Source organism: Pseudomonas sp. AP19 (assembly GCF_001728855.1).
GTDB lineage: Bacteria > Pseudomonadota > Gammaproteobacteria > Pseudomonadales > Pseudomonadaceae > Aquipseudomonas > Aquipseudomonas fluorescens.
This window is the reverse complement of sequence record NZ_LXJP01000040.1, coordinates 1-56,695: the sequence shown is the minus strand read 5'-3', so window position 1 is coordinate 56,695 and position 56,695 is coordinate 1. Positions and strand designations below refer to the sequence as shown.

The window sequence follows — 56,695 nt, the reverse complement described above, 5'->3', positions numbered from 1 at the left end:
GTCGACGGAAACATAAAGCTCATCAGGGTTCATGTCATATCCTTTTCGTGTAGTTGCCAGATCACGCTCAAGCTCGTAACCATGTGACGGTGGAAAGGCGGCAAAGCCATTGCCCAATTTTTTGCTGTTGCACTCGCTATCCGGCGTTCGAGCAGCGGCAGTGCATGTCTACCGGAGGAGTGCACGTTCCTTTGGTCAGCTCTGCGCCCGAGCATAATGATGTGTGTCATTCTCTAATCGCGGATGAGGGGCGGACAATCATGAGCGAGCGTTGGATAGTCAAGTGCCAGAATACTGAGGACGGTACTGGCGACATCATCATTGACCTACCTCCAGAGTTGCTTGACCAAATGGGGTTAGGTGTTGGGGACGACCTGGAGCTAACGGTAGCGAATGGCACATTAGTGCTGACGCCCATGGACAATGCAGCATCAGTGCGGCCCATGTTTGCTGGCGTCCTGCGTCATGATGCCTATCATGCTTACCGCACGCGTCTGGAGGCGCTTCTTCATATCTCCGTCAATGCTTCGGATCTGGACATTCACGACATGATAGTAGCTGGCTTCTCGGCCAGCCTGATCAAGGTGCTCTGTGATGATGGAACCCTAAGCGACGAAGAACGCGACAGAATCATTCAACCCAAAACGCTAAAAACAAAACTGTCAGCCAATCAGCTCTTAACCCTGCCTGTGAGCGATCGCCTTTTCCGGTTTGTACATATTACCGCCATGGCCGAGGTGATCTTCGGTGACAAAGTTAAGGCCAAACAATGGCTTTCCAAACCAAAAGCCCGCTTTTTGGGAGAAAGCCCATCGTCGATGGTCGCTTCAACCTTTGGCACACATCTAGTCGAAGAAATGCTGATTCAAGTGTCGGAGGGCATGTCATTTTGATTCAGCCGCAGCCAAACGGCATCTACCGCTCCTTGAGTAACATGGATTTCAGGCGCCTATACCGGGGTTGCCTTGCCGATACGGCATCCACGGGCATCCATTGAAGCACTAGGTTTCACCCACATCGGCACCTACCGCTGAGAAAGATACACGCACGGCAATGGCATAGCTGGGTACTGGCGCAAACCACTCTATCCGGTGACAGCTCGATAGAAATCATCCCGTTCAGTGAGATGAAGGGAGAAGACGAAACAGCCATGATGTCACCCTGCTGCTATCCGTCGGCATCGGAACCTGATGATCCGCTGGCAGCTAAGCTGAGTGATGCTTCTCGTTCGAATCGGGTTTTTTGATCGGCAGGAGGTAGTCATGAATTTGGCAGATTATATTTCAGTGCTTTCTGATGGTGAGAAAATAGACGGATGCCAAATCACCACACCAGATGCTGTAGCGATCGCCCGCCTGCATTTCCCTTCCCGTGCCTATTGTCTTGTTGCTGATTGGGCAATATTGGATCTCGACGTCACAACAAGTCAGCGGAAAGCTATTACGGACAGGGAGCTAATTCCTGCTCTCGTTTACGCTTCGACCGTTATCCAAGACAGTAAAGGTCGCTTCGCACCTGGTGATTGGGTCAAAACAACACTGGGTGTTTCTTTCACCCACAACTGCTTGTTTCTAACAAAAAACACAGTTTATGTGCTGATGGGGGCCGGTCGAAGGGTGCGTACAGATTTAGACATCGCACTGAGCCTGTGCTGAAAAACTCACTCCCACACAGGTGAGTGCCAAGTCGCTCTCGCATAGCGTTCAGGCATGAATGAACGCCGTTGCTGTTGTGTCAATCTATGTTGTTACCAATCGAGCGTCGTATTTGAAATGTGACGTGTCTGTGTCAGTCTATGTTGCTGTTGTATGGATCCAGGATCAAGCTACAGGCCCCGGTTTACTGGATGGGCTGTGTCAAACTATGTTGTTGGTAACCACGTCGCGTCTCCAGGCCCTATCGAAAGGATGCGTCGTCGATGCAACCGTGCCTCGTTCACGAACGCTTGAACAACCGCCGATTTATAGTCGCCAGCAACACCCAAGGGCTCTCCGGTACCGGCACCGTGTTTCACTACCGTGTCGATGGGGACGCTGTTTCGGGCACTTACCAAGGCGGTCGAATCCGTATAGGCCAGCAGGTCGGACGTGTCACCGGGCCCGACAGCATTGAGCTGCTTTATCAGTGCCTGAACACCGAAGGTGAGCTGTTGGCCGGTTGGTCCCGGGGCACGGTAGGCCTTGATTCTGCCGGGCGCACTACGTTGAGTTTTGTGTGGGGGTGGCTGTCAGGTGCGACGGGCGGCGGCGAGTCCTGTTACGTGGAGGTCGGCGCCTAGAGGCCACGTGTTTCGCTGGGTCACGGCACAAACTCCACCTTCAACCCACGGCTCGCACTGCGTCCCTGATCATCACTGACCCGCAGCCGGTATTCCCCCGACTTGCCCGGCCGCCAGTTCAGTGTGGCTTGCGGCGGGCCCTGGCCGATCAGGGTCTGGTCGGCAAACCAATACAGCGTCGCCGCATCGCTGGCCGCATTGGCAGTGAGTGGGATACTTTCCTGCGGCTGGGACAGACGCAACTGATAGCTCACCTGCGTCAGCGGCGAGCGTATCTGCGGCGCTTCGGTTTGATCGCTGATGCGGTTGGGTTGGCAGTTCTTCATCACGTTGGGCGGCGTACGTCGAGGCAGGCCGGCTGCCCGGTACAGGCGCTGCACGTCACTGGGCCAGAACTCGAAGACTTCTTGGCGGGTGTATTGTGCATCGAACGGCGGGCACGCGGCCTTGCCGGTACGCGTGTCGATCAGTACCGGGCGGTGCAGGTTGGACACGCGAATCGGTGACACGCCGGGAATGTACCAAGTCTTGCGCGTCTGCGGGCACCAGCGGTTGGGTAACTCGCCGGAGGCGGCGCAAACATCAATGCGCACCAGCCCGGCGGGCGGCTTGTCGGCTTTAATCACGACATTGGGCAGCGCCAGAGGCAAGGCGTCGGCGATCCGAAAGAACAACGGCGCAGCGGTCTTGGCACCGATAAACGCCGGGTTCGGTCGGCCATCAAAGTTACCCACCCACACCACCAGCACGTACGGGCCGACCAAGCCTGCGCTCCAGGCATCGTGAAACCCCCAAGACGTGCCGGTTTTCCAGGCGGTGCGCCAGTGGCGGCCGGGCAAGCCATCCGGGCGTGGGTTGCGCCGTAGCATGTCGCGCACCATAAATGCGGCCTGGGGCGTGAGCAACTGCGCACCGGTGGCTTGCGGTTGTTCCTGCAAATAGCGCAACGGCCGCAAATGCCCGTCACCGGCCAGCATCACATACAAGCGCGCGAGCTCTTCCGGTGTCATCTCGCCGCCGCCCAAGGCCAGCGCCAGGCCGTAATGGCTTTCGTTGCGCAACCCTTTGATGCCGGCACGTTGCAGCAACCCATACAGTGAAGGCGACTGCACTTGGCTGGCGAGCCACACCGCCGGGATATTGCGACTGCGGATCAAAGCATCCCGCGCCGTCAGTGGCCCGACAAAGCTACCGTCGAAATTTTCCGGCTGGAAGTAGCCGAAGTTACTCGGCAAGTCCTTGAGGATACTCATGGGGTGGATCACCCCCTGATCCAGCGCCAGCCCGTACAGAAATGGCTTGAGCGTCGACCCGGGTGAGCGGCGTGATAACACGCCGTTGACCTGGCCGTGGATGCTTGTGGATAAGTAATCCGCAGAACCCACCAAGGCCTTGACGCTCTGGTCGCGGCTGTCGATCAGGATCGCTGTGGCGTTTTCCACACCTGTACTGCGCCGTTCGGCAATAAAGCCTGTGATCAGGCGTTCGAGCAATTGCTGTAAGGGCAAGTTAAGCGTGGTGTTGAGTTCGTTGCCGGCCTGGGACGCCAACAGTTGTTCGCTCAGGTGTGGCGCCAGAAAAGGAATTTGCTGGCGGTTGCGCGCCTCCAGGGGCAAGTCGAGCAAACTGGCGTTGCGCGGGTCCTGTGGATAGGTTTCGCGCCATTCAGTCATCAATCGCAGCCGTGCATGTTGCAGCGATGGCCCGAAGCGCGCACGCCGACCCGGCTGTTGCGGAATCACCGCCAACGCCAAGGCTTCGGACAACGATAGCTGTGCCGCCGACTTGCCGAAATAAATGCGACTGGCCGCCTCGGCGCCTTCGATATTGCCGCCCATGGGCGCCAGGTTCAGATAGGCCTCAAGGATGTCGTGCTTGCTGTAGCGCGCTTCCAGCCACAGCGCCAATGCCATCTGCTGCAACTTGCCCGGTACTTGGCGAGTGTTGAGGTCCCACAGGCGGCGCGCCAGTTGCATGCTCAGTGTCGAGCCGCCCTGGCGCTGGCCACCGCTGTAGGTGGCCGCGGCCGCGCGCAGCAGCGCGGGGGGATTGATGCCCGGGTGCCAATAGAAATTGCGGTCTTCCTTGAGCAGCAACGCCTCGACCAGTGACGGCGACATACGCTCAAGGGGCAGCCACAGGCGGTACTGTCCGTCGTCCGCCAAGGTCATGCGCAGCAGCGAGCCGTCGTCGGCCAGCACTACCCGTGACGACGTCACGGCCTGTTCCAGCGGGGCATGGGGCCACAGCCGCAGCCCCGCCAGTAACACCGCCGCTGCCAACAGCGGCGTCAGGCGTTTAAGGCTTGGTAATTTCAAGCTGGCCTACTTTGCCGCGCCCTTGCAGGGTGGTTTCGTACATACCTTCGGCATAGGCCGGTGGCGTATTGAACGTACCTGCGTTGGTGGCGCGCACGCGGTAGACGAACGTGCCTACATCGCGCAGCGCGGTGCCGTACAACACCACGCGATCGTCACGCACATCCACATAGTCCGGCTGCCAATTGCTCAGCTCGGTCTCGCCGATAGGCGCTTGCCAGGTGTCGGCTTCTTCGCCGTCTGCGGTTTCGGCGTATTCGGAATCTTCACCCTCGCTTTCATCGGTACTGGCGGACTCCGGCTCCGGCGGCACGTTATACACAGGCTCGACGCCACCCGGCAGCAGGTCGACCACGGCCACTTGCTGCACTTGGTCACGGTCGGTGGCGCGCAGGCGCAGACGCACCAGGAACTCATCGCCGACCGCGACTTTGCTCACCGGCTCGCCTTTGAGGTCGAGGTACTCGTGGATGATTTCCAGGCCGTTGTTGATCGGCTTGAGCTGAGTACCCTTATCGAAGCCGGCTTCGCTGAGCATGTAGAACGCGGCTGGGCCGGCGGATTTTTCCATCACCAGCTTCTGCGTGGTGAGCGGCACGGCGGCGCGCGGTGGCTGGCCGGCCATTTCCAGCAGTTGCTGTTGCTTGTTACCCAGCCAGGCGGTGGCCTTGAGGGTCATGTCGCTTTGCGCACGCTGGCCATAGTTATCCAGGGCGCGCAGCAACAGGGCGGCGGACAGCGAGTTGTAACGCTGTTCGTTGAGGCGCTTGCCGAGTTTGTCCAGTAACGCCGTCGGCACATCGTCCAGCAGCTCGGGGAAATGACGCGCCAACAGATGCAAGTGTTCAGCGTCGTGCACCAGCGGGTCGTAGTACAGGCCGTCGCTGTCCCACTTATCCACAAGTGAACGCCACGGGACTTTACGGAACAGTGCATCCGCCTGGCGATCCTGTTTGAGCAGCTTGTAACTGGCAGCCAGGTAAGCGGCGCCCAGGTCGTTCTGCCAGGCCTCCTTGAAGTAATTCTCGTAGCGCTCGCGGATATCGCTCAAGGCGCCGCTCACCAGAATCCCCTGACGGCTCAGCAAGTAGCTGGCGTAGGCACGGTTGCGCAATTCCGACAGGCCTTCACTCGGACCATTGGCCAGGTCTGTCAGATACGCATTGGCGCGTACCAGCAGGTCTTCCGGCACCGGTAGCCCGCGTTCCCTCGCTTCGATCAGGAAGTCAGTCGCATACAGGCTGGCGTACGGCGCCACGTCCGGGTTGGCCGCCCACAAGCCAAAGCCGCCGGCCGAGTTCTGGCGTTGGCGCAGCATGCGGACCGCGCCGCTGAATGCTTGCTCGGCTTCTGGCGCAGTGCCACCCCAGATCAACGCCGGCATGGCCTTGGACACCAGTTGTTCGGTGCAGGCATACCCGTAGTCATCCAGGTAATGCTTGAGGCCGTTGGCCCACACCAGTGGCGAGGCCGCCACACCCAGTTGCACATCACGCAATTGGCTGAACAGTTCACGCGTTGGCTTGAGTTCTTTACTGGCGCTGTCAAAGCGACCCAGGCTCAGGGCCACGCGTTGCTCGCTCAGTGGGCGAATCGACGTGGTTTCCGCGACCTGAATGCGTTTGCCGTCCGGCAATACCGCGACAAAACGCAGGTCCGCCGAGCCGAGGGTTTCGCCGACCTTGATCTTGAACTCTGCCGTGCCTTCCTTGCGCGGTTGCAGTGACAAGGTGCTGCCCTTGTCGCCCTGCACGTTGAGGCCGTCGCTGGTCTGCACTTCAAACTTCACATCCGTCGCAGCCTCCAGGTTGCTGAACACCCCGGCGCTGACATTGAACACATCTCCCGGCGCGACAAACGCCGGTACGTTCGGCGTTATCACTATTGGCCCGCGCACCTCGGTATTGGCCTCGCTGACACCGACGCTGTCGGTATCCACCGCCACCGCAAACAGGTGCAGCTTACCGTTGAAGCTGTCCGGCACCTGGTAATGCAGCACCGTCTCACCGGCGGGCAAATCCACCAGCCCAGACCACCAGGCCACTGGCGGCTGATGCTTACGCTTGAACGGGTTGAGATGATTGGCCAGGCCGCCTTCTGTATCGCCACCGGGTGCTGCGCCACTGAGTAGGCGGCTGAACTCCGGCAGGATCAGGTCAAGAATCTGACTGGTGCCGACTTCAAGTGCACGCTTCTGGAAGAAGAAGCCCAACGGGTCCGGCGTCTGATAGCGCGCCACCTGCAGGATACCTTCGTCCACCGCGTAGACCACCGCGCGACCGGGGCGGTCGGCAGTGACCTTGATATCCAGAGTCTGCCCCGGCTCAATCTTCGCCGGGCCTTCTACCTTCAGCGCCATGCGCCGTGCATCCAGGTTGATGCTGAACGGCACCACGCCGTAGGACAGCGGGCTCATGTAGACCTCGGACGAGCCGATGTCCCGCACAAACTGCACGTTGACGTAGGCATTGCCCTCAAGCCCTGCAGGCACGCGGATATGTTGCACGCTGTTGGTGCTGTCGGCTTTGAACCACTGCTGTGTGTAAACCTTGTCACGCTCGATGGTGATCAAGCCGGCGCCGGTGTACGGCGCGCGAATGCTGATCGCGATCTCGTCACCTGTGGCGTAGCTGCGTTTATCCAGGCGCAATTGCAACTCGGCGTTACGCTCCAGGGAGCGCGAAGTGTTGCCGCGCCCGGCCACGCTGTAGTCGATCTGGTTGAGCAGGTTGCCGTTGGCGTCCTTGAGTTGCAGGGTGAAATCGCCCGGCGTGCCGGTGTTCAGGGGCTGCTTGGCACCTTCCTTGGTCATCACCAGCGGCGAGGCCGGTTGGCTGATGTTCTTGATGCGCGACTCGTACTTGTAGGTGCCGTTGGACTGTTTCACCAGCACCGACACATAGCGGTGCTCGATGACTTCGCTGGTCAGGCCGTCCACCGCCACGGGTGTAAGGTCCGGCGCGACGGCCAGCCATTGCACTTGGCGTGGGGCGTCTTTGGCAACGTACGACAGCGAATCCTGACTTTTCACACCGACCAGATAAGGCGCGGATGACACCAGCAGCGCATTTTGCGCAGCGACGTTACGGCCACCTTCAGCTTCGAACACTTGGGTCATCACTTGCAGGCGATAGGTGCTATTGGCGAAGCGTTGCAAGTTGAGGTCAAGCAGCGCCTGGCCGTTGTCGTCGACCGTGGTTTCCGCCAGGTCTTCGGTGCTGGCTTCTTCCAGCGAGTCGTTGAGGCGGAAGCGGTACTCGGGGTAACGGTCGAAGGCCGCCAGTGTGGGGCTCAGGGACATTTTGGCGGTGACGCGACGGCCCGATGCCGGGGCGCCGAACAGGTGCATCGCGGTGACTTTGGCCACCACTTGGTCGGGTGGAATCCAGCCCAACACCGGGGTGTCGTGCAGGCTCAGGCTGACCTTCATGCGGTCTGGCTCGAAATCACGCACTTTGAAGCTGACACTGCCCAGGTCGGTGCGCGTGTTTTTCTGGCCAATCAGTTGCAAGGTCGCGGTGTAGTCCCCGGCGGGGGCGACTTCACTGCTGGGGAAATCAAAGGTTTCAAAACCGCTGGTGGACAGTTTCAGCGGCTGGCGAATGACTTCCAGGCCCCGTGGGTCGGTGATTTGCAGCTCCACTGGCAGGCCTTGTAATGCGCCTTTCCAATTGCCGCTGCGCACGATCATGCCCAGGTGCGCCGTTTCGCCGGGCCGATACAGGCCGCGGTCGGTGAACAGGTAGGCGCTCAGGCGATCAATCGCGCCGTCTTCTTCCAAACCGCCAACGTCAAAACGCGACAAATCCAGCTGTTGCGACTGACGGGCAATCGGCAGGAACGACTGGTCGTTGCCGCGAGTGACGACATACATCAGCGGCGTTTTCTCACGGCGCAATTCATCCAGCTTGGCGAAGTGCGCATGGCCTTCGGCATCGGTGCGGCCGCTGCTGACCGGCAACCCGTTACGACCAATGATGTCGACTTGTGCGTCGGCCACTGGCGAGCCGTTACCAATGGATTGCACGTAAACATCGTGGCTGCCGTCGCTGGAGCGTTTGGCGATGATGCCAAGGTCGGTGACCACGATGAAACGCAAGTCACTGGTGCTGCTGCGCGAGTAATCGAACGTGCGCTCGGCGGGGTCATCCTGAGGGCTGAGCTTGAGCACAAAGATGCCGCGACGGCCGCCGTTGGCGGTGAGGTAGTGGCTCAGGTCGACGTTGTCGTAGACGGTTTTCGCCGGATCATTGGACGACAGCGGAATATCCAGCGACTGACGCTCCACCATGCGGTCGAAATACTCATTGCCAAAATTCGGACGGGCGAAGCTGCCGCTGCTCTGGTCCACCAGGTGCTGCAACTGATTGGGCAGCAGGCGGGCGATTTCCACATGGGCGCCGGGCACGCCACGGGCCATGAAGCCCAGGCGTTTTTCGCCGTTGAGGCTGAGCAAGGCGCCGTCGGACAGGAACTGCAACGTGCGCGGGTACGCCGGCATGCTGATCAGCGACGCTGTAGGGTCTTTCGCCAGGTAGCCGCCGATGGCTTCCAGGTTGGCGGGCACGCGTACATACAGCGCGCGGCCTGCCGGCGCCTTGAACTTGAAGGCGTGAAGCGTATTCAGCGGTTCGACGCTGGGTACGTGGGTCAGGTTGACCTTTGAACTACGCGCCAGCAGTGCATCGTCGATCTCGTTGCTGTAATAGGGGCGGGTATCATCCTGGGCTTTTTCCGGCAGCAGCCAGGCCTGGACCTTACCGGCAATGGTGTCATCGGCCACGGCGCTGGAACTGCTGAACATCAGCACGGGTTCGGGTTCACCGCGCGCATTGTCGACAAAGCTGACTTCGGCGCCGGTAAAAGTCAGGCGATAGCGACCGGGTACGGTGACTTCAGAGACCAGCGGTGCGGTACTGGCATTGCCGCCGTCGCGGGCCTTGATCCCTTCATCGAGCTTGGCGCTGACGGGCGTGCTTTCCAAGGGCGTGGCCAGGGCGGCGGAGCGTACGTAGGCGTTGAGCCTGGTGTCGTCGAAGGTGATTTCCGGGCGGTTGGGTAACTGGGCATCGCGGTAGGCCAAGCCTTTGCCGAGGGTTACCGAGACGCGCTTGCGTAGGCTGTCTTCATCGACGGGGTGGGAAAAATGAAAAGTCGCCACCAGCTGTTTCAACGTCGGGTTGGACGGGTCTTGATACAGCTCGTTTTGCGCCAGGGTGGCGCGGAACGGTTGAGTGGAAAACTGACTGCTGTACTGGGTGAGCAATACACCGTCGGCCAGCAGCTTTTTCTTGGCCAGGTCGAGGGTGTAATGGGCGTCAACGGGCCAGTCTTTTTCCGGTACGAACAACAAGGTGTGGTCGTCGGACCAACGCCAGGTGCCGGCCACTTCAGGTCTTAGGGTGATGCCTTCAGTGACGGGCTTGCCAATGGCCGCCAGCGGAGCCACGGACTCGGCAAAGCGCACCTGCAAGTTATCCACAACCGGTGGTTGTTGGGTGTAATCAGTCAGGTTCGGTTTGTGCAGTGAATAGCCGACGGTGTGCGGTTGCGGCAGGTGCGAGTACCACTGCCAGCCATAGAAGCCGGCAGCGGCCAGCAATACCAGACCCAACAGCCCGGCACCGGCCTGGCGCGGGTAAGCGCGTGCTTTATGGCCCAGGTTTGCCAGGCCATGGCCAATGGCGCGTAGCCAGGGCGGCGGTTGCCATTGGCCGAAGAGAGCACTCACCACAGTCAGTAAAGCGCCGAGAATCCGGCGGCTGGTCGCTTTCAACGAATCGAGCATGGTGAGCATCCCTGGCTAAGTGCGGCCTATATTACACGCGTCTTTGATACAAAAGATGACGTGAAATCGCCGACTTGCTCAGGCGTGCTGCACAAAAGTGAGACGCACCGCAAAACCAATCAAAAGACTGCCAAATAACCACTGTTGCACGCGCTGCGCCGAGCGATTGCGCGCCAGCCAGTGGCCGATGCGCGCGCCGGCCAGGGCGTAGCAGCCGTCGAATACGAAACCGACGCTCACCAGGATCACACCGAGTAACGCAAACTGCGCTGCCACCGGGCCTGCTTGCGGGTTGATGAATTGCGGCAGCAGCACCGAGCAGAACAGCAGGGCCTTGGGGTTGAGCAGATTGGTGAGCAGGCCGCGCTGAAAGGCCGTGCGCCAGGCATGCACCGAAGGTGCGCCCTGGCTTTCGTTGAGCGACGTCAGCCGATTGGCGCGCAGGCACTGCACGCCAAGCCACAACAAGTAGGCCGCGCCACCGAGGCGCACCACGTCGAACGTCCACGGCGCCACTTTGAACAACGTCGCCAAGCCCATACCGGCCAACGCCACATGGCATGCCCGGGCCAGCCCCAAGCCGAGTGCCGTGGTCAGCGCCAAGGCCTTGCCCTGGCGTGCGCCGGTTTGCAGCAGCAGGATCATGTCCGGCCCCGGCAACAGGAAAGCGACCGATAAGGCCAACAGAAATAACCAGAGCTGCGCCATGTTTCACCTCCCTCGATTGGTCGGCCAATTCTAGGATTGAAAGGCAGGGCAGGTGCTTGCGAAGTCAGCCAGATAAGCGTCTAGTCTTGGCACTATCTGCCACCAATACAGCCTACGGCCATCCACTTATGCCAAATTTCAAACTTGACGCGTTCGACCGCAAGATTCTTGAGGCCCTGCAACGGGACGGTCGCCTGAGCAATGTGCAACTGGCTGATGAGATCGGTCTGTCCGCCTCCCCGTGTTTGCGCCGCGTGCGTCTGTTGGAAGAGGCCGGGGTGATTCGCGGTTATCAGGCCACGCTGGACCGCGATGAAGTGGGGCTGGGCATGATGGTGTTTGTGGGCGTGAAGGTGGAGCGGCACAACGACACCGAGGCGAATGTCTTTCGCGAGGCGGTGACGGCATTGCCCGAAGTGATCTCGGCGTTTCTGGTGTCGGGGGAGTCGGACTTTTTGTTGCAGGTGGTGGTGCCGGACTTACGTGGGTATGAGCGGTTCGTCACCGGCAGCCTGTTGAAGCTGCCGGGGGTGAGGGATATTCGCAGTAACTTTGCGATCCAGACCGTGAAAACCCCAGGCGCCTTGCCCCTGGGACATTTGCCGGGATGAGGACGGGAAAACACTGCAAACCCAGTGTGGGAGCAGGCAAGCCAGCTCCCACATTTGATCCGCATTGGGCTTGAGCCTGTATGGCTCAGGTCCACCAGTAGCGAACGAGATGAAAGAAAATCGGCGCAGCAAAACACACCGAATCCAGCCGATCCAGCATCCCGCCATGGCCTTCGATCATATGCCCCCAATCCTTAACGCCCCGGTCGCGCTTGATTGCCGACATCACAATGCCGCCGGCAAAACCCAACAGGTTGATCAACAAGGCGATCAAAAATGACTGCCACGGATTAAACGGCGTCGTCCACCACAACGCCGCACCGATCAGGGACGACAGCAGAATCCCGCCAACAAACCCTTCAACCGTTTTGGAGGGCGACAGGTTGGGCGCGATCTTGTGTTTGCCGAACAGTTTGCCGCACACGTACTGCAGCACGTCAGACAGTTGCACCACGATCACCAGATAGGCGATCAGCAAGAGGTTGCGGCCTTCGTAACCGGGGATGTCGAGGGTCAACAGGGCCGGCACGAACGACACGCAGAAGACCGCGATCATCAGGCCCCACTGCACTTTCGACGCCCGTTCGAGAAAGTGCGTGCTGTCGCCTCCGAGGGACGCGAGGATCGGCAGCAGCAGGAACACGTACACCGGGATAAAGATCGAGAACAGCCCATACCAGTCCGAGTAGATCAGCATGTATTGCAAGGGCAGGGCCACGTAAAACGCGGCCACCAGCGCCGGGTAGTCGCTGCGGCGCGTGGGGGTCAGGGTGAGGAATTCGCGCAGGGCATAGAACGACACCGCGTAGAACAGCAGGATCACCGCGCCGGTACCCAGCCAGAAGGCAATACCGATGACCACCACCATCACCCACCAGGCGTTGATGCGGGCGTTGAGGTTGTCGATCACCGCATTCGGCGTGCCACGGGTGCGCAGTTTGAGGATCAGTCCGATCAATGAGGCGAGTACCAGGATCGCGCCGATCCCACCGAACAACATCAGGGTTTGGCTATCCATCTCAGACATGCTCCGGGGCAAGGGCGAGCAGGGCGTCGCGGGTACGGGCGAGGAACGCGGCTTTGTCTTCGCCCTCTTCCAGTTGCAACGGCGCGCCGAAGCTGGTGGTGCACAACAACGGCAGTGGCAGCACGCGGCCCTTGGGCATGACGCGGTTGAGGTTGGCTATCCACACCGGGATCAATTCCGCCTGTGGGTAACTTTTTGCCAGGTGATACAGGCCGCTTTTGAATGGCAGCAGGCCGTCTTCCAGATTGCGCGTGCCTTCGGGGAAGATGATCAGCGAGTCGCCGCCTTCAAGCGCGGCCAGCATCGGCTGCAAAGGGTTATCCACAGGGTCTTTACGCTCGCGGTCGATCAGCACGCCATTGAATACGCGGTTGATGATGTAGCGGCGCAACGCGCTTTTGTTCCAATAATCGCTACCGGCCACCGGGCGCGTGAATTTGCGCAGGTTCTGCGGCAGTGATGCCCACAGCAGCACGAAGTCGCCGTGGCTGCTGTGGTTGGCGAAGTAAATGCGTTGCACCGGGACCGGCGCGCAGCCCAGCCACAGGCTACGGGCGCCGGTGACGGTGCGGGCCATCGAGGTAATCAGCGTGGCGACCACAGGTTCGAACATGGGAATTCCTTATCCGGCAAAAGGTAGCCAAGGGCTGGCGAGTATCACGAGCAGGGTCAGCAGCACTTGCGCGCCCAGCAGCCAGGCCTGCTTGCGCAACAATTTAAGGGCGCCGCGACGGCGCTCGGTCCAGGGCCGGCCAGCGCGTTTGGGCGATTGCAGGCCGAGGGTTTGCAAGGCCTGGTCGAGATCGGGTGTGCGCTGGGGGTCGCGGGCCAGCAGCGCGAACAGGTCGGCGTCGAAAGCCACGCGCAGCGCCCAGTACTTTTGCAGCAGGCCGAGAATAATCATCCACAGGCTGAGCAGCAGGCAGATTGTCGAAATACTCGCCATCAGCAATTGAGCCAGGCCGAACAGCACACCGACCACGGTCAGGCCTGTGGATAACTGATCGAGTGATCGGCCACGGCGCAGAAGGCTGGCGACCACTTGGAGTTCCATATCAGCAGGCATGGGGTAAACCCTCCAGAGCTTCACGGTGAGTGGGATGCAGGACCACGCTGGGCCTCGCTGTACGAATAATAGCCAGCGCTTCCTCGACACTGGCCGCGCGACCACTGTGCAGCAACCAGGCAGCGACTGCCGTGGCGCTGCGCGAATAACCCAAGGCGCAGCACACCAGCACGGGGCCGCTGAGGCGCAAGCGTTCAATGGCTTGCGCGGCGTGCTGGCATTCGGCGGGGGTTGGGGCGATCAAGTCGAGCACAGGGATGCATTGATAGGCGCGGCCCTGGGGATTCATCGGCAATTCCGCACACAGATCGACGATAGCCTTGAATGAACCCTGCTCGCTGACGGTAGGAATTCGACCCAGCCAAACGTTATCCACAACCTGGTCAGATTGTGGATGGTTTCGCGTCCACCACCGCGAGTTAATCCAGGACGCAGCCAAGTAGGGCGCGTACAACCAGCGTGCGGCGGGCGTCAGACGGCCATCGGCGCGTTTCTGAAAGCCTGCGGCGCCCAGCACCAGGTAGTTCGCCTTTATCAGCGCAAGGGACACCGCCGGCCAGATCAGCCACAGCCACCCGCCGCCCAAGGTCAGCGCCACAATCAACAGCACCACCGACCCCGCGCCGTAACGCAAACCCAGCCGCCAGTGCTGCGAATCCCGCGCAAGCCGTGCATTCAACAGCGGGCTCGGGTGCTCCACTGGCCACAACCACACGCATAACCAGCCCGCGAGGGCGCCTGTGGGTAAGTCAATAAAGTGATGTTGATAAGTGGACAGCACCGAAATGCCGATCAACGTGAACCAGCCATGCACCACCCAACGCCAGAGCCCTTGAGTGTGGCGCTGGTACATGACCCACAGGATCACCAGCAGCGCGATGTGCAGTGAGGGCGCCTGGTTAAACGGTTTGTCGAAGCCGGCCAGCACCGCAAACAGCCAGCCAAACACACCGTCCAGTTCCGGCCGTTCAAAGGTGAAACGCAGTGGCCAGATGAGGAAGCAGCTCACGGCAATCACTTGCGCACTGAGCAGGCGCAACGCGTGTTGTTTCAGCTCATGGCGAGTGTTGGGCAACAGCAAGGAGAACCCGTAGAGCAGGTCAATGGACCAATACGGCACGATGGTCCAGGCCCAGAACGGCATATGGGTTTCCCAGCCGAATACCAGTGTGCCGACATCGCTGCGCTGGCTGGTGACCCAGGTGGCGAAGCCGTAGGTAGCGAAAAACAACGGCGCCAACAACAGCAGCCACAGGACGGCCGGTTTCAATAAGCCGGGTTCGCGCATGCTCAGATCTTCTGTGCCAGGGACACGGTGAAAATGCCCCACTCGTCCACACGCTGGGTGAGCTTGCGAAAGCCTGCGGCCTCAACCAACTGATCCATTTCTGCCTGGCTGCGCCGGCGCATCACCCAGGCCTGGCCCTGGCGATGGCTGGTGAGCGCGCGGGCGATCAATTCCAGCTGCGGATGCCACGGTTGGCCGGTGTAAACCAGATAACCGCCAGGCTCCACCGCTTCGGCCAGACCTGCCAACGAACCGCCGACCATGCCGTTATCGGCAAACAACTCATACAGCCCGGACACCACTGCCAAGCTCGGCTTGGGGTCCAGGGCCGCCAGATCAGCCCGGTCAAACGCATCACCTTTGACGAACTGGGCGATATCCCCAAGGCCTTTTTCGCGGATCAGCGCGCCACCGTCGCGTACGTTGATGTCACTGTAGTCGCGCAGCAGGATTGATTCCGGCAGCGGCGAAACGCCCTGCAAGGCTTCGAGAATGTAGCGGCCGTGGCCGGCGGCGATATCGACAATTCGCACCTCACGATCATCTGCACGCAACTTGGCCATGGCCAGGCGCAGCAGTTCTTCGACATTCAGCTTGCGCTGGCGAATGCCCCGCCAGCCGATGGAGTTGAGGTAATTGGTGTCGATCATCCGCCCCAGCCCGCCCTTGCCGGTGGGCGTGTTGCGGTACACGTAGTCCAGCGTGCTGCCGGAGTCGAAGCCGGTGTCGAAGCCCAATTTCACCCCGGCCGACAGGTTCTTGCCCAAGCCCATGCTGGCGCGGGTCATGCGCCAGTACAGGTCGCGCAATGAATGACGGGGCAGCGGCGCGGCGAGGGATTCTGACTCGGCGCAGGTGGCGCCCAGTTTGTCGGCGTCGAGCAAAGACGCGCGGTCCAGCGGGTGAGCGAAGTTCTGCAGGATAAAGCGCTTGGCGCTGCTCAGGGCGATCGCTCGGTCGCGTTCGCCGAGGGTGTCGTGGAAAAAGCCGGGAAGAATATGCAGCTCTTTTTTCAGGCTGCCGAGGCGGTCGAAAAATTGCTGCTGGGGTTTACGGTGCACCACAAAGTCGGAGCCGGAGATCAACAGCTGTGTGGGCACTTGAATCGCCTGGGCATCGGCTACAACGCGATCGGCAGCTTCGTACAACCCGAGCAGCACATTCACTGAAATGGCTTTGGTGATCAAGGGGTCGCTGTCGTAGGACGCGACTCGCTCCGGGTCGTGGCTGAGGAACTTGGCCTTGACGTAACTGTTGACGAAAAAGTTGCCGCGCACTTTGCGCATCAGCGCCAGGCCCGGTCGCGCAAAAGGTACGTAGAGCTTGACCTTGAACGCCGGGGAGGCCAGCACCAGGGCGCGGATTTTGGGGGCGTAATCGTGCACCCAGGTGGCGGCGATCACGGCGCCCACGCTTTGGGCGATGACGGCGACGTTCTCTTCGTCGATGCCGTAAGTGGCGCCGATATGCTCGCAGAAGGTCTGCACGTCGCGCGCGCTGGTGGCGAAGCTGGGGCTGTCACCGCGTGCACCGGGGGATTGGCCGTGGCCGCGTGCGTCCCAGGCGAAGAAATCGAATTGCGGCAGGTCGAGTTCGTCGACCAAGTGAGCAATGCGCCCCGAATGCTCGTGGCCGCGATGAAACAGCAGGATCGCCTTGCGCGGCTCGTCGCCCGCAGGCGCCGTGGCCGGCCAGTGCCGATAGAAAAGCTCGACGCCATCATGGGTACTGAAGGTGTGATCGTGCTGTTCGCGCATCGCAAATTCCTTATGCAGAAGGGGAAGTGGTTTCTTTGAGACCTTGGCGCACGCGGTTGACCAAGGTATAGGCGAGCAGGGCGGCGACCAGCCACATCACCGTGTCGACCCAGCCAGCATTGAGCCAACCCAGTGCCACGCCGGTGGCGAGCACCCCGAGTACAAACGCGCGATCACTCTTACCCATCGGCCCGTCGTAGCGGCGCGAAGCGCCCACCATTGGCCCGAGCACGCCAGCGTATTCACTGAACACGGCGAGCAGCGCCACCAGCAATACGGGCACCAGGCTGGCATCGGGGATCAGCGCAAAGGGCAGGATCAGCGCGCTGTCGGCGATGACGTCGCACAGTTCATTGAGGTAGGCGCCGAGGCGCGACTGCTGGCCAAAGTCCCGGGCGAGCATGCCGTCGATGGCGTTGAGGGCCATGCGCAGGATCATCCACAGCGGGATCAGCGCAAACAGCCAAAGGTGTTGGGCGAAGCTGGCGATCAACAGGCCGACCAGCAGGGAAATCACGCCAGCCAACACGGTGATCTGGTTGGCGGTGGTGCCGTTGTCATAGAGACGCTGCACGAGGGGGCGCAGCAGGTTTTGAAAACGCGGCTTGAGTTGATAGATCGAAATCATGGGGAGTGGCGCTTCCTTGTCCGTGAACCCGCGAAAAACTGTTTTGGAGTGTGCCGATTAATCCGTGCCTGCACCAGTGATGGCGCGTGTTTATGGGGGTTTAGTCACGGTCTCGCCGGTGCCGCAGGGAATTTGTGGCAGGCAGCTTGCGCCTGATAGCGGTGGGCCAGGCAGTACAGGCATCAACTGCCCCATCGCCATCGCGAGTAAGCCCTGTGCACAGGGGCACAGCGCAGGGCTCAAAAACGGTGTTTAGCGAACAAAAATTTCACGCCGCGTGTTATATCGTAACGAACTGTGTGTAAGCGGGCGTTAAGTGGATGCAAGTGGATTTGGAAGCTGATGGCGCTTCGGTTGAAGGCCTCGCGCGTTTTCAACAAGGGGTGTTCCATGCCCGTCGATTGAGGCAGGCCGGCATCAGCCTGACCGCCCTGGCTGTCGCCGGTTGGGTGCTGGCGTTGTTTGTCGCGCTGTTTGCGCCGTTGTCGATCTGGCCCGTGGTGCTGATCAATTGCGCGAGCGCTCTGCTGGTGCTGGTAGCCGGGTTGCAATCGGCGTGGTGGGTCGCCGATTGGCGTGCCCAGGCGCTGGAGGAACCGGCAGCGGAATTAATCGAACGGCCCCTCGAAGAGCGGGGCGGATACACGCGTCTGCTGGAGCGTTTCGGCAGTGGCTTGCTGGCCCAGATCGGCGCGCCGGTGTTGTGGCTCTGTGGTTGGTCGTTGTTGGCGTTGCTCAGCATCATTGAATTCTGGAACCTGGCCTTGCCCGCATCGCCCGTGGGGCAATCCGCGAGTATCGGCGCTGCGCTGGCGTTGGCGCTGGCCTTTGGCTTGCTGGTATTGGAGCGCCGTCTGGCTCAGGAAACCGCTGCGCAATGGCCTGAAGCGTCGCAGTTGGCGCAGTTGGTCCGGGTGGCGATTGTTGTTTGGGTGGTCAGTGCGATCTGCTTGTTGTTTGCCGGCGCGCAATCCGTGTGGCCGTTGCGCTTGGCGACGGTCATTGGCCTGTTGCCAGCGCTGGTGGCGCTGGAGTTCCTCTTAAGAGGCACGCTGTCGCTGTTCAGCCCGCGCCAGCCACGGCTCGAACCCCGCCTGATGGCGCAAAGCTTCATCGCCGGTCTGCTGCGTTGGCCGCCACAACCCTTGCTCGCTTTGCAGCACGAACTGCACAACCGCTTCGGCATCGACTTGCGCCAGATCTGGGCGTTTACCTACATGCGCCGGGCGTTCTTGCCGGTGCTGCTGGTGGTGCTGGCGGTAGGCTGGTCACTGACCGGCGTGCACGAAGTGCCTCTGCAAGGCCGTGGGATTTATGAGCGGTTCGGCAAACCGGTGGAAGTCTTCGGCCCGGGCCTGCATGCCGGGTTGCCGTGGCCATTGGGTCGCGTTTTGAACGTGGAAAACGGCGTTGTGCACGAGCTCGCCACCAGCGCCAGCGACGCCGCCGCAGTGCCGTTGGCACCTGCCGAAGGCCCGGCGCCGCTGATCGCCAACCGGTTGTGGGATGCCAGCCATGTGAATGACAAATCCCAGGTGATCGCCAGCAGCAGCGGCGACAAGCAAAGCTTCCAGATCGTCAATATGGATGTCCGCTTCGTCTACCGCATTGGCCTGACCGACCAGGCCGCACTGGCTGCCACCTATAACAGCGCCGATGTGCCGACGCTGATTCGCAGTACCGCCAGCCGCATCCTCGTGCATGACTTTGCCTCGCGCACCCTCGATGAGCTCCTCGGCGAACAACGCACCCGCCTCGCTGATGAGGTCGGCCGCGCGGTGCAGGCGGACCTGCAAAAACTTAACAGCGGCGTGGAAATTCTGGCCACGGTGGTGGAAGCCATTCACCCACCGGCCGGCGCCGCCAATGCCTACCACGGTGTGCAGGCGGCACAGATTGGTGCCCAGGCGCTGATTTCCCGTGAGCGCGGCGCCGCCAGCGAACAAACCAACCAGGCTTTGCTGCAGGCCAGCACTGCGCGCGACCAGGCGATGGCCACCGCCCGTGAAGTCAGCGCGGGCGCCCAAGCGGCAGACCTGCGCTTTGGCGCCGAACAAAAGGCTTACGCCACCGCAGGCCGTGCCTTCGTGCTGGAGCAGTATCTCGCTCAACTGAGCCAAGGGCTGGCGCACGCCAAGCTGCTTATTCTGGATCACCGCCTGGGCGCCGATGGCGCGCCAACGATCGATCTGCGTTCTTTTACTTTGCCGGCCGATCCTTCGGTGCCGCGTAAAGCCGTTCAATAAGGAGTCTGTCTGTTGAGCGCTCATTCTCACGATCACGGTCATCACCACCACGGCCATCATCACCACCACCATGGCGATGAGCAGGCGGCCGGGCCATTTCCTTGGAGGCGCATGGCCTGGGCCGTGTTGCTGGTGCTGTTTGCCGTCGCGGCTGCCAGCCTGGTGCAAGTGCGCTCCGGCGAGGCCACAGTGATTACGCGGTTCGGCAACCCGTCGCGGGTACTGCTGGAGCCGGGCCTGGGCTGGCGCTGGCCGGCACCGTTCGAAGCGGCGATCCCGGTGGACCTGCGCCTGCGCACTACCTCCAGCGGTTTACAGGATGTGGGTACCCGCGACGGCCTGCGGATCATCGTGCAGGCCTATGTGGCGTGGCAGGTGCAGGGCGATGCCGACAATGTGCAGCGCTTTATGCGTGCGGTGCAGAACCAGCCGGACGAAGCGGCGCGGCAGATTCGCACGTTCGTCGGCTCGGCGCTGGAAACCACAGCAGCCAGCTTCGACCTGTCGAGCTTGATTAACACCGACGCCAGCCAGGTGCGCATTGCTGATTTCGAGGCGCAATTGCGCCAGCAGATTGATCAACAATTGCTCACCACCTACGGCGTGCGCGTGGTGCAAGTCGGTATCGAGCGCCTGACCCTGCCGTCGGTCACCCTCACGGCCACCGTCGACCGCATGCGTGCCGAGCGTGAAACCATTGCCACCGAACGCACCGCTGTCGGTAAGCGTGAAGCCGCGCAGATCCGCTCTGCCGCCGAGCGTGACGCGCGTATTGTGCAAGCCGATGCCACGGTGAAAGCCGCCGATATCGAAGCCCAATCGCGGGTTGAAGCGGCGCAGATTTATGGCCGGGCCTACGCGGGCAATCCGCAGCTGTACAACCTGCTGCGCTCGCTCGACACCTTGGGCACGGTGGTCACGCCGAGCACCCGAATCATCCTGCGTACCGACGCGGCGCCGTTCCGTGCACTGGTGGACGGGCCGAAGGACGTTCAACCATGACCGAGCGTGACGGCCCGGACAGCCCGTGGATCCAGGCCGGGCGCCTGACCTTCCTGGCGCTGTACGCGGTGACGGTGCTGGCGGCGCTGGCCTGGGCGTTTTCCAATGTGCGGCAGATCGACCCGCAAAACCGCGCCGTGGTGCTGCACTTCGGCGCGCTGGACCGGATTCAGAACGCCGGGCTCCTGCTGGCGTGGCCGCAGCCGTTCGAGCAAGTCGTGTTGTTACCCGCTGCGGACCGTGTGATTGAACGTCGGGTGGAGAACCTGCTGCGCTCCGATGCGGCAACCCAGGCCGACCGCGTCGCCAGTTTCGCCACGCCGTTGAGCGATGCACTGGCCGGTTCCGGTTACTTGCTGACCGGCGATGCCGGTGTGGTGCAGCTGGATGTGCGGGTGTTTTACAAAGTCACCGAACCCTATGCGTTTGTGCTGCAGGGCGAGCACGTGCTGCCGGCGTTGGATCGTCTGGTGACGCGCAGCGCAGTGGCGCTGACGGCTGCGCGGGATCTGGACACGATTCTGGTGGCGCGCCCGGAACTGATCGGCACCGACAACGGCGCCGCCGAGCGCCGTGAGCGGCTGCGCGCCGACCTGGTGCAAGGTATCAATAAGCGCCTGGCGGAGCTGGCCGCGACGGGTTTGGGGCTGGGCATTGAGGTCACCCGCGTGGATGTGCAATCGAGCCTGCCGGGCCCGGCGGTGAATGCGTTCAACGCGGTGCTGACCGCCAGCCAGCAAGCCGATAAAGCGGTGGCCAATGCGCGCACTGAAGCGGAAAAACTCACCCAGACCGCCAACCAGGCGGCTGACCGCCTGGTGCAAGTGGCCCACGCCCAGGCCAGTGAGCGCCTGGCCGGCGCCCAGGCGCAAACCGCCACCGTCGCCAGCCTGGCGCAGGTTAAAGACCCTGGCTTGCTGCTGCGCCTTTACCGCGAGCGCGTGCCGAACATTCTTGGCCAGGCCGGTTCAGTCACTACGGTCGACCCTAAAGACGACTCCCGCTTGATCATTCAGGGAGCCGAGCAATGAGCGCGCCCATGTTGACCTCCGCCGAGCAGCGCAGCGCTGCCCGGCAATTGACGCTGGCCATGCTGGCCCTGGGTTTGCTGATGTTGGGGCTGGTATGGCGTTGGTTGGCGCCGGATCAGACCGGTGTCAGCCAATTGCTGCTCGGCGTCGCTTCCTTGCTGGTGGCCGTGCCGGTGATGCGTTCGGCCTGGTACAGCCTGCGTTACCCGAGCCTGCATGGCATCACCGACCAATTGATCGCGCTGGCGATGATGGGCGCGTGGGCCACGGGCGACCTGCTGACCGCTGCCTTGCTGCCGATCATCATGATCTTCGGCCATGTGCTGGAAGAGCGCAGCGTGATCGGCTCTCAGGAGGCGATTCACGCGCTGGGCAAACTGACCCGCAGCCACGCGCGCCTGTTGCAGGCCGACGGCAGCATTGTTGAAGTGGATAACGGCACGCTGAACACCGGCGATATCGTCGAAGTGCGTGCCGGCGACCGGGTACCCGCCGATGGCGTGGTGCTGTCGGGCCAGGCCAGCCTGGACACGGCGCCTATCACCGGGGAGTCGGTGCCGTTGGAAGCCAGCGTCGGCGTGCAGGTGTTTGGTGGGGCGATCAACCTTGATGGCTTGTTGCGCTTGCAAGTGACGCGCACCGGTGATGAGTCGACCTTGGGCAAAGTCATCGCGCTGATGCAGAACGCCGAGCGCTCCAAACCGCCGATCACGCGGCTGCTGGAGCGCTATGCCGGCAGCTATATGGTGCTGGTGTTATTGCTGGCGGCGGTGACCTGGTTTGTCACCCATGACGCCCAGGCAATGCTCGCCGTGCTGGTGGCGGCGTGCCCGTGTGCGTTGGTGCTGTCGGCACCGGCCACGGCGATTGCCGGGATTGCGGTGGCAGCGCGCCATGGGATTTTAATTCGCAGCTCGGCGTTTCTGGAGGAGCTGGCGGACCTGACCTCGTTGGTGGTCGACAAGACCGGTACGCTGACCTTTGGCACCTTGCGCCTGCAGTCCATTGAAACCACGGCGCCGGATCGGCAGCGGGTGTTGAACCTGGCGGCCAGCCTCGGTTCGGCCAGCAGCCACCCGGTCAGTCGTGCACTGGCGAGTTTGGCGACTCAGGAACAAATGCTGGCACTCACGGATATTCGCGAACGCCAGGGCCTTGGCGTGGTGGCACAGACCGAGCAGGGCGAAGCGGCCCTTGGGCGACCGGAGTTATTTGAGCAATTGGGCATCGTCAGCACCCACGTCCCCCGTCACGATGGCCCGATTGCCGGGCTGGCGCTGAACGGGCAATTCCTCGCCTGGCTGTTGCTGGCCGACAGCGTCAAGCCGGAGGCACGGCAGGCACTGCAAGAGTTGCGCGATCTAGGCCTGGGCCGCCAATTGCTGCTGACCGGCGACCGTCAAAGCGTGGCCGACAGCCTCGCGCTGGACGTAGGCATCAGCGACGTCGAAGCGCAGGCCTTGCCGGAAGATAAGCTCAACCGCGTGTTGGGCGAGATCCGCAGTGGTTTCCGGCCGATGGTGGTGGGCGACGGCATCAACGACTCCCTGGCGCTCAAGGCGGGTGTGGTCGGCGTGGCGATGGGCGCGGGCGGGGCGGACATCGCCCTCGCGTCGGCGGACGTGGTGTTGATCGGCAGCGACCTGCGTCGCCTGGGCACCTGTGTGCGCTTGAGTCGTCAGTGCCGACACACATTGCAGGTCAATGTGATCATCGGCTTGGGCTGGACCTTGGCCATCGTGGTGTTCGCGGCGTTTGGCTGGTTGGGCGCAGCAGGCGCAATGATCGCGGCGGTGTTGCATAACCTCAGCACCTTGCTGGTACTGGGCAACGCCGGGCGTTTGCTACGCTTTCAGGAGCCGCTTTTGAAGCTCGACGAATAATTTTCAGAAATATTTTCACTGGGCTGTAACGCCAATGCGGGACCTCACTCTAGTGGTATGTCGAGACTGAACAATCCGTTCAGACCGACTCCATTAGCTCATGAGGAATACGAGAATGAACATTAAATCCGCTGCTGCCGGTGCCGCCCTCGCTATGGCTGCCGCTACCATGTTTGCTGGTGTTGTCACTCAGGCTCAAGCCGCTGATACCGCTGTGCATTGCTATGGCGTCAACGCCTGCAAAGGCCAGAACGACTGCAAAACCAAAGACCACGCGTGCAAAGGTCAAGGTTCTTGCAAAGGCCAGGGCTTCCTCTCCATGAGCAAAGCCATGTGCGACCAAAAAGGCGGCAAAGTCGGCGAATAACCGGCAAACCAGTGCAACCGCAGCGGACGCCCCCTGCCGCTGCGGACACTTTGCCCAGGAGTTGTCGTATGTCCGCTTCCTTTCCCAATCTGGGCTACGGCCTGGGTTTACGCAGTGAGTATTACCAGCAGATCCTTGAACAGTCGCCGGCCGTGGATTGGTTCGAAGTGATCTCCGAGAATTATCTGGTCCAGGGCGGCAAAGCCTTGTACTACCTGGACGCGATAGCCGAGCGCTATCCCCTGGTGATGCACGGTGTGTCCCTGTCCATCGGTGGGCCCCATGCCCTCGATACCGATTACCTGAAACACATCAAACAGCTCGCCGAGCGCATTCAACCCGCGTGGATTTCAGATCACTTGTGCTGGAGTCGCGGTAGCGCGCATCAGTTGCACGATTTGCTGCCATTGCCTTACACCGAAGAAAGTCTCTACCACGTGGCCGGCCGTGTGCGCCAAGTGCAGGACGTGTTGCAGCGTCCGTTGGTGCTGGAAAATGTCTCCAGCTATGTACGCTCCAAGGCGGACGAATTCACTGAGTGGGAATTCCTCAATGCCTTGGCGCACCTCACTGGGTGCCAGTTGCTGCTGGACGTCAACAATGTGTATGTCAGTTCGCGCAATCACGGGTTCGATGCGTGGACGTTTATCCGCAGCCTGCCGCCCGAGAGTATTCGCCAACTGCATTTGGCCGGGCATATGGACTACGGCGATTATGTGGTCGATACCCATGACCATCCGGTGTGCGATCCGGTGTGGGCGCTCTATCAACAGACACTTGAGCATTTGGGGCCGGTGTCGACGCTGTTGGAGCGCGATGATCATTTCCCGCCGTTCGAAGAACTGCTTGCCGAGCTGAGCAAGGCCCGTGAACTGGGGGCTACCGCGCTGGCCCGGAGGTCGCTATGCGCCTGACCGATTGGCAGTTGGCCTTTGAGCAGCATCTGCTATCCGAAACGACGGTGGCCAACCGGGGTTTCGCCGCCACTTTGCTCGGCGGCCCGACCCTGGATGTCGACACGGGGCTGGCGATTTATCACAACGCCTACGTGTCGCGGTTGCAGGAAGTGTTGCGCCATGATTTCGGCGCCATCTGGTATTGGCTGGGGGATGATGAGTTCGCGTTATTGACACAGGCCTATGTGCGACGTTATCCGTCCGCTCATTACAGCCTGCGTTGGTTGGGTGAGCGGTTCCCGGCGTTCATTGTTGAGCACCTGGTGGCTGAGCAGAGCGCCCCGCTGGCTGAACTGGCGCGGTTGGAGTGGGCCTTTACCCTGGCGTTTGATGCGCCGCAGGGTGAGCCGCTGACCCTTAATGATATGGCGCAACTGCCACCCGAAGCCTGGCCGGGTTTGCAGGTAGCCCTGGCGCCTTGCGTGCAGCAGATGCTCTGCCAGTTCAATACCGTGGCGATTTGGCGAGCGAGTAAGGATGAGTCGGACTTCCCCGGCAGCCATGCACTGGAGGTCGCGCAGATTTGCCTGGTATGGCGCCACCAGAACGTGTGCCACTACCGCAGCCTGGAACCCGCCGAAGCCTGCGCACTGGCAGGCATGGTCGCCACCGGCTGGCGCTTTTCAGAACTGTGCGCAGAGTTGGCAGTCACTTATAAAGAGGGTGCAGCGCTGCAAGCGGTGACGTGGCTGAAACAGTGGGTCCAAGACGGTTTGCTCGAGTTTCGGGCGCAGTAGAGCGGCGCTATCGATTCGATAGCCCCCTACTTTGTCTTTGGATGGTCTACCCTCATTCCAGACGTCTGAAACAAGGGGGGACTACTCATGCTCGCGCCACTTCCACCGGCCTTACAGAATCTAAAGCTACCGCTTCGTCTTCGACTCTGGGATGGCCATGAATTCAACTTGGGCCCTGAGCCCAGTGTGACCATCGTGGTGAAGGACCCCACGGCGGTTTCCATGCTGACCCATCCAACGCTCGACTCATTGGGTGAAGCGTTCGTCGAAGGCAAACTGGAGCTTGAGGGTTCCATCACCGAGGTCATTCGGGTCTGTGACGAGTTGAGTCACGCGCTGATCGAAGACGACCTGGAAAGTCATCCGGTGCGCTCGATCCACGACAAGGCGACCGACGCAGCCGCCATTTCCTACCATTACGACCTGTCCAACGAGTTCTACCAGCTTTGGCTGGACCAGGACATGGCGTACTCCTGCGGCTACTTTGAAACCGGCAGTGAATCCATCGACCAGGCTCAACAAGACAAATTTCGCCACTTGTGCCGCAAGCTGCGCTTGCAACCGGGTGAGTATTTGCTGGATGTGGGCTGTGGCTGGGGCGGGCTGGCGCGTTTTGCGGCGCGGGAATTCGGGGTCAAAGTGTTTGGTATCACCCTGAGCAAGGAGCAGTTGGCACTGGCCCGGGAGCGCGTCAAAGCGGATGGCCTGGAAGACCAGGTGGACCTGCAATTGCTCGACTATCGCGACCTGCCCCAAGACGGTCGTTTCGACAAAGTGGTCAGCGTGGGCATGTTCGAACACGTTGGCCATGCCAACCTGGCGCAATACTGCCAAACCCTGTTTGGTGCGGTGCGTGAAGGCGGCCTGGTGATGAACCACGGCATCACTGCCAAGCACACGGATGGTCGACCTGTCGGCCGTGGCGCCGGGGATTTTATCGAGCGTTACGTGTTCCCCAACGGTGAGTTGCCCCATCTGGCGATGATGACTGCCGAAATCAGTGAAGTCGGGCTGGAAGTGGTCGACGTCGAGAGCCTGCGCCTGCATTACGCGCGCACGCTGGACCATTGGAGCGAGCGGCTGGAAGACAACCTTGAAGCGGCGGCGAAGATGGTGCCGGAGCAAGCGTTGCGTATTTGGCGGCTGTACCTGGCCGGTTGTGCCTATGCGTTCGCCCGTGGCTGGATCAACCTGCATCAGATCCTGGCAGTAAAACCTCATGCCGATGGCAGCCATGAACTGCCGTGGACGCGGGAAGATATCTACCGCTGAAACAGTGCTGCGAAGACGCAGAAGATGTAAATGTGTTCTGTGTTGGTTGTCAGAGAATCGGTGAAATAAGCCGCGCGACTCGCATGCCCAGTTGTTGCAGGCGGCGGGTTTCGCGGCTTTCTTTCTGGCTGACTTCGTGGGCGACGGCGAAGTCGTCCAGCAGCATCTGTTCCACTTCGCTGGCAAACGCCTCGTCCACGGTCAGCAGCATCACTTCGAAATTAAGCCGGAACGAACGGTTGTCCATGTTCGCGCTGCCGATGGCGCTGATTTCGCTGTCCACCAACACCACCTTTTGATGCAGGAAGCCCGGCTTATAGCGGAATACCCGCACGCCGGCGCGCACCGCTTCGATGGCGTAGAGGCTGGAGGCGGCATACACAATGCGGTGATCGGGCCGCGACGGCAGCAGCAGGCGCACATCCACCCCGCGTAACACCGCCAGGCGCAGGGCGGCGAATACGGCTTCGTCGGGCACGAAATAGGGGCTGGTGATCCACACCCGCTCGGTCGCGGCATGGATCGCTTCGACGAAAAACAGCGAGCAGGTTTCATACGGGTCAGCCGGGCCACTGGCGAGCAGTTGGCAGAGCACGCCGTCTTCAGGGTAAGTGTCCGGCAGGATCAGTGGCGGCAACTCGCGCGCGGCCCAGAACCAGTCTTCGGCAAACGATTCCTGCAGGCAGGCCACGACCGGGCCGGTGACCTGTACATGGGTATCGCGCCATGGCGCCAACGGCGGCTTTTTGCCCAGGTACTCATCGCCGACGTTATGCCCGCCGACAAATCCGGTAACGCCGTCCACTACCACGATCTTGCGATGGTTGCGGAAGTTGACCTGGAAGCGGTTGAGCCAGCCGCTGCGGGTGGCGAATGCTTTGACCTTGACGCCGGCGTCGCGCAGCGATTGCACGTAGCGAGAGGGCAGGGCGTGGCTGCCGATGCGGTCGTAGAGCACGTGGATGTCTACGCCTTCGGCGGCCTTCTCCTTGAGCAAGGTGTGCAGTTGGCGGCCGAGTTCGTCGTCATGGATGATGAAAAACTGGAACAGCACCGCCGTTTTGGCCGTGCGGATAGCGTCGAAGATTGCGCTGAAAGTCGCCTCGCCATTGATCAGCAAGCGTACTTCGTTATTGGCCAGGCATGGCATGCGGCCAAGTTTGGGCATGGCACGCAGGGACGCATAGGCATTGGAGTTGCGTGCGGCGAGCGCTTCATCGACCCAGGGGCGCCAGTTCAGCGCGGTGATGGCGGTGTGCATTTCCTGGTTGGCCTGGCGACGCGCCTGGATATAAGCGTCGAAGGTGCTGCGACCAAAAATCAGGTACGGAATCAGCGTCAGGTAAGGCATGAACATCAGCGACAGGGCCCAAGCGATTGAGCCTTGGGCGGTCCTGACGGTCAGCACCGCGTGAATCGCGGCCAGAGTCCCGAGAAAGTGCAGCGTGGCAATGAAGTAGGCGAGCAAGTGCGGGCCAAAAAAATCCATGAACGACGTAACTCCAGGCAATCAAGTGCCTAACAGACCATGTTCGACGGTGAATGTCGCTATTTTATTTGTCGTGCAACACTGGCAGCTTTGCGGCGTCTAACGCCCACAATTATCCAGGAGTTACCCGATGAATGCTCGCCTGCTTGGTTTGGCCATGGTTGTTGGATTGTCGCTGCCCGTGGCGGCTCAGGCGCAGATGTTGGCGCCGGGCTTGTGGGAATTGACCACCAGTAATATGAAAGTGGATAACCAGGACTTGCCCGACCTGTCGCTGATCCTCGGTCAGCTCAAACAACAGATGACCCCTGAACAGCGCGCGATGCTCGAAAAACAGGGCATCACCATGGCCGGTAAAGGCGTGCAGGTGTGCCTCACGCCGGCCCAGGTTGCCTCTGACTCAATCCCGCTGACTGACCCGCAATCGGGCTGTAAACAGCAAGTGACCGACAAGACCGGCAACCAATGGAAGTTTCGTTTCAGCTGCCCGAAAGCCCAGGGCACCGGTGTAGCGACGTTCCAGAGCCAGCAGGAGTTCACCACGACCGTCAACGGCACTTTCAATGCCACCGGCGTTCAGCAGAAGGGCAGCCTGGACACCCACGCTCAGTGGCTGGGTAACGATTGCGGTACGGTCAAACCCCGCGCTTAACGCAGAAAGTGCAGGGGCAAGCCCTGGCAACTGTCGACCACCTGGCCGTTGTGCCACGCCAGGTGGCCTGACACCAGCGTGGTGCTGACGCTGTGGCGAAAGCTGCGCTCGGCGAAGGGCGTCCAACCGCAGCGCGCGAGAATGGGCTGGCTGTTGACGGGTTTGCCCTCGGGCTCAGGTTTGATCAGCACCAGGTCTGCCCAATAGCCTTCGCGCAAGTAGCCGCGATCGGGAATGGCGAACAGGTCGGCTACCCGGTGACTGGTCTTGGCCACCAGGGTAGGCAGGGGCAAGAGCCCGTCCGCAACCAACTCTAATAACGCCGGCAACGCGTGCTGCACCAACGGCAGCCCGGATGGCGCTTCGCGGTAGCTCAACTGTTTTTGCGCCCAGGTGTGCGGCGCATGGTCACTGCCAATCACATCCAGACGATCAGTCAGCAAGGCACGGCGCAGGGCGTCGCGGTCGGCACGGGTCTTGATCGCCGGGTTGCATTTGATCTGGTGGCCGAGGCGGTGATAGTCGTGGTCATCGAACAGCAGATGGTGCAGGCAGACTTCGGCGGTGATGCGCTTTTCGGCAAGGGGAATGTCGTCGAACAGCGCCAACTCGATGGCGCTGGTCAGGTGCAACACGTGCAGGCGGGTGCCGTGACGCTTGGCCAGTTCCACTGCAAACGATGATGAGCGATAGCAGGCTTCGGCATCCCGGATCAGCGGGTGGGCGACCGCGGGAATATGTTCGCCGAAGCGCTCGCGCAGGCGTTGCTCGTTGGCCAGGATGCTGGGTGTGTGTTCGCAGTGAGCAAGCAGGAGGGTGGGGACTTCGGCAAACAGTCGCTCCAGAATCCGTGGGTCGTCCACCAGCATGTTGCCGGTGGAGGCGCCCATGAACACTTTCACCCCGGCCACTTCGCGTGGGTCCAGGGCGGCGACCGTGTCGAGGTTGTCGTTGCTGACCCCAAAGTGAAAGCCGTAGTTGGCCACTGAGTGCAGCGCGGCGCGGCGCTTTTTATCGGCCAGGGCCTCCAGGTTAAGTGTGGCGGGGTGGGTGTTGGGCATGTCCATGAAGCTGGTAATGCCACCCGCCACTGCGGCGCGGGATTCGCTATAAAAACTGCCTTTTTCGGGCGCGCCGGGTTCGCGAAAGTGCACTTGGTCATCAATCATTCCCGGCAGCAGCCATTGGCCTTGGGCGTCGATTTCTACCGGTTCGTTGTAGCCTTCAAGGCTGGTAGCGATCTTCTCGATACGGCCATTGGCGACCAGTACATCAGCGTCGAATAACTGGCCTTCATTCACCAGGCGGGCATTGCGAATCAGCAGGCGGCTCATGGTTCAGAACTCGTTTTGCAGGGCTTTGTAACCGCGCACCAGATCGACGTTGGTGCGCGCCACGTCTTCGGAAAACTCCGAGGCACTGACACTCACCGGCGGGAATTGCGACAGGTCGGTGTTCGGGCCGATGCGGGTGGTGGAGGGCACATAGAAGTCGGCGGGCAAGTCACGGCCGTCGACCACCGAGTTATGGCGCACCACGCAGCCATCACCGACGGCGCAGTTGAACAGCACGCTGTTGAAACCAATGAAGACGCGGTCGCCGACGGAGCAGGGGCCGTGGACGATGGAGCGGTGCGCGATAGAGGTGAACTCGCCGATGGTCACCGCCGCCCCGGATTTGGAGTGGATGACCACGCCGTCCTGGATATTGGAGTTGGCACCGATGGTGATGGGGTCCATGGCACCGCTGGCGTCGACTTCGTCGGCGCGGATGACGGCGTAGGGACCGACGAACACGTTCTCGCCGATGATGACCTTGCCGCAAATGATGGCGGTTTTGTCGACGTAGGCTGATTCGGCAATCACCGGCAGATCGCCGGAGGGGTTCTTGCGGATCATGCAGCGGGCTCCGTAATGATATGAACGTAGGCGCCATCGATGGCGTTGTAGAAGCAGGTGGGCCGGCCGGTGTGGCAGGCCGGGCCTTGCTGGTCGACAATCAGCAGCACGGCGTCGCCATCGCAATCCAGGCGCGCTTCGACCAACTGTTGCCAGTGGCCGGAGCTTTCGCCTTTGCGCCATAGTTGCTGGCGCGAGCGCGACCAGTAGCAGACCTGCCCTGTGGCCAGGGTTTCATCGAGGGCCTGGCGGTTCATCCAGGCCAGCATCAACACCTGGCCGCTGCCGTGTTGCTGGACGATGGCGGCAATCAGGCCATCGCTGTTCCACGGCAGGGCGTTGAGTACCGGCTCGAGTGGAAAGCGGCTGCCAATGGCAGCCCCTTCCAGGTCGCGCATGCTCAAGGTCATGGCTTGCTCAGGGCGGCGCACAGGGTGTTGAGGTTGTACTCGAACAGACCGGTGAAGGTGCTGGCCGGGCCTTCGGCAGCGAGGGCGTCGGAGTACAGCGTGCCGCCGATCTGCGCGCCGCTTTCGTCAGCGATTTGCTTGAGCAGGCGCGAGTCCTTGATGTTTTCCATGAACACGGCTTTGACCTTGTCCTTGCGGATCTGGGTGATCAGCGCAGCGACTTCGGCCGCTGAGGGTTCACGCTCGGTCGACAGCCCTTGTGGCGCCAGGAACTGGATGCCGTAGGCCTGGCCCAGGTAACCGAAGGCATCATGGGAGGTAACGATGCGGCGGTTGCCAGGCGGCAATGCACCGAACTTGGTTTTGGCTTCGGCCAGCAGGCGGTAGATTTCTTTCAGGTACGCTTGGCTGTTGCGCAGGTAGTCGGCCTTGTTGGCCGGGTCAGCGGCCACCAGCGCCTTGGTGATGTTGTTCACATAGATTTCGGCGTTGGCCAGGTTGTGCCAGGCGTGCGGATCGGGAATGGTTTCGCCGTCTTCTTCCATGGTGTGGGAGATCACGCCTTTGCTGGCGGTGACCACAGTGGCTTTGGTTTCGGTGCTGGTGACCAGGCGGTCCAGCCAGGGTTCGAAGCCGAGGCCGTTCTTGATGATGACCTTGGCCTTGAGCAGCGCCTTGGCGTCATCCGGTGTCGGTTCGTAGGTATGGGCGTCGGCGTCCGGGCCGACCATGTTGCTGATCTGGATGTGCTCGCCACCGATCTGGTGGGTGATGTCATCGAGAATGCTGAAGCTGGTAACCACTTGAAGTTTGTCGGCGGCCTGAGCCATCGACAATGGCAGCAGAATGCTGAACAGCACGAGTAGAGCGCGCATCGGAAAACACCTCATTGGGATGTAAGCAAGGGCGGGCGGCGCAGCAAGCCGTGCACCGGACCGAAGACCACGGACAGCAAATACCCGCCGCCAGCCACCAGCACAATCGCCGGGCCGCTGGGTAGCGAGTAGTAGAACGACAGCAACAAACCCAACCACACCGACAGGCATCCCAGCACTGCCGATACCGCGATCAACACCGGCAGGCGCCGGCTCCAGAAGCGTGAAGCAATGGCCGGCAACATCATCAAACCCACCACCATTAACGCGCCGATGGCCTGGAAACCAATCACCAGGTTCAGCACCACCAACGTCAGAAATAAGCCGTGGGCGAGTGGGCCCAGGCGGCTGACGGTTTGCAGGAACAGCGGGTCAAGAGTGTCCAGCAGCAGCGGTTTGTAGATCAGCGCCATGGCGATCAGGCTGAAGCCGGACACCCAGAGCATGCCGGTCAGGGTGGTCTCATCCACTGCCAGGGCTGAGCCGAACAGCAGGTGCAAGAGGTCCAGACGCTTGCCGGCGATGCCCAGGATCAGCACGCCCGCTGCCAGGGAGATGGGATAAATGGCGGCGAGGCTGGCGTCTTCGCGCAGGCCGGTACGGCGGGTGATCCAGGCTGACACGCCGGCCATGCTCAGGCCTGCGCCAAGGCCGCCGATGGTCAGGGCGGGCAGGCTGAGGCCGGCGAACCAGAAGCCCAGTGCGGCGCCGGGCAGGATGCCATGGGCAACGGCGTCACCGATCAGGCTCATGCGGCGCAGGATCAGGAACACGCCCAGCGGCGCGGTGCTGCACGCAAGCACCAGCCCGCCGATGAGCGCGCGGCGCATAAATACGAAGTCGAGGAACGGCATCCACAGGTGGGCGGTGAAGTGCATCAAGCCACCTGCATGTGCGGTTGCGGGCGGATCAGCTCTTTGCTGGGCCCGAACAGGCAGCCGGTGCTTTTGATCTGCACCACTTGCTGGGTGTGCTGACGCACCGACGCCAAGTCATGACAGACGACGATCAGCGTGCGGCCTGCGTCGTGCCAGGCGTGGATGTGTTTCCAGCAGAGTGCCTGGCCTTCTTCGTCGAGGGCGGCGTGAGGTTCGTCGAGTAGCAGGACCGGCGCTTCGGCCAGGCTCATGCGCGCGAGCAGGGCACGTTGCAGTTCGCCGCCGGACAGCGCCATCAATGGGCGGTGTTCCAAACCACTGAGGCACCATTCTTCCAGCACCGCTTGCAGGCGTTGGCTGCGTTGTTCCGGGGTGAGTTTGGTGCCCCAGAAACCGGCGGCGACCAGCGCTTGCAGGCTGATCGGAAACTGCCGGTCCAGGTGTTGCTGCTGCGGCAGGAATGACAAGCCGCCACGGCGTGGAACCTCCACGCTGACAGTGCCTGCCAACGGTTTTTGCAGGCCGGCAATGACTTTGAGCAGGCTGCTCTTGCCTGTGCCGTTGGCGCCGATGATGCCGGTGAGGCTGCCTTTTTCCAGCGTCAAATCCAGCGCCGGTGTGAGCGGTTGCCCGGGGGCACCCCAGCGCAAAGCGTTGCAGGTGATCATGCAGAGTCTCTCGTCCAGCGGCTTTCAGCCACGGCATCGTGCGCGTGCAGGCTTTCGGCGTGGATCACTTTGAGGTGGAAGGCTTTGACGGCATCCGAGCGTTTCAAGGCGAGGTTCAGTCGGCGAGCGGCGTCTTCGCAGAACATCAGGTTCTGCCCATTGGCCAAAGCGAAGGCTTGTTCATCCGCACGTTTCACAGCGGTTTGCACGGCAGTGCCGAGGGCGGCCTCGACATCATCGATCAGGTCGGTAAGCGGCAAGGTGGACTGATTGGCGTCCAGTTGGATCGACAACTCTGCGCTGCTTCGTTGGCTATGAGGCGTGGCGACGATGCCATTGGCGCTGCCGAGCCAGGTCAGCACATCCTCGTGCTGCAACGGCGTGTTGGCGAAATCTTCGAGAAATTGCTGTTGAATCAACTGCCTGGCGAGCGCGGCCGAGCACGGGCAGGTTGACGAGTAAGTAACGTCAATTTTTAGTTCCACGTGGAACATCTGGTTTTCCAGGCGTGCTTCGATGCACACCGGGTAGCCTTTCCAGCCAGCTAATGGACTGACCAGCGCGGGGCGTTTGAGCAATAAGTCGGTGTGGATACGCAGGTAGGCGTTCTTAGATAAACCTTCATGACTCTCAAGAAAGCGCTCAAGTAGAGTACGCAGAAGCGCAGGCGTCAGAGGCTGTTGGTCGAGCATTTCCAGGGCCAGGTACAGGCGTGACATATGAATGCCACGGGCCTCGCCATCGTCCAGGCTGACGCCCGCATCGGCAGTGGCGCTCAAGCGTTGGCCGTCGATGAGGATCGGCAGGGCAATGCCACACATGCCTACCCAGTCGAGTGGCACGGCTTGGCGTGAAGCCTGCGCGGCAATATCCGGCAGAGTCAGCGCATTCATGGGCAGGTCCATCGTTGGAAATAAAAAGACATGTTATATTATAACTATTGAATCGACGATGATTTTTCTGCACCCGCCTTTCTTCAGTCATGTCGAGCAAGGACGCTCCTCTATTTGCGGTATATGTCATGCACAGACGTCAGCTCCTCAACCTGCTGCTGCTCAGTCCCCTGTTCACCTTGCCTTTGGGGGCCTACGCCACGCAGATCCGCAATGCGCGCCTGTGGCGCTCGGACGATAAATTACGCTTGGTGTTCGACCTCAGCGGCCCGGTGCAATACAAGACCTTTTCCCTGACCTCTCCGGAACGGTTGATCATCGATCTGAGCGGCGCCGGGCTGTCGGGGGATTTTTCTCAGTTGGCGTTGAAGAACAGCGGGATTACTTCAATCCGCTCCGGGCATTTCGGCAAAGGCGACACACGCATCGTGCTGGAACTGGCCACGCCGATGCAGCTCAACAGCTTTCTATTGCCGCCCCAGGATGGCCAAGGTCATCGCCTGGTGCTCGACCTGACCAACGCCACTCATGCCCCTCGCCAAATCGCAGCGGAACCGCCGCCTCTGGTTGCGCCGGTCGATAAAGCACATCCCAAGCGCGACATCATCGTGGTGGTTGACCCCGGCCACGGCGGCAAAGACCCTGGCGCCATCGGCTCCAGGGGCCAGCGCGAAAAGGACGTGGTGCTGTCCATCGCCCAATTACTGGCCAAACGTTTGAAGCGTGAGAAGGGCTTTGACGTGAAACTGGTGCGCAACGATGACTTCTTCGTGCCGCTGCGCAAGCGTGTGGACATTGCCCACCAGCACAAGGCCGATATGTTTATCTCGGTGCATGCAGACGCCGCGCCACGACTGTCGGCGTCCGGGGCCTCGGTGTATGCGTTGTCTGAAGGTGGCGCAACTTCCGCCACGGCGCGCTTCATGGCGCAGCGCGAAAACGGCGCGGACCTGCTGGGTGCCACAACCTTGCTCAATCTCAAGGACAAGGACCCGATGTTGGCCGGGGTGATTCTCGATATGTCGATGAACGCCACCATCGCTTCCAGCCTGCAGCTGGGCAGCTCAGTGTTGGGCAGCCTGCAAAGCATCACCACGCTGCACCAGAAACGCGTGGAGCAGGCTGGCTTTGCGGTACTTAAATCACCGGACGTCCCCTCTATTCTGGTCGAGACCGGGTTTATCTCTAATACCCAGGACGCCCAGCGGTTGGTGACTGCGCGTCATCAAAAGGCGGTGGCGGATGGTCTGTTTGAGGGGCTGAAAAAATACTTCGAAAAGAACCCTCCGATGAACAGCTACATGGCCTGGGTTCAAGAGCAGAAGAACGGCCAGGTCTAACAGCCGGTCATACGGCTGCACGTGAACTTGGCACTGGCACCACCTGAGCTGGAAAACCGGTTGAGGGTGGTCCAGCCCACGCGCCGTGTGTAGCCGACCCACGCCTCTCCGTCGGACGCTAACCCAGTAAAGAACGTCAACTGCCCATAGCGGCTGTTGGTTTGTGCCCAGTAGCGTTTGCCGATCACCTCGAACCCTCGCAAGTACGTGGTGCTGCCCACGGTCGCCACGCTGTAGGCGTTCCCCAGCGGGTCCACGCAGGCCAGCAGGTTGGCGCTGCGCGTGCAGTTTGCCAACAGGCTTGGCGGTTGAGCGCAGGCAGGTCCTGCCGCTGCCAATAACAGGGCGCACAACAGGCGTTTCATGGCGATTCTCGGGGTAAGGAAGGGCTCAAGCATTGCGCCCTTCGTCGTGGTGAGCAAGTCGGATTGGCTTATTTGTGTTGTTATACTATAACATAAAAACACAGCCTGACCCGTGACCCGCTTCCCATGACTGAACAAGACCTCCTGGCCCAACCGCCCGCCGACTACATGAATGAAGCCCAGCAACGGTTCTTCCGTGAACTGCTGCTTGCCCAGCGTACTGAGCTGCAGGCGCGCATCGAGGGCGAGTTCCTGGCGCTGCGTGAGCAGGAAACCAACAGCGACCCGGCCGACATGGGCAGCGCCGAAGAACAGCGCCAGTGGCAACTGCGTCTGTTAGAGCGGGAAAAGAAGCTGTTGGACAAGATCGACGACGCCCTCGAATTGCTGGCCCGCGGCGAGTACGGCTGGTGCCGTGACACCGGCGAATCGATTGGTCTGCAACGCTTGCTACTGCGCCCCACCGCAACCTTGTGTATCGAAGCCAAAGAACGTGAAGAGCTGCGCGAACGCCATCGACGGGCGATTTGACCGGCCAACCCTGATGAGGAATACCTGATGCCCGATCGTCTCCCCGTTACCGTGTTGTCCGGTTTTCTCGGCGCCGGTAAAAGCACGCTGCTCAATTACGTCCTGCGTAACCGCGAAAACCTGCGGGTGGCGGTGATCGTCAACGACATGAGCGAAATCAATATCGATGGCAGTGAGGTTCAGCGTGATGTCACCCTGAACCGCTCCGAAGAAAAACTGGTAGAAATGAGCAACGGCTGCATCTGCTGCACCTTGCGTGAGGACTTGCTGGAAGAGGTCGGAAAACTCGCCAAGGAAGGTCGGTTCGATTACCTGTTGATCGAATCCACTGGCATTTCCGAGCCATTGCCGGTGGCCGAAACATTCACCTTCCGAGATGAAAACGAGCAGAGCCTGGCCGATATCGCGCGTCTGGACACCATGGTCACCGTGGTGGATGGCATGAACTTCCTGCTCGACTACCAAGCCGCTGAAAGCCTGGCCTCACGCGGCGAAACCCTCGGCGAAGACGATGAACGCTCGATCACCGACCTGTTGATCGAGCAGATCGAGTTCGCCGACGTGATCCTGATCAGCAAGATCGACCTGATCAGCAGCTGCGAGCGCGAAGAACTGATGGCCATCCTCGAGCGCCTCAACGCCCAGGCAGAAATCATCCCGATGGTCATGGGTGAGGTGCCGCTGAACAAGATCCTGAACACCGGCCGCTTCGACTTCGAACGCGCCGCCCAGGCCCCGGGCTGGTTGCAGGAATTGCGCGGTGAACATGTACCGGAAACGCAAGAATACGGCATCGCTTCCACGGCTTATCGTGCGCGCCGGCCATTTCATCCGCAGCGCTTTTTCAACTTCATCGACCGTCCGTGGGTAAACGGCAAACTGCTGCGCTCCAAAGGCTTTTTCTGGCTGGCCAGCAAGCACCAGGATGCGGGCAGTTGGTCCCAGGCCGGAGGGTTGATGCGCCATGGTTTTGCTGGGCGCTGGTGGCGTTTTGTGCCGAAAAGCCAATGGCCTCAGGACGAAGAAAGCGTGGCAGCGATCATGGGCAACTGGCAGCTGAGCACCGGCGATTGCCGCCAGGAACTGGTGTTTATCGGGCAAAACATCGACTTCAGCCAGATGCGCGCCGAGCTGGACGCCTGTTTGCTCACGGATGAAGAAATGGCCCTGGGTGTCGACAGTTGGCGCCTGCTGGCCGACCCCTTTGGCCCTTGGTATGAAGAGGTCGCGTGATGTTGGCACCGGTTATTCCCCTGCGTCCCGTGATACGTCAGACCCACGGTGAAACCCCGCTGGCACTGTCCGATATCCTGGAAGACGGCGTAAATCTGGCGTTATGGCAGCGCCAGTTGCCCCATCATATTGCCGAGTTCGGCGCCTTGCTGGTGGCGCTCAATGAACCGTTGGCCGATGCCCTGGTGATCGAGCTTAACCAGGACGACGCTGAGCCGAACTTGCAGGGTTTGGCGTCCAGTTGTCGTGATCTTGAAGGCTATGAAGGGTTTATCGCCGATGTGTCGTGGCTGGTCAGCGCGTTCGCCTGCCTGCTCGGTGCCAAGCGTATAGGCGTGCGTTTGCGGCTGTTGGACAAAGCCATGTGCCCACGTTTTCACGTTGACCATGTGCCCGTTCGGTTGATTACCACCTATGCCGGAGTCGGTAGTCAGTGGTTGCGCGAAGGGGTGATGGACCGCCGAAAACTGAGCCAACCGGATGCCGAACCGACTGAGCGCATTGAGCAAATCCACTGTGGCGAAGTGGCCTTGCTCAAGGGCACCAAGTGGCACGGCAACGAAGGCCACGGCCTGATCCATCGCTCGCCCGCACTCAAAGCCGATGAGCGACGGTTGATCCTGACGCTGGATTGGCTGGCATAACCGGGTAGGATCAAGCTCTCTATATGGTCTGAATGATGCCCCTCATGCTGCAGAACATTCCCACCCACGTGATTGCCGGGCCGCTGGGCGCCGGCAAGACCAGCCTGATCAAGCACCTGCTGGCGCAACGCCCGGCCAACGAGCGCTGGGCGGTACTGATCAATGAATTCGGGCAGATTGGTCTGGATGCGGCGTTACTCACTCAGGACGATGATGGCATTGCCTTGGGTGAAGTCGCCGGTGGCTGTTTGTGCTGTGTGAACGGCGCACCGTTCCAGGTAGGCCTGGGCCGCTTGTTGCGTAAGGCTAAACCGGACCGGTTGTTTATCGAGCCCTCGGGTTTGGGCCATCCCGCGCAGTTGCTCAAGCAATTACGTGAGGCGCCCTGGCAACACGTGCTGGCAGTCCAGCCCTGTGTGTTGGTGCTGGATGCCCAGGCATTGGCGGCGGGCAAACCTTTGCCGCCAGCGCAGCGCGAGGCCTTGGCCAGCGCCGGGTTGCTGGTGTTGAACAAGGACGAAACGCTGGATACCGCGCAGCGCCAAGCCGTCGAACGCCTATTACCCGACTGCCCGCTGCACTGGACCCGCCAGGCACACTTGCCGCTGGCGCGGTTGCCGGGCCTCCACACTCAAGCCGGCGCCGCTGTGGATAACGTTGAGGTGCCCAGCGGCGTGGCGCAGATGCCAGCCATCTGGAGCGATCCGACACTGCCCATCTGCCTGAGCCAGGCTCAAGAGGGAGGCTGGAGCATCGGGTGGCGCTGGCACCCGAGCCAGCAATTCGACACCGGGCGCCTGGACCATTGGCTCACAAGCCTTGCGTGGCGCCGCGCCAAACTGGTTATCCACAGCGGCCATGGATGGGTCAGCGCCAACGCTGTGGATAACAGCCCACTGGCTTGGCAACCCAGCGAATGGCGGCGCGACTCGCGCATTGAATTGATTTTCAGCGAGCCACAGGACGTAGTCGCATTGCAGAGCGCGCTGGCCGCCTGTCGTCAGTGACGCGTCTTGGTGGCGTGGTCCTGGCGCCACTGGCTTAGCTCGATCACTTCCGCGCTGGGCAGCGGCGTCTTGATCTCGAACGGGTAGGGCGCCAGTTCAATCTGCGCGCTGTGGGCGCCGAACTGGGTGATAGTCCCGGGATGGCGGGTTTCGCCGGTCACGGTGAACTCAAAGTTATAGATACGTGCCAGGCGCCGACGACCCTTGGCATCCCTCACAAAACCGATGCGTTTTAAAGCCACCGCACCGTCGAGCAGTTCGATATCGAGCTTGGCGCAATGCTGCTTGACCCGCTCCAGCGCCCGCTCGCGCAGGCCGTGGTTGTGCCACACCCAAGCGGCGCCAGTCGCCAGCAGCATCAACACAAAGATGTTTCCCAGGGTCAGCATGCGATGAACTCCAACAAAGTGAGAGCAGCTTAACTGTGTCTCTGGTCTGTCGTATAGGCCGTGTTTAGTCGCATACTGCGCGGCCAGAATTTCAACGGCTTTACGGAAATCTCCCGCATGAAACGCACACCTCATCTGCTTGCGATCCAGTCTCATGTGGTCTTTGGCCACGCCGGAAACAGCGCCGCCGTGTTCCCCATGCAGCGGGTCGGGGTGAATGTCTGGCCGCTGAACACCGTGCAATTCTCCAATCACACTCAGTATGGCCAGTGGGCGGGCGAAGTGTTGGCGCCGCAGCAAATTCCGGCATTGGTGGAAGGCATTGCCGCCATTGGCGAGCTCGGCAACTGCGATGCGGTGCTGTCCGGCTACCTCGGCAGTGCAGACCAGGGCCGGGCGATTCTGACCGGTGTGGCGCGGATTAAAGCCATCAACCCCAAGGCCCTGTACCTGTGCGACCCGGTGATGGGCCATCCGGAAAAGGGCTGTATCGTGCCTCAGGAAGTCAGTGATTTCCTGCTGGACGAGGCGGCGGCTATGGCGGATTTCCTGTGCCCCAACCAGCTGGAACTGGACAGCTTTGCCGGGCGCAAGCCGCAATCGCTGTTCGACTGCCTGGGCATGGCCAAGGCATTGCTGGCACGCGGGCCGAAGGCGGTCCTGGTCAAACACCTGGATTACCCGGGTAAGTTGCCGGATGGTTTTGAGATGCTGCTGGTGACTGCCGATGGTAGCTGGCACTTGCGGCGGCCGTTGCTGGCGTTCCCGCGCCAGCCGGTGGGCGTGGGCGACCTGACATCAGGGTTGTTCCTGGCGCGGGTGCTGTTGGGCGACAGCTTGGTGGCGGCCTTTGAGTTCACGGCCGCCGCGGTGCATGAAGTGCTGCTGGAAACCCAGGCCTGCGCCAGTTACGAGTTGGAACTGGTCCGCGCCCAGGACCGTATTGCCCATCCCCGGGTACGCTTCGAGGCCACACCGATCAGTCTGTAGTCACACCAAACCCAGTGTGGGTGCTGGCTTGCCTGCGCTGGCATCACCGCGGTGCAACTTGAAAACCGAGGTGAACCCATCGCGGGCAAGCCCGGCTTTCACGCTTGATTGGGTTTACAGCCTGGGATTTACGGCGCGTCGGCTTTGATTTCCTGATAGCGCTTTTCCAGCTCCTGGCGAATCTGCCGACGCTGCTGGGCCTGCACAAACCGGCGCTTGTCTTCGCTGTTCTGCGGCTGCAGCGGCGGTACGGCGGCGGGTTTGCGCTGGTCGTCGACGGCCACCATGGTGAAAAAGCAGCTGTTGGTATGGCGCACCGAACGCTCACGGATGTTCTCGGTCACCACCTTGATGCCCACTTCCATCGAGGTGTTGCCGGTGTAGTTGACCGAGGCAAGGAAGGTCACCAGCTCGCCGACATGAATCGGTTCGCGAAAAATCACCTGGTCGACCGACAGTGTGACGACGTAGCGGCCCGCGTAACGGCTCGCGCAGGCGTAGGCCACTTCGTCGAGGTACTTGAGCAGGGTGCCGCCGTGGACATTGCCTGAGAAGTTGGCCATGTCAGGGGTCATCAATACCGTCATCGACAGCTGGGCGTTTCCGGGTTCCATAGCACACTCACGGGTTGTAGGCATTGGTTGGGGGAGGCACCTCTGCGGGTGCTGAACGCTTTGCAGCGCGCTCCCTAACGGGACGCCGGCGGGTCGCTTGCCGTCACGCGTGCAGCGATCTGTTTCCATATATTGCACCGGCTTTCTGCCGGAAGTCGCGGTGTTACCCTTCAAACGCCCATCTCAGGGCATTTCTTACGATCAAGGCAGACTTTTCCTTCCGCTCTTTGCGACTGTTCAAAGGTGCGAGTGGAAGTGGGAAAAGCGCCAGTACCCTCAAGGAGCCCCTCGCCATGCACGCCATCAGCTTTATTCAGGACTTGGCCGTGATCATGCTGGTAGCAGGGGTTGTGACTGTCCTGTTTCATCGTCTCAAGCAGCCCGTGGTGCTGGGGTATATCGTCGCCGGGTTCATCATCGGCCCCCACACCCCGCCATTTGGCCTGATCCATGACGAAGACACGATCAAGACCCTTGCCGAGCTGGGGGTGATCTTCCTGATGTTCTGTCTGGGCCTTGAGTTCAGCCTGCGCAAGTTGTTCAAGGTCGGTGCCACCGCGTTTATAGCGGCGTTCCTCGAAATCATTCTGATGATCTGGATCGGCTACGAAATCGGCCGCTGGTTCGACTGGAACACCATGGACTCGCTGTTCCTCGGCGCGATCCTGGCGATCTCCTCGACCACCATCATCGTCAAGGCACTCAATGACCTGAAGATGAAAAACCAGCGGTTTGCCCAGCTGATTTTTGGCGTATTGATTGTTGAGGACATCCTCGGCATCGGCATTATCGCCTTGCTGTCGAGTATTGCCGTCAGTGGTACGGTCAGCTCCGGCGAGGTGTTTTCCACGGTCGGCAAACTCTCGCTGTTCATGATCGTCGCGCTGGTCATCGGTATTTTGCTGGTGCCGCGCCTGCTGGCCTACGTGGCCAAGTTCGAAAGCAACGAGATGCTGCTGATCACCGTGTTGGGCCTGTGTTTCGGCTTCTGCCTGCTGGTGGTCAAGCTGGAATACAGCATGGTGCTGGGCGCGTTCCTGATCGGCGCGATCATGGCCGAGTCCCGCCAGTTGATTAAGATCGAGCGCCTTATCGAGCCTGTTCGCGACATGTTCAGTGCGATCTTCTTTGTCGCCATCGGTTTGATGATCGACCCGCAAATCCTGCTGCAGTACGCCTGGCCGATCGCGGTGATTACCGTTGCGGTGGTGCTGGGCAAGATGTTGTCCTGCGGCCTGGGGGCTTTTATCGCTGGCAACGACGGCCGCACCTCACTGCGGGTTGGCATGGGGCTGTCACAGATTGGCGAGTTTTCATTCATCATCGCTGCGCTGGGCATGACGCTGCAGGTCACCAGTGACTTCCTCTATCCGGTGGCGGTTGCCGTTTCGGCAATTACCACCTTGCTGACGCCTTACTTGATCCGCGGTGCCGACCCGTTGTCGTTAAAGATTGCCTCGGTGATGCCTAAGCGCATGAGCCGGGTATTTGGGATGTATGGCGAATGGCTGCGCAGCATCCAGCCTCAGGGTGAGGGTGCAATGCTGGCGTCGATGATCCGCAAAATCATCCTGCAAGTGGGGGTCAACCTGGCGCTGGTGGTGGCGATCTTCTTCACCGGCAGCTTTTTCGCGGTGCGTATCGGCGGTTATCTGGAAGGCTGGATCAGTGATCCGAGTTGGCAGAAGGCATTGATCTGGGGCGCGGCGTTGCTGTTGTCGCTGCCGTTCCTGATTGCGGCGTATCGCAAACTAAAGGCGCTGTCGATGTTGCTGGCGGAGATGAGCGTGAAGCCGGAAATGGCCGGGCGGCATACCCAGCGCGTGCGGCGGGTGATTGCCGAACTGATCCCCATCCTCTCGTTGCTGGTGATTTTCCTGCTATTGGCAGCCTTGTCGGCCAGTATTCTGCCGACCAACAAGTTGCTGGTGCTGATTGCCGTCGTCACGGCCGCGGTAGCGGCCGTGCTCTGGCGGTGGTTCATCCGCGTGCATACGCGGATGCAGGTCGCCTTGCTGGAGACGCTGGATAACCATAAGGATACGCCGGAGCACTAGAGGCCCGGGCGCTGCGACTCAGCTTTCCAGCCAGACGTCCCGCGCCCAGTGCCATACCGATTCCCAGGTCTCTTCGGTGACGAGTTCTTCTTCGCCGGACCACAGCACCACGGTGCCGTCTTCTTCGACGCAGTAGTAGTCGTCGCCGTCCTGGCAGATCGGGATCATGCTGCGGTCAACACCGGCATCCCAGGCGTTGGCGGCCACGTCCGGCAGGTAGGTATGGGACTGCGGGTCGGTGACGGTCACCGGCTCGAGGCTGCCATACACCACGTCGCTGACGGTCAGCAGGAATTCGCGGAAGACAAAGGGGATGTCGATGAACAGTTGTTCTTCGATTTCCACCAGTTGGTCTTCGTCAGGCAGCTCCAGAGGAACCGGGACCGGTTCGTTGGCTTCACGCAATTGTTCGATGATTTCTTCCACGGCCGGGATCCTCTTGCTAGATGGCGCGGTTTATAGGGGCGTTTTATACAGTAGCTCGCTATAAGTGCAACCGTGAAATAGAAAACCCCGGAACATGTCCGGGGTTTTTATCACCAAGTGCTCAAACGCGCAGCTATCAGCCGTTCTGGCGGATACCGGCGACCAGCCAAGGCTGGTTGTCGCCTTGGGCGCGCTCCATGTTCCAGCTTTCGCTGAACACTTCGCCCTGGTCGAAACGTGAAGTCTTCGACACGCCACTGAACGTCAGGGTCGCGATGGTCTTGTCGGCGCGATCATCCACACCGTCCAGCTGGACACGCAGGTCGTCGATGTAGGTCGACTGGAAGCCGTCGCCCAGGTCGGCGCGTTCGCGCTTGAGGAAATCCAGCAGTTGCGGGGTCACGAACTCGGAGATCTTGTCCATTTCGTTGGCGTCCCAGTGTTGCTGCAGGGACTGGAAGTGGCTGCGGGCCGCTTCGACGAAACGCTCTTCGTTGAACCAGGCCGGTGCATTGATTACCGGACGGGCGGCCGCCGGTGCAGCCGAACCACCGAAGATCGAACCCATGGCTGGTTTTTGCTCGAACACTTCACGCTGCATCGGCGCGCCGGCTGGAGCCATGTGCTCCTGCTGCTTGCGGCGACGGGCGGCGATAAAGCGGAAGATCAGGAAGGCGATGACCGCCATGATCAGGATGTCGAAGATCTGCATGCCCTGGAAGCCGCCGCCCATGAACATGGACGCGAGCAGGCCACCGGCGGCGATACCGGCCAGAGGGCCTAACCAGCGCGAAGCACCGCCGGCCTTGGCTGCCGCGCCAGCCGCACCGGCTGCGCCTGCGGTAGCCGCTGCGCCGCCGGCACCGGCGGCGGGAGCCATTTGGCTGGTCTGGTGAGTCGGTGCCGAGCCCATGCTTTTGCCGCCACCGAAGCGCTTGGCGTTGGCGTCGAGGCTCATCGTCAGGCCGATGCACAACGCCATGGCGATGCTAAGAAAACGTTTCATAAAGGGAATTCCCATTTGTGGATTGCACGCGCGCCATGTTGCACAGGTGTCGTGACAGTGGCTAGCGACATAATGTTTCGGGCTTTTGCGTAGGACCGAATCAGAATGGCCTGTAGGACTTATTACTGATATTGGCCCGCGCTTGTTAAAAACAAGGGCGGGCCAACAACCTTCATACAGTGAAGATGTATCAGATTGCTTCGAGCTTCGCGTAGCCCATCATCAGCCACTTGCTGCCTTCGGCGAAATTCACCTGCACCCGTGCCTGGGCGCCGGCGCCTTCGAAGTTGAGAATCACGCCTTCGCCGAAGATCGCATGTTTGACCTGCTGGCCAAGGCTGAAAGGGGTTTCCGGGATCTCGGAACCGGCAAACATGCTGCTGGAGTTCTGCTGCTGGCCGCCGCCGAACGGGCGGCTGACACTGTTGGACAGGCGCACTTCCTGGATCAGCCCCTTCGGCACTTCACGTACGAAGCGCGACACCTTGTTGTAGGTCTCGCTGCCGTACAGGCGTCGGGTCTCGGCATAGGTCATCACCAGGTTCTGCATGGCACGCGTGATGCCCACGTAGGCCAGGCGGCGTTCTTCCTCAAGGCGGCCGGGCTCTTCCAGGCTCATCTTGTGCGGGAACAGGCCTTCTTCCATGCCCACCAGGAACACATACGGAAACTCCAGGCCCTTGGCGCTGTGCAAGGTCATCAGCTGGATGCTGTCTTCATGCTCGTCGGCCTGGGTATCGCCGGCTTCAAGCGAGGCATGACCAAGGAAGGCGGCGAGCGGGGTCAGCTCTTCATCGTCTTCGGTATTTTCGAACGCGCGCGCGGCGCTGACCAGTTCCTCAAGGTTTTCTACCCGGGCCTGGCCTTTCTCGCCTTTTTCCGCTTCGTGATAGGCAATCAGCCCGGACTGCTCGATCACGGTCTGGGTCATCAAGTGCAGCGGCATTTCTGCGCACTTGGCCGCCAGGTTCTCGATCAGTTCGACAAACACGCCCAGGGCACCGGCGGCGCGGCCGGTCAGGCCTTTATTGGCGATCAGCAAGCGCATGGCTTCCCACATCGACACATCGGCGTGGCGCGCATGGTCGCGAATAGCCTCGACGGTTTTTTCGCCGATGCCACGCGCCGGGATATTGATCACCCGCTCCAGCGCCGCATCGTTGCCACGACCTTCCAGCAAGCGCAGGTAGGCCATGGCGTTCTTGATTTCCGCCCGCTCGAAGAAGCGCTGGCCGCCATAGATTCGGTACGGAATGCGTTCGCGCAGCAGGGCTTCTTCCAATACCCGCGATTGGGCGTTGGAGCGATACAGAATGGCGATATCGCTGCGCGCCAAACCGGTTTTCAGCGCGCTCTCGATGGTTTCCACCACATAGCGCGCTTCATCGTGCTCGTTGAACGCGGCGTACAGGTTGATCGCTTCGCCTTCGCCGCCGTCGGTCCACAGCTCTTTGCCCATGCGCCCGGTGTTATTGGCGATCAGCGCGTTGGCCGCCTTGAGGATGCCGGCCGTGGAGCGATAGTTCTGCTCCAGGCGGATGGTGATCGCGTCCGGGAAGTCGTCGGAGTACTGGTAGATGTTCTCGATTTTCGCGCCGCGCCAGCCGTAGATCGACTGGTCGTCGTCGCCCACCACCATCAGGCTGTCACCGCCCTTGGCCAGCAAGCGCAACCAGGCGTACTGCACGGCGTTGGTGTCCTGGAACTCGTCCACCAGAATGTGCCGGAAGCGCTTCTGGTAATGCGCCAGCAAGCCGGGGTTGTCGCGCCACAGGTCGAGGGCGCGCAGCAGCAGCTCGGAGAAGTCGATCACGCCGGCGCGCACACAGGCCGCCTCGTACGCTTCATAGATGCTGCGCATGGTCGCCAGGAACAAATCGCCGCTGGCCTGGATATGTTGCGGGCGCAAGCCTTCGTCTTTCTGGCCGTTGATAAACCATTGCGCCTGGCGCGCAGGCCAGCGTTGTTCGTCGAGGCCCAGTTCGCGGATCACGCGCTTGACCAAGCGTTGCTGGTCGTCGCTGTCGAGGATCTGGAACGTCTGGCTCAAGCCCGCTTCTTGCCAGTGCGCTCGCAACAGGCGATGTGCCAGGCCGTGGAACGTGCCCACCCACATGCCGGCGGGGCTGATGCCCATCAACTGCTCGATGCGGTGACGCATCTCGGCAGCGGCCTTGTTGGTGAAAGTCACCGACAGGATCGAATGCGGGGACGCGTTTTCGACCTGGATCAACCAGGCGATACGGTGCACCAGCACGCGGGTTTTACCGGAGCCAGCACCGGCCAGGACCAACTGACGGCCAACGGGGGCTGCTACGGCCTGGCGTTGGGCATCGTTGAGGGAGTTCAGCAAAAGAGAGAGATCATCGCGCATCGACGCATTCTATGGGCCTAACGGGAGTGGGGCAAATCCCAATGCCGGGTGGTCGATGGAAAACAACCGGCGTGCCCGTGGCCGGGCAAACTTTCTGCCGCGGGTGATGACTGGTTGGTCATGGGCCACAGCCCGCGCGGGCCCTCGCTCAAGCAGTCTGGCTCCAAGGTTTGCGGCCGATTCCAGGGCGGTTTTTATGACGTGGAGCAGTTTGGCCCAAGCGCTTGCTTGTGTATGCTCCGTCCACGTTTCGGGCTCACCATTATAAGAACACTGCCTATGACCCTCAGTCCTGATCTGTTCGGCCCCCCGGCGGCGCCCGCGCAGGTCATCCGTAAACATTACGCAACCGAGATGGCGGTCGAACGCACTCGCCTCTTGTATCAGGGGTCATTGCTGCCGACGTTATTGATGTTGGTCAACGGCCTGGTGTGTGCCTGGTTGCTGTGGAACCCCAAGCAATATGTGTTGGACAGCATCTGGCTGGTCTGGCTGCTCGCCCTGGTGGCGCTGCGTGTGATCCAGGTAGCGGCTTTTGATTCGGCGATGCCCAGCCGCCAGGCCCAGCCGATCTGGCGACGCATGTTCATGCTGGGCTCGGCGGTCAGCGGCCTGACACTGGCGACTGCCGCCATCGCCCTGGTGCCGGTTGACAGTTTCATGCAGCAAGCCTGGGTGTTCGGCCTGATCGGCGCCGCCACGCTGTCGGCCAGCGTGGCCTATGCCGTGAGCCTGTCCGCGTTCCTGTCATTTGCCCTACCGTGCCTGGTGCCGGCGATTGTCTATCTGTTCTGGAATGGTGCCCCGCAGCAGCAAGGTTGGGGTGTGCTCGGCCTGATTCTGCTGGCCTCCTTGAGCCTGGTGGCGTGGCAGGTCAACCGCCTGATTCAGCGCGGGTTGCTGCGGCGCTTCCAGAACCAGGCGCTGATCGAGCATCTCCAGCAGGCGCAGCAGCGCAGCGAGCAATTGAATCAGGAACTGGTGCGTGAAGTTGGCCAGCGCCGTCAGGTCGAACAGGAATTGCGCGAGGCGCAAACCGGTCTGCAAGACCGTGTGGCGCAACGCAGCCAGGAGCTGGACGCCGCCAGCCTCGCCCTGAACAAAAGCGAAGCGCGCCTGGCCATGGCCCTGCAAGCCAGCGAACTGGGCTTGTGGGACTGGAACCTGCAAACCGATGAAGTGCACCACACCCAACTCAAGGAGCTGTTCGGCCTGGAGCCTGAGTACGTTACGGCGATGCTCAGCCATCTCAAGCCACGCCTGCACCCCGACGACCTGCCGCTGCTCAAGCGCGCCCTGGTGGAACACCTCAAGGGCCGCAGCGAGGATTATCAGGTCGAATACCGCGTGCGCCATGGCGCAGGCCATTGGGTGTGGATCGAGGACCGTGGCCGCGCCGTGGAGCGCACGCCCAGCGGACGCGTCACGCGCATGCTCGGCACTCGCCGCGACATCAGCGCCGGCAAGGCCCTTGAAGAGCAGCAGCGCCTTGCCTCGACGGTGTTCGAAGCCGCCAGCGAAGGCATCGTGATTCTCGACCCGGAATACGTGCTGATTGCTGTCAACCAGGCCTTCAGCCGTGTCACCGGCTTTGAAATCGACGACATGATTGGCCGCAATGTGGTCGAACTGCCCTGCAGCCGTGACGCCCGTCGGCATTTTCCGGTGATCCGTCAGGCGCTGCTCAGCCACGGCACCTGGCAGGGCGAGTTGGTGGAAACGCGCAAAAACGGCGAGCTGTACCCGCAATGGCTGCAATTGAATGTGGTGCGCGATGCTCGCGGAAAAGTCAGCCATATTGTGGGCTTCTTCGCCGATCTGTCTGCGCGGCGTGAATCCGAAGAGCGCATGCGCTACCTCACTCACTATGACGAGTTGACCGGCCTGGCCAATCGCTCGCTGTTTCGCGAACGGCTGCGCGAAGCTCACCAACGTGTACGCCAGGGCGGGCGCAGCCTGGCACTGCTGCATATCAACCTGGACCGCTTCAAGCTGCTTAACGACAGCCTCGGCCATGAAGTCGCGGATCAGCTGTTGCAGAAAATGGCGCGGCGGTTGATCAATGCCTTGCCCGAAGCCGACACCATTGCACGGCTGTCCGGTGATGAATTTGCCGTGCTGTTCGACGCCTACGGCAACTTGTCGAGCCTGGCGCGCGTGGCGACGCGGCTCCTGGCCAAATTGCGCGTGCCGGTGACGGTAGAGGGGCATGAGCTGGTGGTCAGCGCCTCAATGGGCGTAAGCCTGCTGCCGGATAATGCGCGGGAAATTTCTGCGCTGGTCAGCCAATCGAACATGGCCATGCAGCACGCCAAACACTTGGGCGGCAATAATTTCCAGTTCTACACCGACAGCCTGCAAGCCAGCACCCTGGAGCGTTTGCAACTGGAGAACCACTTGCGCAAGGCCATCGACGAGCGCCAGCTCACGGTGTTCTACCAGCCGAAACTGTGCCTGGCCACGGGCAAACTGAACGCTGCCGAGGCGCTGGTTCGTTGGGAGCATCCGCAATGGGGCATGGTGCCGCCAGGGGACTTTATCGGCCTGGCCGAAGAGACCGGCCTGATCGTACCGCTGGGCGAGTTCGTGTTGCGCCAGGCGTGTTGGCAGGCGTGCGAGTGGCAGCGCCAGGGGCTCGCACCGATTCGGGTGTCGGTGAACCTGTCAGTGCATCAGTTGCGCCAGGGCAAGCTGGTCAGCCTGGTGCGCCAGGTACTGGAAGAAACCGGCCTGGACCCGCAATACCTGGAGCTGGAGCTGACCGAAAGCCAGCTGCTCGACAGCGTTGAGCACATCATCGCCACCTTCCAGCAGCTACGCGATTTGGGCGTGAAGCTGGCCATTGACGACTTCGGCACAGGCTACTCGTCCCTCAGCTACCTCAAGCGTATCCCGGTGGACTACGTGAAAATTGACCAGACGTTTATTCGCGGGCTGGGCCAAGGCCGTGAAGACGCGGCCATTACCCGGGCGATTATTGCCATGGCCCATGGCCTGGCACTTAAAGTGGTGGCCGAAGGGGTGGAAGATCAGCAGCAGCTGGATTTCCTGCGAGGGGAGCGATGCGATGAGGTGCAGGGCTACCTCATCAGCCGGCCGATGCAGGCCGAGGGGTTGGCAGATTTGTTACGGAAAAATGCAGATTTTTCTTAATAACGCCAAGGCCGCCCATGTGGCTACAAAGCCTCTGCCCTTTGAATCAGAGGGCAGCAGGGCGATTTAGTGATGCATCGGACGGGCAAAACGACAATTCTTGTAGTATAACTACAAGCTTGCTACATCCCTGGCACCCGCCAATAACAAGAGTCCTGCCCTTTGAACCTGTTGCAACATATCGCCCAGTCGCGCCACCTGTTACGCAAATCGGAACTCAAGGTTGCCGATCACGTGCTGCTTGATCCTGCGGCTGTGATGCACAGTTCCATGGCCGACCTGGCCCACAGCGTGGGCATCAGTGAGCCGACCATCGTGCGCTTCTGCCGCGCCATCGGTTGCTCCGGGTTCCAGGACTTGAAACTCAAGCTGGCCCAGAGCCTGGCAGCGGGTGCGAGTTTCGGGCAGTTTGCGATTCACGAAGACGATTCCGTCGCCGACTACAGCCTGAAAATCTTCGACACCACCTTGCACACCCTCATGGAAGTGCGCGAGAAGCTCGACCCGGTGGAGCTGCAGAAAGCGGTGAAGGCCATGTCTCAGGCGCAGCGTGTGGAGTTTTATGGCTTCGGCGCGTCGGGCGCCGTTGCTGCGGATGCCCAGCACAAATTCTTCCGCCTGCTGCTCACTGCGGCGGCGTATAGCGACCCGCACATGCAGGCGATGTCGGCGGTCACGCTGAAACCGACTGACGTGGCCATCTGCATTTCCCAGTCCGGTCGCTCCAAAGACTTGCTGATTACCGCCAACCTGGTGCGTGAAAGTGGCGCGACGCTGATCACCCTGTGCCCAAGCCAGACGCCGTTGGCGGAACTGTCCACGGTGAACCTGGCGATTGATGTACACGAAGACACCGAGATCTACACCCCGTTGACCTCGCGTATCGCCCATCTGGTGGTGATCGACGTGCTGGCGATGGGCGTGGCCATGGCGCGCGGGCCGAGCCTGGTCAACCACCTCAAGAGCGTTAAACGCAGCTTGCGCAGCCTGCGGTTGTCGCCAAAATCGGTCAAAGCCCTCGACGATTAATGGGGTGTACGCAGGTCAGTGTGGGAGCGGGCTTGCTCGCGGATGCAGAGCGTCAGTCACTATAAGTATTGGCGGACCGGTCGTATTCGCCAGCAAGCCTGTTCCCACATTGGGATTTCCTACCGATCCAGAATATTCATCGTCCTGTAACCCCTGCGCCGCCAAACCGTCATCCCCTGCGCTCATCCTGACCTCCCCGTACTCGCATTGGGAGACTCAAAATGGCCCGGCAATACGAAGACAGCAGCACCGTCAAAACCCGTCGTCAACAGGAAGATCAGCGCCGTATGGCGTTCCGTCGCGCAATCGAAGACCGTTGCGAGGAGCGCCAATTGCTCAAGAGCATCAGTGACTACCCGGAACTCCACTGGCAGGCACCCGCGGCTGCCCAGCGAAGCGTTCAGCCAGCGCGCTGATCTGCACCCGTTCGCTGCGGATAAAGCCCAGGAACGCATGGGCCACCGGTGACAGGCGCTTGGCTTTGGCTTGCACCAGGCACCAACTGCGGTACAGCGGCAGTTCCTCCACCGGCAGCTCCTTGAGCCCGCCGGTGGCCAGCTCCAGGTTGACCGCGTGGCGCGTCAGCAGCGCCACGCCCAACCCCGCGCTCACACACTCGCGCTGCGCCTCGGCCGAGGCCACTTCCACCGTCTGGGTGAAGTGCACGCGCTTTTCCTTGAAGTACTCCTCGCAGGCCATTCGCGTGCCCGACCCCGGTTCACGTGTCAGCAGCGTATAAGGCTCCAGGTCCTGCAGGCGCAGCGGACCTTGCTGGCTCAACGGGTGATCGAGGGGTGCCACGGCGACAATCGGGTTGTTGAGAAACGGCAGGAATTCCAGGCCCATGTCCTGGGGCACCATGGACATGATCACCAGGTCATCGCGGTTATCTGAAAGCCGGCGAATCACCTGGGCGCGGTTGACCACCGTCAGGTGCAGTTGGACCTCGGGGTGCTGGCGCTTGAAGGCGGCAAACAGGTGCGGCACGAAGTACTTGGCGCTGGACTCCACCGCCAGTTTCAGTTGGCCCTGCAGCGAGCCCTGCATGTCCGACAGCTGCATATCGAGGTTTTCCAAACGCCCGAAAATATCGCGGCTGGCCCGTTGCAAGGCTTCGGCGGCCTCGGTCATGTAGAGCTTTTTGCCGACGTAATCAAACAGCGGTTGGCCGATCAGCTCTTCCAGCTGGCGAATTTGTAGGCTAACGGCCGGCTGTGTGAGGGACATTTCTTCGGCTGCGCGGCTGTAGGAACGCAAATCACACACCTCATTAAAGATCTGCAACTGCCGTAATGTCATACGCATCAATGACTTACGCATTATTTAAGTCCTCTCGCCTCGGGCCGGTCGGCCAACTATAAGTCTTTACTTATGCACGACCCAATAATTATTGATTTTTGTTAATCCTTCGGTGCGCATAGTGTGTGTCTCGCGACTGTCATGAAACATTTGGTCACGCGCCGACCCTGATTCAGAGGGTTGAAGAACGCAGCAATCGGCTCAAGGGAATTTCCAAGTGATAAAAAAGATCCTGATCGCCAACCGTGGTGAAATTGCCGTACGAATCGTGCGTGCTTGCGCCGAGATGGGCATTCGCTCGGTCGCGGTCTATTCCGACGCCGACCGCCATGCGTTGCACGTCAAACGTGCCGACGAAGCCCACAGCATTGGTGCCGAGCCCCTGGCCGGCTACCTGAACCCGCGCAAGCTGGTGAACCTGGCGGTGGAAACCGGTTGTGATGCGCTGCACCCCGGCTATGGTTTCCTGTCGGAAAACGCCGAACTGGCGGACATCTGCGCTGAACGCGGCATCAAATTCATTGGCCCGTCGGCAGAAGTCATTCGCCGCATGGGCGACAAGACCGAAGCGCGGCGCAGCATGATCAAGGCCGGTGTGCCGGTCACGCCGGGCACCGAAGGTAACGTTGCGGACATCGCCGAAGCCCTGACTGAAGGTGACCGCATTGGTTACCCGGTAATGCTCAAGGCCACCTCCGGCGGTGGCGGTCGCGGTATCCGTCGTTGCAACAGCCGCGAAGAACTTGAACAAGCCTTCCCCCGCGTTATATCCGAAGCCACCAAGGCGTTCGGCTCGGCGGAAGTGTTCCTGGAAAAATGCATCGTCAACCCCAAGCACATCGAGGCGCAGATCCTCGGTGACAGCTTCGGCAACGTGGTGCATTTGTTCGAGCGTGATTGCTCGATCCAGCGCCGTAACCAGAAGCTCATCGAAATTGCCCCAAGCCCGCAGCTGACCCCTGAACAGCGCGCCTACATCGGCGACCTGTCGGTGCGCGCTGCCAAGGCCGTGGGTTACGAAAACGCCGGCACCGTGGAGTTCCTGCTCGCCGAGGGCGAGGTGTACTTCATGGAGATGAATACCCGGGTGCAGGTGGAACACACCATCACCGAAGAAATTACCGGCATCGACATCGTGCGTGAGCAGATCCGCATCGCCTCGGGCCTGCCACTGTCGGTGAAACAGGAAGACATTCAGCACCGTGGCTTCGCGTTGCAGTTCCGCATCAACGCCGAAGACCCGAAGAACAACTTCCTGCCCAGCTTCGGCAAGATCACCCGTTACTACGCGCCCGGCGGTCCCGGCGTGCGGACCGACACGGCGATCTACACCGGCTACACCATCCCGCCGTTCTACGACTCCATGTGCCTGAAACTGGTGGTGTGGGCGTTGACCTGGGAAGAAGCCATGGACCGCGGCCTGCGTGCCCTGGACGACATGCGCCTGCAAGGCGTGAAGACCACCGCCGCCTACTACCAGGAAATCCTGCGCAACCCGGAATTCCGCAGCGGCCAATTTAATACCAGCTTTGTGGAAAGCCATCCTGAGCTGACCAACTACTCGATCAAGCGCAAACCCGAAGAGCTGGCCCTGGCCATCGCCGCCGCCATCGCCGCCCACGCAGGCCTGTGAGGAATATAAGAATGAGCAAGAAGATCTTCGTAACCGACACCATCCTGCGCGACGCCCACCAATCGTTGCTGGCCACCCGCATGCGCACCGACGACATGCTGCCGATCTGCGACAAGCTCGACAAAGTCGGCTACTGGTCCCTGGAAGTCTGGGGCGGCGCGACCTTCGACGCCTGCGTACGCTTTTTGAAAGAAGACCCGTGGGAGCGCCTGCGCAAACTGCGCGCCGCATTGCCTAACACGCGTCTGCAAATGCTGCTGCGCGGTCAGAACCTGCTGGGCTACCGGCATTACAGCGACGATGTGGTCAAAGCTTTTGTCGCCAAGGCCGCCGTCAACGGCATCGACGTGTTCCGCATCTTCGACGCAATGAACGACGTGCGTAACCTGCGCGTGGCCATCGAGGCGGTCAAAGCCGCCGGCAAACATGCCCAGGGCACCATCGCCTACACCACCAGCCCGGTGCACACCATCGATGCGTTTGTGGCCCAGGCCAAGCAAATGGAAGCCATGGGTTGCGACTCGGTGGCCATCAAAGACATGGCCGGCCTGTTGACTCCGTACGCCACCGGCGAGTTGGTCAAGGCGTTGAAGGCCGAGCAGAGTCTGCCGATCTTCATTCACTCCCACGACACCGCTGGTTTGGCCGCGATGTGCCAACTCAAAGCCATCGAAAACGGTGCCGATCACATCGACACCGCCATCTCCAGCTTTGCCTGGGGCACCAGCCATCCGGGCACCGAGTCGATGGTCGCCGCCCTTAAAGGCAGCGAGTTCGACACCGGCCTCGACCTGGAACTGCTGCAGGAAATCGGCCTGTACTTCTACGCCGTGCGTAAGAAATACCACCAGTTCGAAAGCGAATTCACCGCCGTCGACACCCGTGTGCAAGTCAACCAGGTGCCGGGCGGGATGATTTCCAACCTGGCCAACCAGTTGAAAGAGCAAGGCGCACTCAACCGCATGGGCGAAGTGCTGGCTGAAATCCCACGGGTGCGTGAAGACCTCGGTTTCCCGCCATTGGTGACGCCGACTTCGCAGATCGTTGGCACCCAGGCGTTCTTCAATGTGCTGGCCGGCGAACGCTACAAGACCATCACCAACGAAGTGAAGCTCTACCTGCAAGGCGGCTACGGCAAAGCGCCGGGCACGGTGAACGAAAAACTGCGTCGCCAGGCCATCGGCAGCGAAGACGTGATCGACCATCGACCGGCTGATTTGCTCAAGCCGGAAATGACCAAGCTGCGCGGCGAAATCGGTGCGTTGGCCAAGTCCGAAGAAGACGTGCTGACCTATGCCATGTTCCCGGACATCGGTCGCAAGTTCCTCGAAGAACGCGACGCCGGCACCCTGGCCCCTGAAGTGCTGTTGCCGATCCCTGAGGCTGGCGGTGTGGCCCGTGCCGGTGGCGAAGGCGTGCCGACCGAGTTCGTTATCGACGTGCACGGCGAAAGCTACCGCGTCGACATTACGGGTGTTGGCGTGAAGGCTGAAGGCAAGCGTCACTTCTACCTGTCCATCGACGGCATGCCGGAAGAAGTGGTGTTCGAACCGCTCAACGAGTTTGTCAGCAGTGGCGGCAGCAAGCGCAAGCACGCCACGGAGCCGGGCCATGTCAGCACGGCGATGCCGGGCAATATCGTCGACGTACTGGTCAAGGAAGGCGACGTGGTGAAAGCCGGCCAGGCCGTGCTGATTACCGAAGCCATGAAAATGGAAACCGAAGTGCAGGCAGCGATTGCCGGCAAGGTGACCGCCGTTCATGTGGCCAAGGGCGACCGGGTGAACCCTGGCGAGATCCTGATTGAAATCGAAGGCTGATTCAGCCTTCGACACTACCGCTTAATCCTCGGGGGGGCAGGTGCCCCCCTTTTTTTTGG

The 56,695-nt window shown here is 61.0% G+C and carries 50 protein-coding genes (1 of these 50 cut by a window edge); 25 read left to right on the top strand and 25 right to left on the bottom strand.

All coding sequences use genetic code 11. The features are described 5' to 3' along the window. Positions 1-33, bottom strand: partial view of a 3'-5' exonuclease gene (locus tag A7D21_RS23830; protein WP_010565120.1) — the beginning only. The gene continues 516 nt to the left of window position 1, outside the view; the window shows 33 of its 549 coding nt (coding positions 1-33); it begins with the start codon at positions 31-33; its stop codon lies beyond the left edge, outside the window. A gap of 227 nt (positions 34-260) precedes the next feature. Between A7D21_RS23830 and A7D21_RS23825 the strand changes: the two genes are divergently transcribed. From A7D21_RS23825 to A7D21_RS23815, 3 genes are all read left to right on the top strand, one after another. Further along, positions 261-893, top strand: coding sequence for an antitoxin Xre/MbcA/ParS toxin-binding domain-containing protein (locus A7D21_RS23825; RefSeq protein WP_016963488.1), 633 nt, complete (start codon positions 261-263; stop codon positions 891-893). A gap of 369 nt (positions 894-1,262) precedes the next feature. Continuing rightward, positions 1,263-1,655: a hypothetical protein gene (locus A7D21_RS23820; RefSeq protein WP_010565122.1), complete on the top strand. Its 393-nt coding sequence runs from the start codon at positions 1,263-1,265 to the stop codon at positions 1,653-1,655. 263 nt (positions 1,656-1,918) lie between these two features. After that, positions 1,919-2,278 (top strand): hypothetical protein, encoded by a 360-nt coding sequence (locus tag A7D21_RS23815; protein WP_053258767.1) that lies wholly within the window; start codon positions 1,919-1,921, stop codon positions 2,276-2,278. Positions 2,279-2,298: 20 nt separating this feature from the next. On the opposite strand, the gene pbpC is transcribed toward A7D21_RS23815, so the two are convergent. The 3 genes from pbpC to A7D21_RS23800 form a co-directional block, all read right to left on the bottom strand. After that, entirely contained in the window at positions 2,299-4,596 is a 2,298-nt protein-coding gene (gene pbpC / locus A7D21_RS23810) for a penicillin-binding protein 1C (protein ID WP_053258766.1), read from the bottom strand. Beyond that, complete coding sequence (locus tag A7D21_RS23805; protein ID WP_069552836.1) at positions 4,577-10,384, bottom strand: MG2 domain-containing protein; 5,808 nt, start codon at positions 10,382-10,384, stop codon at positions 4,577-4,579. The genes pbpC and A7D21_RS23805 overlap by 20 nt, the downstream gene beginning before the upstream one ends. Positions 10,385-10,462: 78 nt before the next feature. After that, positions 10,463-11,092, bottom strand: coding sequence for a LysE family translocator (locus tag A7D21_RS23800; RefSeq protein ID WP_069552835.1), 630 nt, complete (start codon positions 11,090-11,092; stop codon positions 10,463-10,465). A gap of 128 nt (positions 11,093-11,220) precedes the next feature. On the opposite strand from A7D21_RS23800, the gene A7D21_RS23795 reads away from it, so the two are divergent. Further along, entirely contained in the window at positions 11,221-11,703 is a 483-nt protein-coding gene (locus tag A7D21_RS23795; RefSeq protein WP_069552834.1) for an Lrp/AsnC family transcriptional regulator, read from the top strand. Between the two features lie 85 nt (positions 11,704-11,788). On the opposite strand, the gene A7D21_RS23790 is transcribed toward A7D21_RS23795, so the two are convergent. Genes A7D21_RS23790 through A7D21_RS23765 form a run of 6 tightly spaced genes read right to left on the bottom strand, consistent with a single transcriptional unit; the run spans position 11,789 to position 17,469 of the window. Further along, positions 11,789-12,721 (bottom strand): phosphatidate cytidylyltransferase, encoded by a 933-nt coding sequence (locus A7D21_RS23790; protein ID WP_053258763.1) that lies wholly within the window; start codon positions 12,719-12,721, stop codon positions 11,789-11,791. A gap of 1 nt (position 12,722) precedes the next feature. Further along, on the bottom strand, positions 12,723-13,343 hold the full coding sequence (locus A7D21_RS23785) for a 1-acyl-sn-glycerol-3-phosphate acyltransferase (RefSeq protein WP_053258762.1): 621 nt from the start codon (positions 13,341-13,343) through the stop codon (positions 12,723-12,725). Between the two features lie 9 nt (positions 13,344-13,352). Continuing rightward, positions 13,353-13,796 carry a hypothetical protein gene (locus tag A7D21_RS23780; RefSeq protein WP_069552833.1) on the bottom strand — a complete coding sequence of 148 codons (444 nt, stop codon included), beginning with the start codon at positions 13,794-13,796 and terminating at the stop codon, positions 13,353-13,355. Next, positions 13,786-15,084: a phosphatase PAP2/dual specificity phosphatase family protein gene (locus A7D21_RS23775; protein ID WP_069552832.1), complete on the bottom strand. Its 1,299-nt coding sequence runs from the start codon at positions 15,082-15,084 to the stop codon at positions 13,786-13,788. Before A7D21_RS23775 ends, A7D21_RS23780 begins: the two co-directional genes overlap by 11 nt. A 2-nt stretch (positions 15,085-15,086) precedes the next feature. Next, complete coding sequence (locus tag A7D21_RS23770) at positions 15,087-16,841, bottom strand: bifunctional alpha/beta hydrolase/class I SAM-dependent methyltransferase (RefSeq protein WP_053258759.1); 1,755 nt, start codon at positions 16,839-16,841, stop codon at positions 15,087-15,089. Positions 16,842-16,851: 10 nt separating this feature from the next. Further along, the gene (locus A7D21_RS23765; protein WP_053258758.1) at positions 16,852-17,469 is read right to left on the bottom strand and encodes a CDP-alcohol phosphatidyltransferase family protein; all 618 of its coding nucleotides are present in this window, start codon (positions 17,467-17,469) and stop codon (positions 16,852-16,854) included. A 320-nt stretch (positions 17,470-17,789) separates the two neighbouring features. On the opposite strand from A7D21_RS23765, the gene hflK (A7D21_RS23760) reads away from it, so the two are divergent. The 8 genes from hflK (A7D21_RS23760) (at position 17,790) to cfaB (ending at position 26,963) form a co-directional block, all read left to right on the top strand. Beyond that, on the top strand, positions 17,790-19,715 hold the full coding sequence (gene hflK, locus A7D21_RS23760; protein ID WP_053258757.1) for a protease modulator HflK: 1,926 nt from the start codon (positions 17,790-17,792) through the stop codon (positions 19,713-19,715). Between the two features lie 12 nt (positions 19,716-19,727). Beyond that, positions 19,728-20,717 (top strand): protease modulator HflC, encoded by a 990-nt coding sequence (gene hflC / locus A7D21_RS23755; protein ID WP_053258756.1) that lies wholly within the window; start codon positions 19,728-19,730, stop codon positions 20,715-20,717. Continuing rightward, positions 20,714-21,748, top strand: coding sequence for a protease modulator HflK (hflK, locus tag A7D21_RS23750; RefSeq protein WP_069552831.1), 1,035 nt, complete (start codon positions 20,714-20,716; stop codon positions 21,746-21,748). Before hflC ends, hflK (A7D21_RS23750) begins: the two co-directional genes overlap by 4 nt. Next, positions 21,745-23,631 carry a cation-translocating P-type ATPase gene (locus A7D21_RS23745; RefSeq protein WP_069552830.1) on the top strand — a complete coding sequence of 629 codons (1,887 nt, stop codon included), beginning with the start codon at positions 21,745-21,747 and terminating at the stop codon, positions 23,629-23,631. Before hflK (A7D21_RS23750) ends, A7D21_RS23745 begins: the two co-directional genes overlap by 4 nt. A 115-nt stretch (positions 23,632-23,746) precedes the next feature. Continuing rightward, entirely contained in the window at positions 23,747-23,998 is a 252-nt protein-coding gene (locus A7D21_RS23740) for a hypothetical protein (RefSeq protein WP_053258753.1), read from the top strand. Between the two features lie 68 nt (positions 23,999-24,066). Continuing rightward, on the top strand, positions 24,067-24,912 hold the full coding sequence (locus A7D21_RS23735; RefSeq protein WP_053258752.1) for a DUF692 domain-containing protein: 846 nt from the start codon (positions 24,067-24,069) through the stop codon (positions 24,910-24,912). Then, positions 24,903-25,691 (top strand): DNA-binding domain-containing protein, encoded by a 789-nt coding sequence (locus tag A7D21_RS23730; protein WP_069552829.1) that lies wholly within the window; start codon positions 24,903-24,905, stop codon positions 25,689-25,691. Before A7D21_RS23735 ends, A7D21_RS23730 begins: the two co-directional genes overlap by 10 nt. Before the next feature lie 87 nt (positions 25,692-25,778). Then, on the top strand, positions 25,779-26,963 hold the full coding sequence (gene cfaB / locus A7D21_RS23725) for a C17 cyclopropane fatty acid synthase CfaB (protein ID WP_053258750.1): 1,185 nt from the start codon (positions 25,779-25,781) through the stop codon (positions 26,961-26,963). A 49-nt stretch (positions 26,964-27,012) separates the two neighbouring features. On the opposite strand, the gene cls is transcribed toward cfaB, so the two are convergent. After that, the gene (cls, locus tag A7D21_RS23720) at positions 27,013-28,452 is read right to left on the bottom strand and encodes a cardiolipin synthase (RefSeq protein ID WP_069552828.1); all 1,440 of its coding nucleotides are present in this window, start codon (positions 28,450-28,452) and stop codon (positions 27,013-27,015) included. A gap of 130 nt (positions 28,453-28,582) precedes the next feature. Between cls and A7D21_RS23715 the strand changes: the two genes are divergently transcribed. After that, positions 28,583-29,104 carry a DUF3617 domain-containing protein gene (locus A7D21_RS23715; protein ID WP_053258748.1) on the top strand — a complete coding sequence of 174 codons (522 nt, stop codon included), beginning with the start codon at positions 28,583-28,585 and terminating at the stop codon, positions 29,102-29,104. Here A7D21_RS23715 and A7D21_RS23710 read toward each other — a convergent pair. Genes A7D21_RS23710 through folE2 form a run of 7 tightly spaced genes read right to left on the bottom strand, consistent with a single transcriptional unit; the run spans position 29,101 to position 34,726 of the window. Then, positions 29,101-30,438: a dihydroorotase gene (locus A7D21_RS23710; protein ID WP_069552827.1), complete on the bottom strand. Its 1,338-nt coding sequence runs from the start codon at positions 30,436-30,438 to the stop codon at positions 29,101-29,103. The genes A7D21_RS23715 and A7D21_RS23710 overlap by 4 nt on opposite strands. Before the next feature lie 3 nt (positions 30,439-30,441). Next, positions 30,442-31,002 (bottom strand): DapH/DapD/GlmU-related protein, encoded by a 561-nt coding sequence (locus A7D21_RS23705; RefSeq protein WP_069552826.1) that lies wholly within the window; start codon positions 31,000-31,002, stop codon positions 30,442-30,444. After that, a complete protein-coding gene (gene hisI / locus A7D21_RS23700) occupies positions 30,999-31,412 on the bottom strand; it encodes a phosphoribosyl-AMP cyclohydrolase (RefSeq protein ID WP_053258745.1) in 414 nt (137 codons plus the stop codon). Before hisI ends, A7D21_RS23705 begins: the two co-directional genes overlap by 4 nt. Beyond that, on the bottom strand, positions 31,409-32,287 hold the full coding sequence (locus A7D21_RS23695) for a metal ABC transporter substrate-binding protein (protein ID WP_069552825.1): 879 nt from the start codon (positions 32,285-32,287) through the stop codon (positions 31,409-31,411). The genes hisI and A7D21_RS23695 overlap by 4 nt, the downstream gene beginning before the upstream one ends. An 11-nt stretch (positions 32,288-32,298) precedes the next feature. Continuing rightward, positions 32,299-33,165: a metal ABC transporter permease gene (locus tag A7D21_RS23690; RefSeq protein WP_069552824.1), complete on the bottom strand. Its 867-nt coding sequence runs from the start codon at positions 33,163-33,165 to the stop codon at positions 32,299-32,301. Continuing rightward, positions 33,165-33,833, bottom strand: coding sequence for a metal ABC transporter ATP-binding protein (locus A7D21_RS23685; RefSeq protein ID WP_069552823.1), 669 nt, complete (start codon positions 33,831-33,833; stop codon positions 33,165-33,167). The genes A7D21_RS23690 and A7D21_RS23685 overlap by 1 nt, the downstream gene beginning before the upstream one ends. Beyond that, a complete protein-coding gene (gene folE2 / locus A7D21_RS23680; protein WP_053258741.1) occupies positions 33,830-34,726 on the bottom strand; it encodes a GTP cyclohydrolase FolE2 in 897 nt (298 codons plus the stop codon). Before folE2 ends, A7D21_RS23685 begins: the two co-directional genes overlap by 4 nt. A gap of 128 nt (positions 34,727-34,854) precedes the next feature. On the opposite strand from folE2, the gene A7D21_RS23675 reads away from it, so the two are divergent. Continuing rightward, complete coding sequence (locus A7D21_RS23675; RefSeq protein ID WP_069552822.1) at positions 34,855-36,066, top strand: N-acetylmuramoyl-L-alanine amidase; 1,212 nt, start codon at positions 34,855-34,857, stop codon at positions 36,064-36,066. Here A7D21_RS23675 and A7D21_RS23670 read toward each other — a convergent pair. Next, positions 36,063-36,431, bottom strand: a complete 369-nt coding sequence (locus A7D21_RS23670) for a hypothetical protein (RefSeq protein ID WP_053258739.1) — start codon at positions 36,429-36,431, stop codon at positions 36,063-36,065. The genes A7D21_RS23675 and A7D21_RS23670 overlap by 4 nt on opposite strands. A 126-nt stretch (positions 36,432-36,557) precedes the next feature. On the opposite strand from A7D21_RS23670, the gene dksA reads away from it, so the two are divergent. Genes dksA through A7D21_RS23650 form a run of 4 tightly spaced genes read left to right on the top strand, consistent with a single transcriptional unit; the run spans position 36,558 to position 39,846 of the window. Continuing rightward, entirely contained in the window at positions 36,558-36,962 is a 405-nt protein-coding gene (gene dksA / locus A7D21_RS23665; protein WP_053258738.1) for an RNA polymerase-binding protein DksA, read from the top strand. A 27-nt stretch (positions 36,963-36,989) separates the two neighbouring features. Then, positions 36,990-38,195 carry a zinc metallochaperone GTPase ZigA gene (zigA, locus tag A7D21_RS23660; RefSeq protein WP_053258737.1) on the top strand — a complete coding sequence of 402 codons (1,206 nt, stop codon included), beginning with the start codon at positions 36,990-36,992 and terminating at the stop codon, positions 38,193-38,195. Continuing rightward, positions 38,195-38,839: a DUF1826 domain-containing protein gene (locus tag A7D21_RS23655; protein ID WP_053258736.1), complete on the top strand. Its 645-nt coding sequence runs from the start codon at positions 38,195-38,197 to the stop codon at positions 38,837-38,839. Before zigA ends, A7D21_RS23655 begins: the two co-directional genes overlap by 1 nt. Positions 38,840-38,883: 44 nt before the next feature. Continuing rightward, on the top strand, positions 38,884-39,846 hold the full coding sequence (locus A7D21_RS23650) for a GTP-binding protein (RefSeq protein ID WP_069552821.1): 963 nt from the start codon (positions 38,884-38,886) through the stop codon (positions 39,844-39,846). Here A7D21_RS23650 and A7D21_RS23645 read toward each other — a convergent pair. Then, complete coding sequence (locus A7D21_RS23645; RefSeq protein ID WP_053258734.1) at positions 39,840-40,235, bottom strand: DUF3301 domain-containing protein; 396 nt, start codon at positions 40,233-40,235, stop codon at positions 39,840-39,842. The genes A7D21_RS23650 and A7D21_RS23645 overlap by 7 nt on opposite strands. A gap of 117 nt (positions 40,236-40,352) precedes the next feature. Between A7D21_RS23645 and pdxY the strand changes: the two genes are divergently transcribed. Further along, on the top strand, positions 40,353-41,225 hold the full coding sequence (pdxY, locus tag A7D21_RS23640; RefSeq protein ID WP_069552820.1) for a pyridoxal kinase PdxY: 873 nt from the start codon (positions 40,353-40,355) through the stop codon (positions 41,223-41,225). Positions 41,226-41,353: 128 nt separating this feature from the next. Here pdxY and A7D21_RS23635 read toward each other — a convergent pair whose 3' ends face one another. Beyond that, positions 41,354-41,839 carry an acyl-CoA thioesterase gene (locus A7D21_RS23635; protein ID WP_053258732.1) on the bottom strand — a complete coding sequence of 162 codons (486 nt, stop codon included), beginning with the start codon at positions 41,837-41,839 and terminating at the stop codon, positions 41,354-41,356. Positions 41,840-42,132: 293 nt separating this feature from the next. On the opposite strand from A7D21_RS23635, the gene A7D21_RS23630 reads away from it, so the two are divergent. Then, entirely contained in the window at positions 42,133-43,896 is a 1,764-nt protein-coding gene (locus tag A7D21_RS23630; protein ID WP_053258731.1) for a cation:proton antiporter, read from the top strand. A gap of 18 nt (positions 43,897-43,914) precedes the next feature. Here A7D21_RS23630 and A7D21_RS23625 read toward each other — a convergent pair whose 3' ends face one another. From A7D21_RS23625 to uvrD, 3 genes are all read right to left on the bottom strand, one after another. After that, positions 43,915-44,322 (bottom strand): SMI1/KNR4 family protein, encoded by a 408-nt coding sequence (locus A7D21_RS23625; protein ID WP_017739032.1) that lies wholly within the window; start codon positions 44,320-44,322, stop codon positions 43,915-43,917. A gap of 136 nt (positions 44,323-44,458) precedes the next feature. Beyond that, positions 44,459-45,328 carry a Tim44 domain-containing protein gene (locus A7D21_RS23620; protein WP_053258730.1) on the bottom strand — a complete coding sequence of 290 codons (870 nt, stop codon included), beginning with the start codon at positions 45,326-45,328 and terminating at the stop codon, positions 44,459-44,461. Positions 45,329-45,518: 190 nt separating this feature from the next. Continuing rightward, complete coding sequence (gene uvrD / locus A7D21_RS23615; RefSeq protein ID WP_053258729.1) at positions 45,519-47,702, bottom strand: DNA helicase II; 2,184 nt, start codon at positions 47,700-47,702, stop codon at positions 45,519-45,521. 279 nt (positions 47,703-47,981) lie between these two features. Between uvrD and A7D21_RS23610 the strand changes: the two genes are divergently transcribed. From A7D21_RS23610 to A7D21_RS36305, 3 genes are all read left to right on the top strand, one after another. Further along, entirely contained in the window at positions 47,982-50,855 is a 2,874-nt protein-coding gene (locus A7D21_RS23610) for an EAL domain-containing protein (protein WP_053258728.1), read from the top strand. Positions 50,856-51,017: 162 nt separating this feature from the next. Continuing rightward, positions 51,018-51,884 carry a transcriptional regulator HexR gene (gene hexR, locus A7D21_RS23605; protein WP_069552819.1) on the top strand — a complete coding sequence of 289 codons (867 nt, stop codon included), beginning with the start codon at positions 51,018-51,020 and terminating at the stop codon, positions 51,882-51,884. A gap of 221 nt (positions 51,885-52,105) precedes the next feature. Beyond that, a complete protein-coding gene (locus A7D21_RS36305; RefSeq protein WP_073636665.1) occupies positions 52,106-52,300 on the top strand; it encodes a PA3496 family putative envelope integrity protein in 195 nt (64 codons plus the stop codon). Here A7D21_RS36305 and A7D21_RS23600 read toward each other — a convergent pair. Further along, a complete protein-coding gene (locus A7D21_RS23600) occupies positions 52,230-53,204 on the bottom strand; it encodes a LysR family transcriptional regulator (protein WP_053258727.1) in 975 nt (324 codons plus the stop codon). The genes A7D21_RS36305 and A7D21_RS23600 overlap by 71 nt on opposite strands. 196 nt (positions 53,205-53,400) lie before the next feature. Here A7D21_RS23600 and A7D21_RS23595 point away from each other — a divergent pair, with 196 nt between their 5' ends. Together A7D21_RS23595 and oadA are read left to right on the top strand one after the other, a co-directional pair. Beyond that, positions 53,401-54,816 (top strand): acetyl-CoA carboxylase biotin carboxylase subunit, encoded by a 1,416-nt coding sequence (locus A7D21_RS23595; RefSeq protein WP_003213442.1) that lies wholly within the window; start codon positions 53,401-53,403, stop codon positions 54,814-54,816. An 11-nt stretch (positions 54,817-54,827) separates the two neighbouring features. Next, positions 54,828-56,636, top strand: coding sequence for a sodium-extruding oxaloacetate decarboxylase subunit alpha (gene oadA / locus A7D21_RS23590; RefSeq protein ID WP_069552818.1), 1,809 nt, complete (start codon positions 54,828-54,830; stop codon positions 56,634-56,636). The last annotated feature ends 59 nt before the right edge of the window (positions 56,637-56,695 follow it).

Excerpts from the sequence above, each read along its gene's own strand:
- A7D21_RS23825 (WP_016963488.1), top strand. The coding sequence starts at position 261 with ATGAGCGAGCGTTGGATAGTCAAGTGCCAGAATACTGAGGACGGTACT.
- A7D21_RS23820 (WP_010565122.1), top strand. The coding sequence starts at position 1,263 with ATGAATTTGGCAGATTATATTTCAGTGCTTTCTGATGGTGAGAAAATA.
- A7D21_RS23815 (WP_053258767.1), top strand. The coding sequence starts at position 1,919 with ATGCAACCGTGCCTCGTTCACGAACGCTTGAACAACCGCCGATTTATA.
- A7D21_RS23805 (WP_069552836.1), bottom strand. The coding sequence starts at position 10,384 with ATGCTCGATTCGTTGAAAGCGACCAGCCGCCGGATTCTCGGCGCTTTA.
- A7D21_RS23800 (WP_069552835.1), bottom strand. The coding sequence starts at position 11,092 with ATGGCGCAGCTCTGGTTATTTCTGTTGGCCTTATCGGTCGCTTTCCTG.
- A7D21_RS23795 (WP_069552834.1), top strand. The coding sequence starts at position 11,221 with ATGCCAAATTTCAAACTTGACGCGTTCGACCGCAAGATTCTTGAGGCC.
- A7D21_RS23790 (WP_053258763.1), bottom strand. The coding sequence starts at position 12,721 with ATGGATAGCCAAACCCTGATGTTGTTCGGTGGGATCGGCGCGATCCTG.
- A7D21_RS23785 (WP_053258762.1), bottom strand. The coding sequence starts at position 13,343 with ATGTTCGAACCTGTGGTCGCCACGCTGATTACCTCGATGGCCCGCACC.
- A7D21_RS23780 (WP_069552833.1), bottom strand. The coding sequence starts at position 13,796 with ATGCCTGCTGATATGGAACTCCAAGTGGTCGCCAGCCTTCTGCGCCGT.
- A7D21_RS23775 (WP_069552832.1), bottom strand. The coding sequence starts at position 15,084 with ATGCGCGAACCCGGCTTATTGAAACCGGCCGTCCTGTGGCTGCTGTTG.
- A7D21_RS23770 (WP_053258759.1), bottom strand. The coding sequence starts at position 16,841 with ATGCGCGAACAGCACGATCACACCTTCAGTACCCATGATGGCGTCGAG.
- A7D21_RS23765 (WP_053258758.1), bottom strand. The coding sequence starts at position 17,469 with ATGATTTCGATCTATCAACTCAAGCCGCGTTTTCAAAACCTGCTGCGC.
- hflK (WP_053258757.1), top strand. The coding sequence starts at position 17,790 with ATGCAAGTGGATTTGGAAGCTGATGGCGCTTCGGTTGAAGGCCTCGCG.
- hflK (WP_069552831.1), top strand. The coding sequence starts at position 20,714 with ATGACCGAGCGTGACGGCCCGGACAGCCCGTGGATCCAGGCCGGGCGC.
- A7D21_RS23745 (WP_069552830.1), top strand. The coding sequence starts at position 21,745 with ATGAGCGCGCCCATGTTGACCTCCGCCGAGCAGCGCAGCGCTGCCCGG.
- A7D21_RS23740 (WP_053258753.1), top strand. The coding sequence starts at position 23,747 with ATGAACATTAAATCCGCTGCTGCCGGTGCCGCCCTCGCTATGGCTGCC.
- A7D21_RS23735 (WP_053258752.1), top strand. The coding sequence starts at position 24,067 with ATGTCCGCTTCCTTTCCCAATCTGGGCTACGGCCTGGGTTTACGCAGT.
- A7D21_RS23730 (WP_069552829.1), top strand. The coding sequence starts at position 24,903 with ATGCGCCTGACCGATTGGCAGTTGGCCTTTGAGCAGCATCTGCTATCC.
- cfaB (WP_053258750.1), top strand. The coding sequence starts at position 25,779 with ATGCTCGCGCCACTTCCACCGGCCTTACAGAATCTAAAGCTACCGCTT.
- cls (WP_069552828.1), bottom strand. The coding sequence starts at position 28,452 with ATGGATTTTTTTGGCCCGCACTTGCTCGCCTACTTCATTGCCACGCTG.
- A7D21_RS23715 (WP_053258748.1), top strand. The coding sequence starts at position 28,583 with ATGAATGCTCGCCTGCTTGGTTTGGCCATGGTTGTTGGATTGTCGCTG.
- A7D21_RS23710 (WP_069552827.1), bottom strand. The coding sequence starts at position 30,438 with ATGAGCCGCCTGCTGATTCGCAATGCCCGCCTGGTGAATGAAGGCCAG.
- A7D21_RS23705 (WP_069552826.1), bottom strand. The coding sequence starts at position 31,002 with ATGATCCGCAAGAACCCCTCCGGCGATCTGCCGGTGATTGCCGAATCA.
- hisI (WP_053258745.1), bottom strand. The coding sequence starts at position 31,412 with ATGACCTTGAGCATGCGCGACCTGGAAGGGGCTGCCATTGGCAGCCGC.
- A7D21_RS23695 (WP_069552825.1), bottom strand. The coding sequence starts at position 32,287 with ATGCGCGCTCTACTCGTGCTGTTCAGCATTCTGCTGCCATTGTCGATG.
- A7D21_RS23690 (WP_069552824.1), bottom strand. The coding sequence starts at position 33,165 with ATGCACTTCACCGCCCACCTGTGGATGCCGTTCCTCGACTTCGTATTT.
- A7D21_RS23685 (WP_069552823.1), bottom strand. The coding sequence starts at position 33,833 with ATGATCACCTGCAACGCTTTGCGCTGGGGTGCCCCCGGGCAACCGCTC.
- folE2 (WP_053258741.1), bottom strand. The coding sequence starts at position 34,726 with ATGAATGCGCTGACTCTGCCGGATATTGCCGCGCAGGCTTCACGCCAA.
- A7D21_RS23675 (WP_069552822.1), top strand. The coding sequence starts at position 34,855 with ATGCACAGACGTCAGCTCCTCAACCTGCTGCTGCTCAGTCCCCTGTTC.
- A7D21_RS23670 (WP_053258739.1), bottom strand. The coding sequence starts at position 36,431 with ATGAAACGCCTGTTGTGCGCCCTGTTATTGGCAGCGGCAGGACCTGCC.
- dksA (WP_053258738.1), top strand. The coding sequence starts at position 36,558 with ATGACTGAACAAGACCTCCTGGCCCAACCGCCCGCCGACTACATGAAT.
- zigA (WP_053258737.1), top strand. The coding sequence starts at position 36,990 with ATGCCCGATCGTCTCCCCGTTACCGTGTTGTCCGGTTTTCTCGGCGCC.
- A7D21_RS23655 (WP_053258736.1), top strand. The coding sequence starts at position 38,195 with ATGTTGGCACCGGTTATTCCCCTGCGTCCCGTGATACGTCAGACCCAC.
- A7D21_RS23650 (WP_069552821.1), top strand. The coding sequence starts at position 38,884 with ATGCTGCAGAACATTCCCACCCACGTGATTGCCGGGCCGCTGGGCGCC.
- A7D21_RS23645 (WP_053258734.1), bottom strand. The coding sequence starts at position 40,235 with ATGCTGACCCTGGGAAACATCTTTGTGTTGATGCTGCTGGCGACTGGC.
- pdxY (WP_069552820.1), top strand. The coding sequence starts at position 40,353 with ATGAAACGCACACCTCATCTGCTTGCGATCCAGTCTCATGTGGTCTTT.
- A7D21_RS23635 (WP_053258732.1), bottom strand. The coding sequence starts at position 41,839 with ATGGAACCCGGAAACGCCCAGCTGTCGATGACGGTATTGATGACCCCT.
- A7D21_RS23630 (WP_053258731.1), top strand. The coding sequence starts at position 42,133 with ATGCACGCCATCAGCTTTATTCAGGACTTGGCCGTGATCATGCTGGTA.
- A7D21_RS23620 (WP_053258730.1), bottom strand. The coding sequence starts at position 45,328 with ATGAAACGTTTTCTTAGCATCGCCATGGCGTTGTGCATCGGCCTGACG.
- uvrD (WP_053258729.1), bottom strand. The coding sequence starts at position 47,702 with ATGCGCGATGATCTCTCTCTTTTGCTGAACTCCCTCAACGATGCCCAA.
- A7D21_RS23610 (WP_053258728.1), top strand. The coding sequence starts at position 47,982 with ATGACCCTCAGTCCTGATCTGTTCGGCCCCCCGGCGGCGCCCGCGCAG.
- A7D21_RS36305 (WP_073636665.1), top strand. The coding sequence starts at position 52,106 with ATGGCCCGGCAATACGAAGACAGCAGCACCGTCAAAACCCGTCGTCAA.
- A7D21_RS23600 (WP_053258727.1), bottom strand. The coding sequence starts at position 53,204 with ATGCGTAAGTCATTGATGCGTATGACATTACGGCAGTTGCAGATCTTT.
- oadA (WP_069552818.1), top strand. The coding sequence starts at position 54,828 with ATGAGCAAGAAGATCTTCGTAACCGACACCATCCTGCGCGACGCCCAC.